This is a genomic window from Parasphingorhabdus pacifica, assembly GCF_054779195.1.
In genome coordinates this window covers 286,825-344,495 of the sequence record NZ_BAAGYS010000014.1, presented here as the reverse complement: position 1 = coordinate 344,495, position 57,671 = coordinate 286,825, and the positions used below count along the sequence as shown (strand labels likewise).

Sequence of the window (57,671 nt, the reverse complement as noted above, 5' to 3'; positions counted from 1 at the left end):
GTCGATGCCGCGATCGGTCTCCCCGTCTTGGGCTGACTCCGCTGGCGGGTCGGCAGCGGCCTGTCAGGATGTCCCCGTGCTGGACTAGCCGCTGCCGGGCCGACTCCCTGTGCGGGACTGGCCGCCTGTAGTGGGGCCAACATCCTGCTGGGTCGGCCACCCGAGCCGGGTCGAATTCCGAGCCGAAGGCCCGAACGGGTGCGCGGCTTCACCCGCGAGCGACCGCACACCCGTCCGCCGAACCGCCCGAGGCGATACCTCGGGCGGTCGGAGAGCTCAGGACGGGTCGGCCTGGTTCACGGCGGGCTGCCCTGGTTCATCGCGGGCCCGGTTCACCGCGGGCAGCGGAGCCTCTCCGTCGAGCCGGTTGCGGTGGGTTTCGGCCAGCAGGTAGGAGCAGCCGAACGAGATCAGGCACAGCACGATCACGTATGCGGCGATCGACATCGACGATCCCGTCGCCGCGTACAGCGAGGTGCAGATCATGGGCGCGATGCCGCCGCCGAGGATGGCCGCGAGCTGATAGCTGATGGACGCCCCGCTGTAGCGCAACCGCGTGCTGAACAGCTCCGAGAAGTAGGCCGACTGCGGTCCGTACACGGCGGTGCGGCACATCTGCACGACGAGCCCGCCCATCATGAACAGCACGAGTGAGCCGGTGTCGACCAGCAGGAAGTACGGAATGGCGAACGCTGCCAGCCCGAGCATCCCGGTCATCGACATCGTGCGCCTGCCGATGCGGTCGGACAGCAGCCCGAACGCGATCATCAGCGGGATGTCCACGAAGCTCAGGAACGCGTTCGCGTTGAGGATCGTCGTGCGCTCGTAGTCGAGCGACTGCGTGGTGTAGGCGACGATCCACGTGGTGCCGACGTAGAAGGTGGCGTTGGTGGCCAGGAACGATCCGGCCGCCAGCAGCACGGTCCTCGGGTGCTTGGTCAGCACTTCGACGATCGGCAGCTGTTTGGACTGCTGCGGTTCCTGCTTGCGCGCCGCTTCTTCGAACACGGGACTTTCGCTGATCTTGAGTCGGATCAGGAATCCGAGGCCGATCAGCAAGGCGCTGCACAGGAACGGGACTCGCCAACCCCAGGTCATGAACTGCTCGTTGGTGACGTTGCTCGAAATGACCGAGAAGGTGAGGTTGCCCAGCAGCAGTCCGGCGGGGACGCCGACCTGCGGCCAGCTGCCGTAGTAGCCGCGCTTGTTGTCCGGTGCGTGTTCGACGGCCATCAGCGCCGCGCCGCCCCATTCGCCGCCGACACCGAGGCCTTGGGCGAAGCGCATGAGCGTGAGCAGGATCGGCGCCCAGACTCCGATGGTCTCGTAGGTGGGCAGGAATCCCATGCCGAGCGTGGCGACTCCCATCAGCATCAGCGAGGCGATGAGCATGGGTTTTCGGCCGAGCCGGTCGCCGAAGTGCGCGAACAGGATGCCGCCGACGGGGCGGGCGATGAAGCCGACGGCGAAGGTGGCGAAGGCGGCCACGGTCCCGACGAGGGGGTCGAATTCGGGGAAGAAGAGCTGGTTGAACACCAGCGCTGCCGCGGTCCCGTAGATGAAGAAGTCGTACCACTCGATCGTCGTGCCGATGAGGCTGGCGAACGCCACTTTTCGTGCGCTCTTGGTGGTTGCCATGTTCGAGGCACCCTTCGGGCAGAGGCTGTGTGCCAGATAACTAACGCTGTCAGTTTTGCGGCACGCTAGCGTCTCCGGCGTCGACTGAAAAGAGCAGTCACCGAGTGTGTTCGCGATGGGGGGTGGCCTGCGCGCTTCGAGAAACGTCGCGCTCGCGGTCCGCGCACGAAAGGCCCACCGCGGATCTCGTCCGGGTGGGTCTAGGTGTGCGTGTTCTCGATCAGAGGCCGTAGAGCCAGTCGATGTGCTGGTAGTCGTGGATGTCCCGGTTGGTCAACAGCTCGTTGCGCATCGACCTGCCGATGCCGTCGACGTGCCAGAGATCGCCCCAGGAACGTGCCGTGCGTTGCACTTCGGTGGTCCAGTCGACCTCGCCGCCGCTGGTGTGCTGGCCCGCCTCGGTGGCGAGGACCTGCGCGTCCTCGATCGCCTGGTTGGCGCCCTGCGCGAGGTACTGCAGCATGGGGTGCGCCGCGTCGCCGAGCACGCCGAACCTGCCGTCGACCCAGTTCGGGATCGGTTCGCGGTCGAACATCTGCCAGTGTCGGTCGCGCCAGAGCGAGGTCAGCGAGGTGCGCACGTGCTCGCAGCACTGCTCGAAGGCGGCGTCGAGCTCTTCGGGGCCGCCCCACCCGCTTTCGCCCCGGTCGAACTTGGGGCTGCGGAACACGGCGACCTGGTCATGAAGGAGTGCCTGCGGCTGGTATCGCCGGTGCCCACCATCGTGCGCAAGACGGTGCGGGACACCGACGTGCTCGGACACCACCTGCCCGCCGACACGATGGTCGCGATCACTCCGCACTTCAGCCACCACATGCACGAGTACTGGCCGGAACCGGAGAAGTTCGACCCGGAGCGCTTCGCCGAACACCGCCGCGAGGACAAGGTCCACCGATTCGCCTGGGAACCGTTCGGCGGTGGAGTGCACAAGTGCCTCAGCATGCACTTCTCCGGTGCCGAGATCAAGACCGTGCTGCACCACCTGCTGCAGCGCTTCGAGTGGTCGGTCGATCCCGACTACCGGGCGCCGATGAGCTTCACCTCACTACCGTTCCCGAAGGACGGCCAACCGGTCGATCTACGCCACCACGGCACGACGGCATCACGGCACGACGGCATCACGGCACGACGACACGACGCCGCGTCGGCTCGCTCGTCGGATCCTCGCATCGGCTCGTCGAAACCGGCACGGCTCAGCGGAGGACGGGGAACACCCAGGGCTGGCCGCGCCCGGTCGCCGCGTCGATCAAGGCGACAGGGTCGGCGACCTCGGCCAGCAGCCGCGCGGTCGCGTGCAGCGGTTCGCCCGCCATCGGACCGGGGACCGGCAAGTCGAGGGCGACGGCCATGTCGAAGTAGTGCACCACCGCCTCCAAGAGGAAGATTCGCAGTGCTTCGGACGCCGTGATCACGGCCAGACCGCCGTAATCGACCCGGCGCTCGAGATCACGTCCCCGGAGGTCCGCGAGAACGTCAGGAGCGACCTCGCGGAACTGCGCGACCAGTTCGGCTGTGGAGCGCTTTCGCGCGAGCGCCACGGCCTCCTGCTGTAGGCCACTCGCGGTGGCGTCCGCGATCCCGCCCGGTTGCTGCATATAAGCCAATAGCGCGGCCGCATCGGCATGCGTGGTGGGCGCGGTCACCTCCGGAGCCTGGACCCCCGAGCGGATTCCGGCGGGAAAACCGCTGTGATGTGCGAAAACGTCCTTGACGGTCCAGCCTTCGAGCCGCGTCGGCGAGTCCCATTCGGACTGCCGCAACCGTTCGCCCAGCTCCGCCCACGCCCGCCACGCCTGCTCCAACGCGTCCACGATCACGGTTCCCCCAATATGCCGACCATTCGCTCGGGAGCCTACCCAGCCGCGGTCGGGCGAGCAGGAGGTTGACGGTCGATTCAGAGGGGTGGCGTGAATTCGCCACCATGCGGGGATGTTGTGCCGAACGGATCAGCGCACCCCCAAATTTCCCGGTGTGCGGCGGCCGTTCGGCGCAACCCGGGCAGCGACGAATCGGCGATTCAGGACCACCTACGACCTCTGATGGATCTTTCCCGGCTCGCCCGCTCGTACGGTGACGGCCGTTCGCCGCCGTATGCCAGGGAAACGAGGAAGAACCATGAGGGCTTCGATGCTCCGGAAACCGTTGGCAGGGCTCGTACTGGCCCTGTTCGTTCTGGTGGGCGCGCCGCTGCCGAGTGCATTGGCCGCTGCCGAGAACGTACGCATCGTCACCTACGACGCGAGCCGGGCCGAGGAGTTCCGGGACGCCGTCGACCGGGGTGCCCAGGTGTGGAACGACCACGTCGACAACGTGCGGTTCGAACCCGCCGAGGGGAGCACTGCCGACCTCGTCGTGCTGGCCGACGACGGGTGGCCCCGCGCGCGCCCGGACGGGCTCGGCGCGGGCACCGTGTGGATGGGCAGGCAGGCGATGGACGAGGGACACCACGTCGTCCGGGTCGCCGCCCACGAACTCGGGCACATCCTCGGTCTGCCCGACCGCCGAACAGGGGTGTGCGCGGACCTGATGTCGGGAGCCAGCGCGGGTACGGACTGCGACAACGCCATCCCGAACGCGGCCGAGATCGCCGAGGTCGAGCAGAACTTCGCCGAACGCGAGGTGGGTCGCCCGGCCACCGAGGCAGTGGACGCGTCAGTCTACTGACGGGTCGACGCTCCGGCCGGTGCTCTCGTGCGCACGGGCGGCGGTCACGAGAGTGGCTGCCGCCCGGGAGCGCGGTGCGGCCAGTAGCCGCCCCGGCGAGGCCGATTCGACGAGGTGCCCGTCGTCGAGCAGGTGGACCTCGTCTGCGAGGGCGGCGACGGCCGCGAGATCGTGGCTGATCAGCACCACGCTGAGGTCCGTGGTGGTCTTCATCGCGGCGAGGGCGTCGAGCAGCTCGGCCTGATGGACGACGTCGAGGGCCGAGGTGATCTCGTCGCAGATCAGCACGGCCGGACGGGCCAGGAGCGCGCGGGCGAGAGCGGCGCGCTGCAATTGGCCCCCGGAAAGCTCGTGCGGAAGGCGGTCGGTCTGCTCGGTCCGCAACCCCAGCGCCGCCAACATCCCCGCCGCATCTCGCCGGGCTTCGGCGCGGGTGGACGCCAGCAGCAATTCCGCGGTTCTCGCTACCTGCTCGGTCACAGGCCTGCGCGGGTCGAACGACGCGCGCGCGTCCTGGTGCACGTACTGGATGCGTCTACGCTGCTCGCGGCTCCGCTCCCGTGCGGTCGCGGCCAGCTCGACGCCGTCGAGCACGATGCGGCCGGTGTGTGGACGGGAGATGCCCGCCAGGCATCGGCCGAGGGTGGTCTTTCCCGCTCCGGACCGTCCGACGATGACCGCGCACCGTCCCGCTCGCGCGGTCAGGTCGATATCGCCGAGCAGCCTGGTGCCGTTCTTGGCCGTCCGGCCGAGCTGGTGGGTATGCAGCACCACGTCCGGCAGGTCCGAGTGGTCGTCCGAATACGTCTCCAGCCGGGGTTCGGCTGCCAGGACCGCACGGGTGTGCTCGTGCGCGGGCGCGTGCAGCGGCCGGGTGCCCGGCCCGTGCTCGACCACCCGGCCGTCGTGGAGCACCAGCACCTCGTGCGCCAGCCGCCGTGCGAGCGGCAGGTCGTGGGTCAACAGCACCAGCGCTGTTCCGGCCGAGACGAGATCGGCCAGCATGTCGGCGGTTTCGGCCTTCGTCGTGGTGTCCAGCCCGGTGGTGGGTTCGTCGAGGACGACGACCTCCGGGCGGGTGATCAGCGCTTGGGCCAGTGCGACCCGCTGTTGCTGGCCTCCGGAGAGCTGGTGCGGAAACCGGCGGAGCAGGTCCCCGTCCGGTACGAGCTGTGCGGACCGGAGCGCTTCGGCGACTGCCGAATCCTGCTCGGTCCGGGAGCCGTACCGCAACTTCGCCAGTTCGCGCAGCACCTTCCCGACCCGGCGCACCGGGTTGAGCACGGCGGCGGGATGCTGCGGCAGCGAGGAGATCTTCCCGGCACGTGTCCGGCGGCGTCGCGCATCGGTACGGCCGAGCAGTTCGGTGCCGTGCAGCTCGACGCTGCCGGTCAGCGCGACACCGGAGCCGCTCTCACCCTGCAGGGCGCTGCCGAGGGTGGTCTTCCCGCTGCCGGATCGGCCGACGACGGCGATGACGTGCCCTGCCGTTAGGTCCACGTCAATGCCGTCCAGCAGCACGTGCTCGCCCGCACGGGCGCCGAGCCCGCGGGCGGTGAGGACCGGTTCGCTCATGTCCGCACCACGCTCCGGTCGGCAGTCGTCCGGTCGACGACGAGGTTGACTCCCGTGCACAGCGCCACCAGCAGCAGCGCGGGCACCAGGACGGCCAGGGGTTGGAGGAACAGCGCTTCCCGATTGCGTTCGACGAGCACCGCCCAGTCGCTGGTCGCCGGTGCCAGGCCGACACCGAGGAAGTTCGCCGACGCCATCAGGTGCAGCACCAGGATCAGGCGACTACCCATGTCGACCCGCACCGGCCCGAGCACAGCTCGTCCGGTGTGGACGAGGTGAATGCGCCACCACGATTCCCCCTGCATGATCATGGCCTCGACGACCGTGCGGCAGTCGGGAGCGAGCGCGGCGCTGCGGGCGATCCGGACCACCGCGGGCAGCTGCAGCGTGGCAACCGCGAGCACGAGCGCGGTCACCCCCTGCCTGCCGGTCGCGGCCAGTACCAGGAGCACGAGCAGCCCTGGCAGCGCGAGCAGCATGTCCATTCCGTGCAGCATCGCCTCGTCGAGCCATCGCCGGCGTTGCCCGACCGAGATCAATGCGAACGGAACACCCACGAGGTAGGTCAGTGCCAGCGACAGCACGGTCAACGACACCACAGAGAACCCTCCGGTGAGCGCCAGCGCCAGCACGTCCCGCCCGAGCACATCGGTGCCCAGCACGTGATCGGCCGCCGGCGGCAGGAGGGGAGCGGATTCGGATCGCGTCGACCCGGCGAACGACCATCCGAGCACCGCCGCGAACAGCGGGACTCCCAGCAGTGCCCACCCGGCGAGTGCGGTTATCGAGCCCCTCTTGCTCATGCCAGCGCCTCCCGTTGCGGGACCAGCCGGCGCGAGGCCACATCGGCGAGCACGTTGACCAGCACCGTCGTGCAGACGAACACGAGCGCGCAACCCTGCACGACCGGCAGGTCACGGGCTTTGACGGCCTCGACGAACGTGGAGCCCACCCCTGGCAGGGCGAACAGTGCTTCCACGACGACGACACCCCCGAGCAGGCCATCCACCGCCCGGGCGAGCTGCTGCACCGACGGGCCGATCGCGTTCGGCAGCACGTGCCGCAACAGCACGGTCCGCTCACGCATCCCCAGCACACGCATGTGGGTCGCGTACTCGGTGCTGTTTGCTTCGACCACGCCAATGCGCATTTGGCGGGCGAGCGCGCACAACTGCTTGCACACCAGCACCGCGATGGGCAGGACCAGAACCGCGGGGTCGTCGGCGAGCGAGAATCCGGACAGGCCCGCGGCCGTGGCCGGCAGCCACCCGGCCTGCAGGGAGAACAGTGCGACCAGCAGCAGGCCGAGCGCGAACTCCGGAACCGAGTTGAGCAGGACGACTGTCGAGTTCAGCACCCGGTCGATACGCGATCCGGCCCGGACGCCGCTGACCAGGCCGATCAGCCCGGCCAGCGGGATGATCAGTGCCAGCGTGCAGGCGCCCAGCAGCGCGGTGTTCCCCAGGCCGAGCCCGATCTGCGCGCCGACGGGCTCGCCGGTGAGCAGGGAGGTGCCGAGATCTCCCCGTGTGATGCCCACCGCCCAGTCGAGGAATCGCTCACCCAACGGACGATCCAGGCCGAGCTGCGCGCGCAGTGCGGCGACCTGCTCCTCGGTCGCGTGCTCCCCGAGGACGACTGCGGCGTTGTCGCCGGGCAGTGCGGACGTCAGGAAGAACACGGCGACCGCCACCACGACGACCTGCAGCCCGCCGGTGGAAACGCGGACGCACGCGAACCGCAACATCAGCGCAGCACAGCGCGGTCGAACCGGGCCCATTCCAGGGAGTTTGGCGGGGCCGCGCGCAGCCCCTCGACATCGGCGGAGACCGCCACGTTCCAGTTGCTGAAGCCCCACACCAGCAGGCCGCTGGCGTCGTGGGCGAGGTGCTGCGCTTCGCCGAGCAGCCGCGCGCGTTCGGACTCGTCGGCGGTACGCAGTGCCGTCTCGTAGAGCGCGTCGAACTCCGGCGAGCGGTAGCCGGTGTAGTTGTTGGAGCCCGCTTGACCGTGCATGCGCTGTCCGAGGAACGTCGTCAACGGCAGCGACGACGTTCTGGTGTGCGCGGCGACGCCCTTCTTCTTGATCTCCGAGAAGTAGGTCTCGGACGGTCGCACCCTGGGCGTGACAGCCGCTCCGATCTCGCCGAGTTGTTCGGCGATCAGGCTCGCCGCAGATTCGAAGTAGGGGTCGGAGTTGCTGGTGAGCAGCTCGAATTCGAGGTCTTCCGCTCCTGCGTCCCGCAGCAGCGACTTCGCTCGGTCGATGTCGCGCCCGCGTTGCGGCAGGTCTTCGGGGTAGAACCGGATTCCTTTGCCGAACAGGTCGTTGCCCACCTCGCCCTGACCGCTCAAGGCGATGTCGACGAGCGCTCGGCGGTCGACGCCGAGCAGCACCGCCTTCATGACCCTGGGGTCGTGGAACGGTGGGCGGTCGACCTTGAGCGCGACCGCCTGCATCGTGCCCGTCGTGGCGGCGAGCAGTTTGGTTCGCTGGTCGTTGCCGAGCTGTCGCGCGGCGTTGGCACTGATGTCGTGCGCGTAGTGCACCTGCCCGGACACGAGCGCCGACACGCGGGCGGATTCGTCTTCGACCGGGACGAACTCCAATCCGGGCGGTTTCGGAGCGCCGGACCAGTGACCGTCGAATCGGGTGAGGACGGCGGTTCCGCCCGGCTGGAACTCGCCGAAGCGGAACGGGCCGGAGCCGACCGGAGCGCTGAAATCGGTCGTCCCGGCCGGAACGATCTCGGTGCACGGTGCGCCCCACGCCGAGGGGAATTCGAAGTTAGGCGTGCGCAGCACGAGTTCGAGCTCGGTTTCCGATCTCGTCCGGCTAGCGGCGAAGTCGACGGTGTTGAAGTTCTTGGCCGCGGCCGACGATGTGGCCGGGTCGGCGATGCGCCGGTAGCTGTAGAGCACGTCCTCGGCGGTGACCCGGCGGCCGTCGTGGAATCGGGCAGGGCGAAGGCGGATCAGCCACCGGGTTCCGGTGGCGTCCGCTTCCCACGACTCGGCCAGGCGTGGCACGACGCTCATGTCGTCGGCATAGCCGACCAGCGTGTCGAACAGGGCTTTCGCTCGCGCCTGGTCGACGAACAGGGTTCCCTTGTGCGGATCGAGGGATTCCCTGGTGCCCGCTGTCGAGAACGCGAGCCGGAGCCGGTCCGCGGAGTTGGTTCCACCGCCCGCGCAGGCAGCGAGCGGAACGGACGCCGCGACTCCCAGTGCGGTGGAGAGCAGGTGTCGCCTGCTCCAGACGCTTGTTCCTGCCGCTTGCTTCACGCCTTCGCTCCTTCTGCTCCGGTCTCGGCGGGCTGCTGATCGGGTGCCGGTTTTCGGGCGAGCAGGCCGCGGCGGTGCATGGCCGTGGTTACCAGGGACCCGGCGATTCCCACGGTGAAAAGAACCAGCCATGGCAGCCAGCGAGTGGCAGGATCGGTGAACTCGTCCAGCAGTGCTCCCACCAGCCAGCTCACGGCTGCGGCGACCAAGCTGGAAACGAGGTAGTAGAACCCGTAGTAGGTGCCGGCGAGTCGCTCGCTGCCGACGATCGGCAACAGCTCCATCGCGAACGGGTTGGTGATGGCCTGGCCCACCGTGAACAGCGCCGTCGTCACGAGTACCGGCAGCATCGACGCGGCCAGCACGGTCCAGTCGGAGCTCAGCTCGGCCGTTTCGCGGGAGGTCAGCAGCGGTCCGCTCGCCATGAGCGGGACGAACGACGAACCCATGCAGGCCAACCCGATGACGATGGACTGCCCCGACGTCCAGCGGGCACGGCACCAGTTCGTGATCCGCACCTGGAAGAACACGACGATCACGGTGGACACGACGAACACCGCGGTGATCGCCCACGACGCACCCGACACCCGCTGAGCTTCCAGCGGCAGGGCCAAGTACAGCTGGTTGTAGAGGGCGAAGTAGGCCGAAAGGGCCAGCGTGAACACCAGGAATCGCCGGTTCGTCCCCACTTCTCGCCAGCTGCCGAGCACGCCCTGTTGCGGCTCGACTGCCCGATGCGGGAGCACGAGCACCTGGGCGACGGTGAGCACAGCGAACGCGATGCAGGCGACCAGCGCCACCAGCCGGAAGTCGACCGACAGCAGAACTGCCCCGATCAGCGGTCCGACGAGGGTGCCCGCGTGCGCGAAGACGTTGAACACCGCGAACGCCTCGGCCCGGTGATCGCCTGCCTCGTGCATGAGGTAGGTGCGCACGGCCGGGTTGAAGAACGCTCCGGCCAGCCCGGTGAGGACCACGGCCACGACGAGTCCGGGCAGCGAGGTCAGGAAGCTGAACAGGGCGAACGCCACCACCCGCAACCCGCAACCGAGGATGATCATAGGTCGGCAGCCGAGCCGGTCCGCGGCCGTCCCGCCGACGAGGAACATGCCCTGCTGGCTGAGATTGCGCACGCCGAGCACGAGGCCGATCAGCGCAGCGCCGTAACCGAGGTCGTGGCTCATGTAGGAGGCGAGGAACGGCAGCAACATGTAGAAGCCGACGTTGATGCCGAACTGGTTGACGACCAGCAGTCGGGCGGGCCATGAGAGCTGCTGGAAAGCTCGCGTACTCGTCATCGGTTCGTTTCCTCCTCGCACACCGGGCACGCGCCCTGCTCGGTGGTACGTCGACCGCACGGATCGCTGACCGCGCGGCAGCGGGTCCACCGCGATCCCTTCGAAGCGGCCATGTTGTCCACTTCGGACGGCTGGGTGGCGGCGGGCACGAGCTCGTGCCTGCGGCAGAAATCGTCGTCGTAGATGGTTTCCCAGTAGCGGTGCGGACCGTCCGGAAACACCGCGGCCACCCGGGCGGATCCGAGTTCGCGCGCGCACCACGCGGCCACCATCGCGGCCGCCCCGGTGCTCCAACCGCCGGTGACGAACGCGTCGGCGGCCATGCGCCGGCAAGCGTCGGCGGTTTCGGCCGGGCCGGTCCAGTGGACCTCGTCGAAGTGCCGGTAGGCGACGTTGGACGGATGGATGCTGCTGCCCAGGCCGCGCATGAGCCTTCGTTCGGCGGAGTGGCCGAACACGCTCGAACCGGCCGAGTCCACCCCCACGATCCGGATGTCCGGCCAGTGCTCGCGGAGCATCGACGCGATCCCGGCGCTGTGCCCACCGGTGCCGACGCTGCACACCAGCGCGTCGAGGCGGTCGAACTGTCCGATCAGTTCCCGGCCGACGTCGTGGTACCCGGCCGGGTTGTCCGGGTTGTTGTACTGGTCCGGCCAGTAGGCGCCGGGCAGCTCCGCGAGCAGCGCGTGCACTCGTTCCAGCCGTGCTCGCTGCCAGCCGCCCACCGGGTGCGGCCGGGAAACGATCTCCACACGTGCGCGGTGGGAGCGCAGCAGGGCGGCGGTCATCGGGTCCAGTTCCCGGTCGGCGACGATGACCACGGGATGCCCCAGGGCCATGCCGACGTAGGCCAGGCCGATCGCCAGGGTCCCACTGCTCGATTCCACGATGGTGCCGCCGGGGCGGAGTTCACCGCGTTCCCGAGCGCCGCGCAGCATCGACAGCGCCGCGCGAGCCTTCATCGTGCCGGGGCCCAGCCCTTCGAGCTTCGCCCAGAAACCCGGGTGGCTCCGCGGCAGCGGTGTGTCCACTCGCAGCACCGGGGTGTCACCGATGAGATCCAGCAGCGTGTCGCACTTCCGCCCGCCGCGCGCGGGCGCCTGTTGGGCGAGCGTCATGGTCGATCACCCCGGTAGCAGTGCAGGTCGGTGGCGTCGCCGGTCAGCCAGAAGAAGGGGTATGGCTCGGCGGACAGGGCGGTGATGTCGGTGCCGAGCAGCTCGCGGAGGACGGCGCTTCCGGTCTGCGCGAACATCACCAGCGGCAGCCGGAGTTCGCGGCACTGCTCGACGATGTCGTCGAAGCTGGTGTTGTTCAGGACCATCCCCGATGCGAGCACGGCATCGGCCTGCTCGATCGCTTGCCGGTGATCTTCGAGGACGGGTTCGTCCCATTCGGTGCGGCCGCCCTTGAGATCGCACGGCACGTAGTCGATCCCGCGCTCGCGCAGTGCGGACAGCAGCGAGTTCACCACTCCGATCACCGCGACGCGGCCGCCGCCGGGGACGAGCTGGGCGACGGCCCGAGCCCGTGCCATCGACTTCTCCAGGGAGGTTCCGGGGGCTATCCGGACGGTCCGGGCGGCCGGATGCTGGGCGTGTGGCCTGAGATGGGCCAGGTAGGCGTCGAGTGCGGCCATCCGCACGGCCCGTTCGGGATGGGAGAGGAGCTCGTCGATGTCGCGGCCGACGGTGTCGGTGACCACGTCGTCGCTGATCTGCCCCGGCTCCACGGCGCAGGATCCGACGGCTGCTCCGATGCGCACGCTGAGCACCGTGTTGAGGTAGCTGGTCCGGCGGCCGGAGTGCTGCGCGGCTTGCACGGTAAGGAACGCCACGGAGGCGGTCGTGTCCGCCGGGTTTCCGTCGGCTCGGGCCGCTTCGATCAGCTGGTCCAGCTGGTTGTCGCCGACGCGCAGGTCGGCAGGTGGGGGAGTAGAAGGCACAGATGTCTCCACACGTGAGGAAGAAGTGGTGATGCCGAGTGCGGGCGCGAAGGATCAGCGCCTGCGGGGATCACACGACGTGTGGAGCTGCCGAGAACCGTTCCGGTCGGATGGTCAGCGGGATGATGACGCACTTGTCCGAGTGCACGGGTACCTCCTCCGGGGCTCCGCGACCCCGTACGAATCGGCACGACGGTGCGAGTCTCCTGACTCGTGGGTCGACGTCACCCCCGGCCTTCCCACCGAGTGCTCGGCAGTGGCTCAGGTGGAGGTGGCTCTCCACTCACAGTGGCGGGACCGTGCCGGATTCGCACCGGCTTCCTGCGCACCATCGCTTGAACTTTCGCATGAACTTTTCAGCCGCTGGGGGTGGAGTCAAGGCTTCCAGGTCCTAGATCACGTTTTGTCGCCAGTAGTATGCAATAGAAAGTGCTTTTCAATAGTTCGTCTACGGAGGTGGAGACGTGTCCCGGGAAGAGGTCCGCGCGGTCGGCGAGTACGAGGTCAGGCGGGCGTGCCGGTCCGACATCGAGAGCGCCCGCACGCTGATGCTCGATACCTTCTACCGCGTGATGGGGCACGGCTACGTGTCCGAGTGGCATGCGGACGTGATCGAGATGGAGGCGAGCTACTTCCGCACTCCGGGCCACGCCTTGTTCGTCGCCGTGCTCGGTGACGAGGTCGTCGGCACGGCCTCGGTGCGGGCCAGTGGCCCCAAGAGTCCGCCGCATCCCAGGTGGATCGCCGACCGCTACGGCGCGGAAGGCGCGGCGCAGATCTTCCGCACGTACGTCCGCCCCGAACACCGCCGTCACGGACTGGCTCGCGAGCTCGTCGACATGGCGTGCGGATTCATCGCCGACGAGCCGGGATACGACACGATCTACCTGCACACGAACCCGGCGATCGAGGGTGCCGAGTCGTTCTGGCGCGGGGTGGCCAAGGAGGTCTACGACGCGCGGCAGAACAGTGACTACAGCCCCGTCGTCCACTTCGAGATCCCGGTCCCGGTCAGCGGGTGATGCCCGGAAGCCGCCCGGTCCGGACCACAGAGGTTGTGGCCCGATTCTTTCGAAGGGTGTCCATCCGGCCACTCGTGTGTTCCCGGTGGGCGGGCGGATGCTCGTAGCCGGAAGCGGCAGACGAGGTTCGAGGGGTCGGCATGAAGGTGTTGTGGGTATTCGCCCATCCGGAACAGCGTTCGCTCAGCGCGTCCTTGCGCGACGCGGGCATCGACGAGCTGCGGGCGCGCGGCGAGGAGGTACGACTGTCCGATCTGTACGCCATGCGCTGGAATCCGGTTGTGGCCAGCGCGGACTTCGCCCACGATCCACGTGAGCGGCTGATCGTCGGTGACGAGTCCCGGTGCGCGTACACCTCGGGAGAGTTGAGCGAGGACATCCGCGTGGAGCAGGAGAAGCTCGCGTGGGCGGATGCCGTGGTCTTCCAGTTTCCCCTCTGGTGGTACGGCATGCCCGCCATCCTCAAAGGGTGGTTCGACCGCGTTTTCGTCAAGGGATTCGCCTACGGGGTGCGGGAGAACGGCCGCACGCTCCGCTACGGCGAGGGACGGTTGGCGGGGAAGCGCGGAATGCTCCTGCTCACGGCGGGCGCTTCCGAACTCACCATGGGGCCGCGCGGGATCAACGGCGAGGTGGACGACGTTCTGTTCGGTGTGCAGCACGGAACTCTCTGGTATGCGGGAATGTCCGTGCTGCCGCCGCTGGTGGTGCACCGTGCGGACCAGGCATCCGGCACGGATTTCGCGGAGGCGGGCCGTCGCGTGCGGGAACGCGTCGCCGCACTGCCGGCCCTGGAGCCCATCGCCTTCCGCCGCCAGAACGGTGGCGACTACGACGAGGACCTGGTGCTGCGCCCGGAGGTCGCCGCCGGGAGGGCCGGACTCGGCGTGCACCGTGCGGACTCGCCGATCGCGGTGCGGTGACCGGCGTTTGGGGGCAGGCGTCCGGCGGAGCCGTTCGTAGGTGCGGGTGACTCCTTTCCCGGAAGAACGATGTCTCAGATCCGGATGCCCGCCCAGCGCGCGAACCCGGCGAGGGTTCCGGTGGCACGCCGGTCGGCTTCGGCCAGTGCGCGCACGGTTTCGTGCACCGCGGGGTGTCGTCGGGTCTGTTGCGGATTGGCTTTCCTGGCGGAGTTGAGTTCGGTGAGCACCTTTTCGCGGTCGCCGTGCAGCAGCCACGCGCGGGCCATGTCGATGTGGTGGTGTCCGACGCGCTCGGGCTGTTCGTGGTCGGCGATGTCGACCTGCTTGGCGCGGGCGATGGCAGTGGTCCCGTCGTTGCCTTCGACCGGAACGGCGCACCAGTGGATGTCTACGTTGAGCTTGCTCGCGTTGACGTTGTGGTAAGGCGAAGCGAGTGAAACACGCTCGTCGGCCAACGCGCGCGCTTCGACGATGTACTGGTCGGCGCCGGCTCCGTCGCCCGCACGAGCCGCGAGTATCGCGGATCGGAGATGCAGCTGCACGGCGACCGCGTGCCGATCGGACGTTTCGCTCTGGTGCACATGTTCGTGGGCACGCTCCAGAACTCGGATGCCACGCGCGAAGTGGCCGGACTGCAGGAAGTAAGTCGAACGATGGTAGGCCGAGATAGCCATCCGCAGTGGATCGCCGGTCTGAGGGGCGAGCGCGACATGTCGTTCGGATGCTGCCACTGCGATATCCGATTGACCGAAGTGGCCACCGAGGGCCGCCACCAAGCGGTAGGCGTCGTGCAGCATCCCGCGCGCCTGCTCCCCATCCGCCGTGCTGGGTGCCGTCGCGTCACAACGCGCGTAGAGCTGCCCCAATAGTTGGGGCATTCGCTGACACAGCCGCTCGTAGCGGAACGAACTCCGCAGCTTCTCCGCTTGCGCGAGTTGTCGCTCCAGTTCTGCGGGGGACCATGGTGATTCGGACGTTTCGAGGTCGTCGTAGGCGTGCAGAGCCGCTCTCAACTCGTCGACACCTGCGCGTTCGGCGTGCCGGTCGGACACGAATTCAAGTTCGTGCATCCCGTACAGCGCGGCGGTTTCGACACCAAGAGCACGGGCACAGGAAGCGACGAAAGAGGGACTCGGCGGCGTTCGGCCCTGCTCAACCTTTTTCACCAGGCTGGTCGAGACGAAGGCGCGCACGGCTAGGTGGTGTTGGCTCCATCCGGCGAGTTTGCGGAGCTGAGCGATCCGGCCCGCGGCTCCGGTTTCCACGTCCATGACGGCATTGTCCCCAGCCTGTCCCTCCGTGGGAATGCGCAAAGTGGTCGTACCGATTGCATATGGTGATCAGGTGGTGGTGCGGTGGGGTGATTGGTCTTCGACTCGTTGGTGTTCGTGATTCGCGGGCGGGGCGGCCTTCAGCGGATCCGTTCGGCGTTTTTGTCCGTGCTTTTCCGGGCGGGCCACGGGCTTGAACGATCAGAGTCTCGTCACCTGATCGCGTGCTCGGTACGCTGCTGACACCTCTTCGCGGAGGAGCTTGGTTCGGTGTTCCGGGCACGTGAAGAGGTCGACTCCGTGAAGAGGTGATCGGCATGAGCGCCGACGTTGGACAACGGATCAAGGCCGCGAGGCAGCGCGCGGGCATGTCGCGGCCGGTACTCGCCGGTCTGGTCGGCCGGACACCGGAATGGTTGAAGGCGGTTGAAGTCGGTCGCTTGCGAACGCCGCGCCTACCGATGTTGGTGCAGCTCGCCCGCGCGCTGGGGATTTCGGACCTAGCGGATCTGACCGGCAACGGCGACGCGCTTCCCGTGCAGATGTTCGTGGGCGGACCGAAACACGAAGGCCTCGGCGATGTGCAGAGCGCGTTGACGGCCTACCGCCTGACACCGAGCGCTCGACCAGCGGTCGTGGAACATCTCGGGGAGAGGCTGTCGGCAGCATGGCGGATCCGGCATGCGTCACCGGACCACCGGACACAGGTCGGCGCGCTACTGCCCGACCTCGTTCGGGATGGTCAGGACGCGGTATTGGCCCGTACCGGACCGGATCGTCGAGCAGCCCGACGCATCTTGGCCGGAATCTATCGGTTGGCGCAGTTCTACGCCGCGTACCAGCCCGCACCGGAACTCGTCTGGCTGGTGGCCGATCGCGCGCTGCACGAAGCGCAGCTCGCCGACGACGCGTATGCGATGGCCAGCGGTTCGTGGGGCTTGGTGCAAGTTTTGCGAGAGTCTGGCCGGTGGGAAGAGGCCCTCGGCGCAGCCGAAGCGGGAACGCGGTACCTCAAGCCGCATCTTTCGGAAACGGTCGGTGACGACTGGCACGGGCTGACTGGTGCGCTGTTGGCCGAGTCGGCGTTGACCTATGCCCGATGCGGGAAGCATGGGCCTGCCTGGCGGTATTGGGAGCTGGCACACGCCATCGCACGCAAACTTGGCCCCGACTACTGCCACGTCCAGTCCTCGTTCAGCCTGCCGGTGATGGGCGCCCATGCGGTCACGTTGGGGGTGGAACTCCAACGCAACGGAGAAGCTCTGCAGGCTGGGCACGCGATCGACCCGAGCGCGATCCCGTCGGTGCCACGGCGCTCGCGGCATTTGATCGAGGTTGCGCGTGCCCACCACAAGCGGGACGAGCCTGCCGCGTCGCTGGCGACTCTGGAACGTGCGGAAAGCACAGCCACGGACACGGTCCGGTACAACGGCTTCGCTCGCGACCTCGCGATCGGACTCGTGCACTCGCCACCGCCCGGGAAGGGGCAATCGGCACGCGCGCTCGCGCACCGCATGGGACTGCTCGCTCGATAGGTCTAGGGGACGGTTTGTACCCCCGACACCGCCCGGCTGGCCCGACGCTGTGTTCATGACCGACATGATGATCTGGTTCTTCGGTTCGTTGGTGGCGCCCGCGGGCGGCTCGAGCCGGGAGGTCGGACCGTGACTGCGCCGGGTGACCACGGCGGGAACGCGGTGCGGTTGATGCGCACCGCGATGTTCATGCTCGAGACGGCGGTCGAGGACGTCGCGGCGGGTCGTTACAGCTCTCCCGAGTTGTGCACGATCGCCGACGGGCTCGACCTCCTGTCGACCGAGCTGCGTCGTCCGCAGCCGGTGGTCGTGGAATCCGAGTCGTGACGCGGGTGCGGTGCCTGCCGATGGCGTGGCATTTCGTCCGGGTGTCGCAGGCCGAGAGCTACACGTTCCGCTGGGGTCGCGGAGCCGGTTTCCTGACCGTGCACACCGGAGATCAGCGGGCCAAGCACACCGACGACGGTCTGGTGGCAACGGTGCGGGGCGTGGGTGATTGGCGAGGCCGGGAGGACCTGGCCGCGCAGGCGGCGAGGTGGTTGCGCTCGGCAAACGCCGGTCGAGCGGCGGGCCGATGAGCGGAACGAATATGGGGCGGAGAGTGGAAATGCACGTGTGGCGTTTGTCCGGTGTGGACGCGAGCTGGCACGCGTTCCCCGCCGAGGGCGGTTATGTTCGGCCGTGCGACCGTGAATCGCAGGTGCCGTTGGGCAGCGGGGAGGAAGACGGCCAGGAGTGGTTCGGCCCATACGAGGTGTTGACTTCGGTGTGCGGGGTGGAGACCCCGGTGGCGATGGTGCTGGCGGCGATCGGAACGCCGTGTCGCGACTGCACCCAGCGAGTGCGGGCGTCGACCCGGCGGGTGCGGCCCTGGCTGGAACGATGCACCGCAGCGGTACCAGGATGACTCTCGCGGCCTAGTGGAGCAGGTGCTCCGCCGGGTTTCGGGGCGTCGACCCGGGCGGTGAACCCGCCGGGGTCGACGACCCGAGATCGTCAACAGCGCACGCCGCTGCTATTCGGCGATCACGACTGCGCCGGAGCCGGTTCGGCCGGCGCCGCAGCCTCGACGGACTTGGTGCTCGTCCGGCTGCGCGGCACCAGCAGAGTCACCAGCGACCCGAGCACGGCGATCCCGCCGAACAGGACGAAGGCGACCTGTCCGCTCAGTCCCATGCCCATCAGGATGCCGCCCAGGATCGGCCCGAAAATGCCGCCGAGCCTGCCGAACCCGGCGCACCAGGCCACACCCGCCGCGCGGGCCGAGCTCTCGTAGTAGTTGGAGACGATCCCGTAGATCAGCACCTGGGTTCCGATCGTGCCGAAGCCCGCGATCGCCACCCCGGCCAGCAGCACGACCAGTGGCAGTTTCAGGGCGAGCAGGCACAGCGAGATCGCCGCGATCCCGAACGTGGAAGCGATGACCTGTTTGGCGCCGATCCGGTCGGCCGTTCGGGACGCGATGACGCTGCCCACGATCGCGCCGAGGTTGAGGATGAGCAAGAACAGCAGCGAATGCGACTCGCCGAAACCGTTCTGCCCCATGATCTCCGGAAGCCACGTGTTCAACCCGTAGGTCAGCAACAGCCCCGAGAAACTCATCAGGCCGAGAAGGAGGGTCGGCCACGCGTAGCGGCGGGTGGCCAATGCCGCGAACCCGACCTTTTCCGTGCGCTCGCCCTCGGCAGGGGCCTGCGGCGGCGGTGGCAGCGGAATACCGGTCTTCCGGGAAACCTCCCGGGCGCGTTCGACCTGTCCACGAGCCTGCAGCCAGCCAGGGGACTCCGGCAGCTTGAACCAGGCCATCGGGAGCAGGAAGAGCAGCGGCGAAGCACCGATCCAGAACAGTCCGCGCCAACCGATCGCGTCGGTCACCACGATGGCCAGCAGCGACGCGAGCACCCCGCCTGCGGGAACGCCGCTGTAGACGATGGCGTTCATCAGATTGCGTTTCTGGGCAGGGGCGAACTCGGCGACCATCGCGCCCGCCGTCGCCACCAGCGCACCGACTCCGATGCCGGTGAGGAACCGGAACAGCCCGAAAATCTCGATGTTCGTGGCCATCGCGGTGGCGCCCATGCCGACGGAGAAGACGGTGATGTTGGCCAGGATCATGCGGCGACGACCGATGTGGTCGCCGACCAGCCCCGCCGTGAGCGCGCCGACCAGGACGCCCACCAGCGCGTAACTGCCGAGCGCACCGGCCTGTGCGGGAGTCAGAGCTCCCAACTGGCTCGGGTCGTGCAGCAGCGTCGGCACGACCGTCCCGTAGATCACCAGATCGTAACCGTCGAAGATGAGCGTGATCGCCGCCAGGAGGACCACCCAGCGGACAGTGCTCCGTTGTCTTTTCGCGCTGAGATGATGCGGTTCGTTTTCGGGCATGGCGTCTCCATTGACGTTGAAATCGGCGGAATGCTGAACGCATGAGAAATTCGATTACCGAATGAAACCTATTCGGAAACGAGACGGACCGTTCCCGGCCATCCGGGCAGGAATCGGCGGTGCGGGAGGAGCCGCGCCGGATCTGTTTCGGCCGCATCGCCATCGGTTCTGTGAAGGCGGTGCTTTTCAGTGGTGAACGGGCTGCTCGGAGTGCGAGATCAGTTGTGGGAACCGCGGTCGATGTCGCGTGGCTCCCGGGTTGCGGGTGTTCCCACGGGTGGTGAGGCGCCTGTTCCGTCCACGGCACCTCCCGTCGGTTGGCCCCTCCGCTTGCCGCTGGGTCGGGATCGCGGCCGTTGAGGTGTGAGGACATTGACACCCGTGTGCGGGCCGCCGCACCAGGCATTTGCCTAAGTCTGACCTAGGGCGGCGTGCCGTGTGGGGCGACCGCCGTTCGCGGAACCGATTCGGCGGCTCGTCGTTCCGATGTGCATATCAATGTGCCGAAATCGGATATTTGTCCGGAACGGGCGTTCGTTCTACGGTGTCGGGAACCACGCGCAGTTCGGGCACGGGTTTCGAACACCGACCCGCTTTGTGGAGAGGAGGTTCCGTGGGGCTGAAAGTCGCGGGTCCATCCTCGCCAGCTTTCCGCGCGGGAGCCTTCCGGTCAGTTGTGGAAGAAGGGTTGCCTGCTCGCCCGATGCGAGCGCATGGGTTCCGGCAACGGCATCGCGGTGAACTCGGCCGGCCAGTCGGATGCGCCATAACCCGCGTCGAGATCGACGTGGTGCAGTTCCCACTCGACAAAGCGCCGAAGCGCTACCTCCTCGCATCGCCGCTCCGAGCGATATGGGTGAGAACGTGACCACGGGTCCAGCCCGGGCAGTGCAGCGCGGGTGCGGTCACGTCCTCGTCGGCGAGCTTTCCGGCGGTGTTCAACAGCCGGTGGGACGCGTCGTCGATCAGTTCTCGGAGATCGGGCTCGCTCGTGAGCACAGGTCCTCCTTCGGTGTGCGGTTCCCTCGCGCGCCGGACGCGGTCGGGAGTCGTCGCTGGCGTGCGCGCCGTTGATCCGGGCGGGAGCTTGGTCGTGGCAGCGTGCTCGCCGAGGAGAAACGGGAGAACATCCCCCTGGATGGTTCAGGCGGATGAACGGTTAGGGTGGGAGTTGATCTTGGAAAGCCCGGAGGCCTTTTTCTCCCTCTTGGTTTATGTGCCCCCGGCAGGACTCGAACCTGCGACCTAAGGATTAGAAGTCCTTTGCTCTGTCCAGCTGAGCTACGGGGGCTTGCCGGCGCTCCTCAGAACACCCCAGCGCTCCTCAGAACTGCACGGTGCAGGGTAACTGCATGCACGCGAGCTGTTGGCACCGACGCGGCAGGCGTTGCAGACCCGGTACCGAACGGCAAGCGAATCGACAGCTCATCGAGATCACTCGAACTGGTCGCTCTCCCGAGAAGAGGCGATGACGTGCGAATTTTGACACGCGCCAAATGACTGTAAACGAGATTGATACTCGACTCAATGCTGTCGTCCGACTACGGACCCCACTCTTCCGCGTGCGAGTGGTCACCCGGCGGGCAGCTTGCCGAGTGCGGCGCGGGTGAGCCCGAAGAGCATGTCGGTCGTGTCGGCCGCCGTGGTGTCCCGTTTGGAGAGCATCGTCAGCAGCGAAGCGTCCCCGTGAATCGCGGTCACCGCGGTGCACGTCTGGTAGGCATCGATGGTTTCGCAGTACAACCAAGCGGAATGGCCGTCGACGTCCACGGCAACGCCGCGTGGTTGCTTGGCCACGGCCTCGCGGTACGGGATGTGGAAACCCGCGCCCGCCGAATCCTCCGGCCCGCCACCGACGAGGTTGGTGCACGAGCCGGGCAGCGGACGGTCCCGGTGCGGCGGTCCGATAGCGCCCCCGACCGCAGCCAGCTCCCGCGGCGCGAGCAGGCCGCACGGATCGATGCCCTCGATGGTGCGCGGTCTGGGTATGCGGGGCGCTTCCGCCAAAACCGAAGAACGCGGAAGCTCCTCGGTTTGCCCCGACGGCGTGTCCACCGCGGACGGGGGAGTGCTTGCGGGTTCCGCTCGGCCGGAGATCGTCCCGCCGCAACCCGCCGCAGCCATGCTCGCGAGTGACATCGACAGGGCGAGCGCGAAACTGCGGGCGATCTTGTGCACGATCTTCACCGTAGCGGTGCGTGGCCGGTGTGAACCACGCCAACCCGTGGCCTCCTCCACGCGGACGCCCGTGCACCTGCGGATACGCTCGGAAGCGTGTCATCCCAGACCACCGCGCCGCAGCCACCGGCCCAGCGCACCGCATCGGGCACCATCGGCATCCTGATCTCCACAGGTGGTGTGCTGGCCGCGCTGATCGCGGCCGCGCTCACAGCGGTGTCGGCCTCGGACGCCTACGCCCTCTACGGTCTGCCCGACCCCGGCGCCGTCACCCGCTACGGACTCCCGGTCGTGCGGGTGCTGGCCGAGTCCGGTGCCGTGGTGTGCATCGGCTCGCTGCTGCTGGCCGCGTTCGGCATCCCCGCTCGACGTTCGGGCGAACTGACCGCCGACGGGTACGCGGCAGTGCGCACCGCCGGTTGGGGAGCGGCCGCGTGGTGCCTCGGTGCCGCGATGATGGTCCCGTTCACCGCAGCCGACGCCACCGGGAACCCGGTCGGCGAGGTGCTCAACACCGAGGTCCTGTTCGGGCTGCTGGGTGCGCTCGAAGAGGCCAAATCCTGGTTGATCACCGCGATGATCGCGTTCGTCCTGGCCGTCGGATGTCGAATCGTGCTGTCCTGGGGATGGTCCACCGCGCTCTTCTTCGGCTCCCTGGCCGGGCTCTTCCCGGTGATCGCGACCGGGCACTCCGCCAGCGGCGGCGCACACGACATCGCCACCAACAGCCTGTTGTTCCACCTGTTCGGCGCGACGCTGTGGGTCGGCGGGCTGCTCGCGCTGCTCGCCCACGTCGCCCGCAACGGTTCCTACGCCGGGCTGGTGGCGCGCCGCTACTCCTCGGTGGCGCTGGTCTGCTGGATCGCGATGGCGGCGTCCGGCCTGATCAACGCGCTGGTCCGGGTCGCGCCCGTCCAGTTGCTGAGCACCACTTACGGCCTGCTGGTCCTGGTGAAGGTCGTGGCTCTCGTGGGGCTCGGGGTCATCGGCTACTTCCAGCGCAGCCGAGCGGTGCAACGCATCGCCGACGGTGGCGGCACCGGCGCGCTGCTGCGCCTCGGCGCGGTCGAATCGCTGCTCATGTTCGCCACGATCGGCGTCGCGGTAGCACTTGGTCGGACACCGCCGCCCGCCGAGCTCGGTGCCATCCCCGGTCGTACCGAGCTGCTCGTCGGCTATCCGATCGAAGCGGCTCCGACCGCGTTGGGCCTGCTGTTCAACATCCGGTTCGACCTGCTGTACGGAACGCTGGCGATCGTCCTCGCCGGCCTTTACGTCTGGGGCGTGCTCAAACTCCGCGCACGCGGAGATCAGTGGCCGGTGGGGCGGACGGCAGCCTGGCTGCTCGGCTGCGCCACCATCTTCCTGGCCACCTCGTCCGGTATCGGCCGCTATGCGCCCGTGATGTTCAGCGTGCACATGGGCCAGCACATGCTCCTGTCGATGCTCGCCCCGGTATTCCTCGTGATGGCCGGGCCGACCTCGCTCGCGCTGCGCGTGTTCAAACCGGCGGGCAAGGGCAACCCGGCAGGACCCCGCGAATGGCTGCTGGCCTTCGTGCACTCGCCGGTGACCCGACTCCTCACCAACCCTCTGGTGGCGCTGGCGCTGTTCGTCGGCTCGTTCTACGCGCTGTACTTCTCCGGCCTGTTCGACATGGCGCTGCCCGAGCACTGGGCGCACCTGCTGATGAACGCCCACTTCCTGCTCGTCGGTTATGTCTTCTACTGGCCGGTGATCGGTATCGACCCGGCGCCGCGTTCGCTGCCCTCGTTGGGCAAGCTCGGGCTGGTGTTCGCCTCGATGCCGTTCCACGCGTTCTTCGGGATCATCGTGATGATGTCCCAGAACGTGATCGGGGAGAACTTCTACCGCAGCCTCGAGTTGCCGTGGGTGCCCGATCTGCTGGCCGACCAGAAGCTCGGCGGGGGGCTCGCGTGGGCATCCGGCGAGGCGCCGTTGGTCGTCGTGATGTTCGCGTTGCTGATCCAGTGGTCGCGTGCCGACTCCCGCTCGGCGCGTCGGATCGACCGCAAGGCGGACGCCGACGGCGAGGCCGATCTCGCCGCCTACAACGCGATGCTCAAGCAGATGGCCGACCGCGACAAGTAGCGGCGCGGCCGGGGGGCGAAATCTCCCGCGCGCCGCCTCCCGGCACCGTCGACCGCGGTCGTTCCGTGGCTGTTCGACGGCCTCCGCAGGGCGGTCGGGCGGATTGGCGACGCAGTGCGCGAGCCGGTACGGGTCACAACTACGATTCAGGTCATGGCCGAGTTCATTTACACCATGAAGAAGGTGCGGAAGGCGCACGGCGACAAGGTCATCCTCGATGACGCAACCCTCCAGTTCATCCCGGGTGCCAAGATCGGCGTCGTCGGGCCCAACGGCGCCGGCAAGTCGACCGTCCTCAAGATCATGGCGGGACTCGAGCACCCGAACAACGGTGAAGCGTTCATCTCCCCCGGCTACACCGTCGGGATCCTGCAGCAGGAACCGCCGTTGAACGAGGAAAAGACCGTCCTCGGCAACGTCGAAGAAGGCGTCGGCGAGATCATGGAGAAGCTGCACCGCTTCAACGCGATCGCCGAACAGCTCGCCAACGACTACACCGACGAGCTGATGGAGGAGATGGGCAAGCTGCAGGAGGACCTCGACCACGCGGACGCGTGGGAGGTCGACTCGCAGCTGGAGCAGGCGATGGACGCCCTGCGCTGTCCGCCGCCGGAGGCGGAGGTCAAGCACCTCTCCGGTGGTGAGCGCCGCCGTGTGGCGCTGTGCAAGCTGCTGTTGAGCAAGCCCGATCTGCTGCTGCTCGACGAGCCCACCAACCACCTCGACGCCGAGAGCGTGCTGTGGCTGGAGCAGTTCCTCGCCAACTACCACGGCGCCGTTCTGGCCGTCACCCACGACAGGTACTTCCTGGACAACGTCGCGGGTTGGATCCTGGAGCTGGACCGCGGGCGCACCTACCCCTACGAGGGCAACTACTCCACCTACCTGGAGAAGAAGCAGGAACGCCTCGCCGTTCAGGGCAAGCGCGACCAGAAGTTGCAGAAGCGCCTGAAGGACGAGCTGGAGTGGGTCCGCTCGAACGCCAAGGCGCGCCAGACCAAGTCGCGTTCCCGGCTGGAGCGCTACGAGGAGATGGCCAACGAGGCCGAGAAGACCCGCAAGCTCGACTTCGAGGAGATCCAGATCCCGCCGGGGCCGCGCCTGGGCAACCAGGTCGTGGAGGTCGAGAACCTGAAGAAGGGCTACGGCGAGAACCTGCTCATCGACGGGCTCTCGTTCGACCTGCCGCGCAACGGCATCGTCGGCGTCATCGGCCCGAACGGTGTCGGTAAGACGACGCTGTTCAAAACGATCGTCGGTCTCGAAGGCCCGGACGAGGGCACGGTCAAGGTCGGGGACACGGTCAAGTTGTCGTACGTCGACCAGAACCGCGCCAGCATCGACCCGAACAAGAACGTGTGGGAGGTCGTCTCCGACGGCCTGGACCACATCCAGGTCGGGCAGGTCGAGATGCCCTCGCGGGCCTACGTCAGCGCGTTCGGTTTCAAGGGGGCGGACCAGCAGAAGCCTGCGGGCGTGCTCTCCGGCGGCGAACGCAACCGGCTGAACCTGGCGCTGACGCTGAAGGTCGGCGGGAACCTGATCCTGCTGGACGAGCCGACCAACGACCTCGATGTCGAGACGCTGGGCTCGCTGGAGAACGCGCTGGAACAGTTCCCCGGTTGCGCTGTGGTGATCTCGCACGACAGGTGGTTCCTGGACCGCGTGGCCACCCATATCCTCGCTTGGGAAGGTGACGACGACAACCCGGCGAAATGGTTCTGGTTCGAGGGCAACTTCGAGGGCTACGAGAAGAACAAGATCGAGCGAATGGGTCCGGAGGCAGCGCGCCCGCACCGCGTGACGCACCGCAAGCTGACCCGGGGCTGACGGGAGCCGCCTTGGAGAGTGTGCACGGTTCACACCTCAACGGTGCGACGAAGGACCTGCTGGAACCCGCCTGGCAACTGCGCTGGCGGGTTCCGGAGCTCGCCCTGATGCTCAGTGATCGGGTCGTCGCACAGGCCCGAGCGGCCGGAGACCGATCGTTGCGGTTGCGTGCCGAGGCACTGGCCCTGTTCGCGTCCAACCGGCTCGGCCAGGGGGCCACGGCCACGCACCGGGCGATCGTGGCCGTGCGCGATGCCGAGTCGGCCGCCGACGACGAGATGGTCGCGCGGCTGCGGGTCCTGCTGGCGGCTTGTGCGCGCAGCGCGAGCAGCCACGACGCGGCCATGCGGGTACTGGACCCCGTTCTGGAGCGCGAACGGATAGATCCGGCCGTGCGCGCGAACGCACTGCTCGAAATGGCTTCGGTGCTGCCGTCCCGGCGACGGGACGGCGAAGGCTTCGAGGCGCTCGAAGAGGCGGACCGGCTGTTCCTGTCCAGCGATCTGGACCGGCAGGACGGAAAGCTGTGGCGGGCGCGAGTAGCGGTGGCGCGGGCCTGCTACTTCCGCCGGAACGGTGATTTCACGTCCGCGGTCCGCGCCGCCGACAGCGGGCTCGCGCTGCTCGCCGGACTGGACCCGGAAGCGGACGGGGGTGGCCTCACCGCCCAACTGGTGTTGGAGCGGGTGCACGCGCTGCTCGATCTGGGCAGGCGCGCGGAGGCGGTCAAGGCCGCTGGTGCGATCGTCGGGCAACCGGTGCGGGCGGCGGCGGCCGCACCGTCCGGTTGGCTGCGGTTGGCGCTGGCCACCCGTGTTCACCTGCCGGAAGGCGAACCAGGTGTGGCGGTGTGGTTGCTCAACGATGCCGCTGCGGCTGCGGAGCGGCACAACCTCGACGGTCTGCTCGCCGAACTGCTCAGGTCCATTTCGCAGACGCACGAGAACGCGCAGGACTTTCCGGCCGCCTTGACCTGCTTGCAGGGTGCGTGTGCGGCCGATCGGCGCTGGCAGTCGGTGGTGCACAACGCCCGCCTGCGGCTGGTCGGGGAGTTTCCCGGTTCGTCGACGGGTTCGGTTCCGCGGGGCGGTCCTGCTGCCGACTGGCCGAAGGCGGCCGCCGCAGGCACCGAACCTACCGATGCCGCACCGGTCGAAGCCGCGGCTGCCGGTACCACCGGCTCGACGACCACCGAGCCGAGCACGGCCGGAGCACCTTCTACCGGCGTGACCGCCACGGGCGGGACGGTCACCGGACCGACCGCCACCGGCGTCACCGCGGGTGGAGTAACGGTCTCGCCGGCTGAATCGTATGCGGACGACCTGCCGTCCGAACCCGACGAACCGCGTCCCAGGCGGCGCCGGGCCGACAACATCGACGCCGATACCGCCCGACGGCTGATGGAGACGTTGACAAGCCGGAGTTCCCAGCGCTCCGAGCCGGAGAATGAGCCCTTCTCGGCCGGTCAGGAACCGTCCTCGGGGCGCCGGGCGATGCCCGAGCCGCGTCCTCCGGAAGTCCGCGAGCACGAAGTGCAGGCGCGAGTGGAGGACTCCTCCGCTCCGGCGCCGACCCCGCCGCCCGCCGCGGACGCGCCGGACCAGATCGGCGCGGACTCCGTCGGCTCGAGCGTGGGGGCGGAGCCCGCCGCCGACCCCGCTGCCGAGGTGGCGAAGTTGCTGGAAGCCATCCGCGCAGAAACGGCGGGCGCGGCGCACGAGTCGGACGGGTCCCGGCCGAGTGATCGACCGAGCGCGGGGATGTCTCCGACCGCGAGCCCGGCGGAAGATCCGGTAGGACAGGGCAACTCGTCGCGCGCGTTCGAAGGCTGGCCCACGTGGGACCGTTCGCCCGTCGCGGGACCAGACGCGGTCGCGGATCAAGCCACAGTCCCGGAGCCAGCGGCACGGGAGTCAGCGGCACGGGAGTCAGCGGCACGGGAGTCAGCGGTACCGGACCCGGGCGCCCCGGATCCGCCGTTCGATGCCCCGGACGTCACCACGATCATGCCGGTGATCCCGACCGTGGATTCCGAAGACCCGGCGCCGACCGGTGGTGCGCATTCGGCCGGGAACCCGGATCGGACCGCCGCGGCGGATCCGCTCGGCGGAGACTGGTCCGGTTCGGAGTCGCCGGCTGCTTCGCGTTTCCACCGCTCCGATTCGGCGCACGGGATCCGCGACCACGACTTTCCGGTCTTCGAACCCATGCGGGGCGGGAACGGGGACCCCGAGCCCGATCGCGACCCCCGGCACGGGCAGCACGCGGGACCGCGCCACGACCGCCCGCGCCACGACGCGTCCGGAACGCACGCCGTACCCGGGATCGGAGACGACGGGCACGACCCCCGACCGGGCGAGCAGCCGAAGCACTCAGCACCCGATGCGGAGTTCCCGGCGCAAGATCCGCTCGACTACCGGCCGCCCACCTACGAACGCGGTACGTCCGGTCACCGCGAGTCCGCTTACCCCACTTCGGCTTATCCCGCTTCCGGTGATTCCGTGCTCGGCTCCCGACCCGGCTACCCGGACCCCGGTCACCTGGTCTCCGATTACGAGCCTTCGGAGCACCCGGCCTCTGATCACGAGCCCGCCGGCTACCCGGCCGCTGACTACCCGGCCGCTGACTACCCTGCCGCTGACTACCTGACCTCCGCTTACGAGCCGCTCGGCCACGAGGTTGCCGGCGAGAATCCCGGTCCGGCCGATGCGGAAGGGCGCCGCTCGAAGGGCAAGTCCCTGGCCGAGATCCGGGCAGGTCTCCGACTCGTGGAGGGCCGGGGGAGCCAGGAGCCCGCCGAGCAGCAGGCATCCGAGGAGGGCGGACGGCGCCGCGCTCGACACGCGGACCCCGACGACGAGCCGGAACCGATCTCCGCCGGGAGCGAGCCCGCCGGTGATCTGCTGGCCCGGTACGGCCAGTGGGCCCGCGAGGAGTCCACCGCGCCCGCACCCGAGCCGGAACCGGAACCCGAGGTGCCCGCCGATGTCGGGTTGGCCGACTTGCTGGCCGAAGCGTTGATGGCCTATCAGAACGGGCGCGGCGACGACGCGGATTCCGCTAATCGGGAGGCCACCACCGGAACCGGCGGGCGCAGGCGCGCGGTGCCGGACGGTCCGGAACCGGCTGCGCATTCCAGGCACGCGCAGCCGTCCACATCGGACGCCGAGGCGGCCTCGGCTCGACATCGCCGGGCCGCCGTGGACTCGGGCGGCTTCAAACGGTGGTCACAGCCCGGCCATTGATCGTTTCAGCTGGATTCGCCCGTCTCGGGAGCAAGGCTCCCTCCCTGCTCCACGGAAGCCGGCAGGCTTAGGGTGGAGCCCGGTGTTGGCACAACGAGGTGCCGTCAAGCGTGGAGCTGCCTGAAGATGAATTCGAATCCCGGACAGTCGACAACCGGACCTCACGAGCGAACGAGCTGGGAGACCAGGACGGTGCAAGAGCAGACGGATGCCCCCGAACCGACGAAGGCCGGCTTGTTGGAGCAGACGGCCGAGTCGGCCCCGGGGCTGGCCGAATTGCTGCAGACGTACTACCGCCACGTTCCCGCCGAGGAATTCGTCGATGACAACGCGGTCGATCTGAGTGGTGCCCTGCGTTCGCATCACGAACTCGCGGAGAACCGGGTGGCCGGCAAACCGGTCGTGAGCATCTTCAACCCCACGCGGGACGAGCACGGGTGGGAAAACCCCGCGACAGTGGTGCAGACCGTCACCGACGACATGCCGTACCTGGTCGACTCGGTGATCGCCGAACTCACCAGGGACGGCGCCGAGGTCCAGCGGGTCATCCACCCGATCATCGTGGTGCGCAGGGATGTGGCGGGACAGCTGCTGGAGGTGCTCCCGAGCGCCGACCCGGGGTCGCCGCCGTCCGGAACGATCGCCGAATCCTGGATGTACGTCGAGGTCGATCGGATCACCGATCCGGAGCGGGTGCGCAGGCTCGAACACGGTCTCGTCACCGTGCTCAACGACGTCCGCGAGGTCGTGGAGGACACCGAGCGCATGCGGGGCACCGCCCGCGCGCTCGCCGACTCGCTGGAGAGCGAACCGCCGCCGGTGGAGTCCGCGAACGTCGAAGGCACCGCCGGATTGTTGCGCTGGCTGACCGACGGGCACTTCACCTTCCTCGGATACCGGCACGAACTGGCCGACGTGGACGAGCCGGGGTTGAGTCCGGTGCTCGCCACCGGGCTGGGGGTGTTGCGCAGTGACGGCGCCGAGGCGCGCAACCTGACCGAAGGGCTGAACGTGCCGGGCGACGGTTCGCCCGACCTGCTCGTGTTGACCCAGGCCAGCGCACCTTCCACGGTGCACCGCGCCGTGCACCCCTACTACGTGGGCGTCCGGACGTTCGACGCGGACGGGCGAGTAACCGGTGAACACCGCTTCCTGGGACTGTTCACCACCACCGCGCTGCACGAGAACGTGCTCGATATCCCGTTCATCGACCGCCGAGTGCGGGACGTCATCCACAACGCCGGATTCCCGATGGAGTCGTACTCCGGCCAACGGATGTTGGAGGAGATCCAGAACTACCCGCGCACGGAACTGTTCTCCACCAACCCGGAGACGCTGCAAGAGACCATCACCGGCGTGCTGGCGCTGGCCGAGCGCCGCAAACTGAAGCCCTTCGTACGTCGCGACTCGTACGGGCGGTTCTTCTCCTGCCTCGTCTACCTCCCCCGCGATCGCTACACCACCCGCTCGCGGCTGGCGATGCAGGAGGTGCTGCTGGAGGAACTCGGGGGTAGCGGGTTGGAGTACAGCACCCGGGTGGGGGAGTCGATGCTGGCGCGCGTGCACTTCGTCGTGCACACCACCCCGGGTGAGCAGGTCGAACCCAACCTCGGACGGATTCAGGAACTGCTCACCGATGCCATCCACACCTGGGACGACCAGATGGTCGACGAACTGGGTGCGGAGGAATCCCAGGCCGAGTACGAGTCCGGACGCGTCCGGCGCAGCTCGGAAGCGGCCAGTGCGGTCGGCCAGCAGTTCGCCGCGGCGTTCCCCGAGGCGTACAAGGAGGACTTCACCGCGAGCGAGGGCCTCATCGACCTCCGCAGGCTGGAGTCGCTGACCGACAGCGATGACCTGCGGATGTCGTTCTACACGCCGCAGGTAGCCGCACCGGGGGAGCGCCGATTCAAGATATACGTCGTCGGTGAGCGGGTCACCTTGTCGCGGGTCCTGCCGGTGCTGCAGAGCATGGGCGTGGAAGTCGTGGACGAGCGCCCGTACGAGATCCTGCCCGAAGGCGGCAGCCAGCGTTGGATCTACGATTTCGGCCTGCGGTTGGAACCGGACCTGCTGGACACCGGTGGTCCGGAGCGGCTGGACACACTGCGGGAACGGTTCGAAGAGGCTTTCCGGGCGTCCTGGCAGGGTGATGCCGAGGTCGACCGGTTCAACTCGTTGGTCCTGCGCGCCGGGCTGGGATGGCGGCAGGCGGCGATGCTGCGCGCGTACGCCAAGTACATGCGGCAGGCCGGGGTCTCCTACAGCCAGGACTACATCGAGGACGCGATCCTCACGCACAGTGCGACGACGCTGGCGTTGACCAGGCTCTTCGAAGTGCGCTTCGACCCGGCGGTGCCGGGCGAGGAACGGGCAACCAGGCAAGCCGACCTCGTCACCGAGGTGACGAAGCTGATCGACGAGGTCACCAGTCTCGATGCCGACCGCATCCTGCGTACCTACCTCAACCTGATCCAGGCGACGCTGCGTACGAATTACTTCATCACCGGCGTCGACGCGCCGCGCCCCTACCTCGCCCTGAAGCTGGAACCGCAGGAGATCCCGGGGCTGCCCGAACCGAGGCCGCAGTTCGAGATTTTCGTCTACTCGACGAGGACCGAAGGTGTCCATCTGCGGTTCGGCTCGGTGGCCCGCGGTGGGCTGCGCTGGTCGGACCGGCGCGAAGACTTCCGCACCGAAGTTCTCGGGCTGGTCAAGGCCCAGGCGGTCAAGAATGCGGTGATCGTTCCGGTTGGCGCCAAGGGCGGGTTCGTGGTCAAGCGCCCGCCGGCGGGGACCGGAGACCCCGCGGCCGACCGGGAGGCGACCCGGAACGAGGGCATCGCCTGCTACCGCATGTTCATCTCCGGTCTGCTCGACCTCACGGACAACCTGGAGAGCGGCAAGGTCGTGCCGCCCGAAGACGTGGTGCGCCACGACGGTGACGACACCTACCTGGTGGTGGCGGCGGACAAGGGAACGGCCTCGTTCTCGGACATCGCCAACGACGTCGCGTTGTCGTACGGGTACTGGCTCGGTGACGCGTTCGCTTCCGGTGGTTCGGTCGGTTACGACCACAAGGAGATGGGCATCACCGCGCGCGGGGCTTGGGAGAGCGTCCGGCGCCACTTCCGCGAACTGGGAGTCGATACCCAGCGCGAGCAGTTCAGCGTGGTCGGAGTCGGTGACATGGCCGGCGACGTGTTCGGGAACGGCATGCTGCTGTCCGAGCACATCGGGCTGGTCGCGGCGTTCAACCACCTGCACGTGTTCATCGATCCCGAACCGGACCCCGCGGTCGGGTTCGCGGAGCGCACGCGGCTGTTCCACCTGCCGCGCTCGACCTGGGACGACTACGACCGCAGCAAGATCAGCGAGGGTGGCGGGGTGTGGTCCCGTTCGCTGAAGTCGATCCCGCTGAACCCGAAGATCCGGTCGGCCCTGGGCATCGACGAGTCGGTGGAGCAGCTGCCCCCCGCCGAGCTCGTCAAGGCGATCCTGCTCGCCCCTGCGGACCTGTTGTGGAACGGCGGGATCGGAACCTACGTCAAGTCGAGCGCCGAAACGCACGCCGACGTGGGGGACAAGAGCAACGACCCGGTGCGCGTCGACGGCGAGCAACTCCGGGTGCGGGTCGTCGGGGAGGGCGGCAACCTCGGGATGACCCAACGCGGCCGCATCGAGTTCGCCCGTGCGGGAGGCAAGGTCAACACCGACGCCATCGACAACTCCGCCGGAGTGGACTGCTCCGACCACGAGGTGAACATCAAGATCCTGCTCGACTCCCTCGTGTCGGCGGGCAGCCTGGAGCCGGAGCGGCGCAACGAGTTGCTCGCCGAGATGACCGACGAGGTCGCGGAGCTGGTGCTGGCGGACAATTACCGCCAGAACACGGTGCTGGGCGTCGCCCGGGCGCACGCGGCTCCGATGATGCCCGTGCACGCGCGCCAGGTCAGCTCGCTGGAGAAGCACTACGGCCTGGACCGCGACCTGGAAGCACTGCCGAGCTCGAAGGAGTTCCGCGACCGGGAAAAGGCCGGGGACGGGTTGAGCTCGCCGGAACTGGCGACGCTGCTCGCGCACGTCAAGCTCTCGCTGAAGGCCGATGTGCTGGCGAGCGACCTGCCGGAGGCCGACGCGTTCAGCAAACGGCTGCCCGAGTACTTCCCGAAGCAGCTGCGCGACTTCCACAGCCACAGCATCCAGTCGCACCCGTTGCGCCGGGAAATCACCACGACGCTGCTGGCCAACGAGGTCGTCGACGGTGGGGGGCTGTCGTACGCCTACCGGCTGGCCGAGGAGATGAGCGCCACCACCACCGACGCGGTGCGCGCGTTCAGCGTCGTGACCAGGGTCTACGATCTGCACTCGTTGTGGCAGCGCATCGACGAGCTCGACAACGTCGTGCGCAGCGAGGTTGGCGACGAAATGGTGCTGCAGACTCGCAGGCTGCTGGACCGGGCGTCGCGCTGGTTGTTGTCCAACCGGCCGCAGCCGCTGGCCATCGGAGCGGAGATCGCCCGCTTCCGGCCGGTGGTCGAGGAGCTGTCCGGATCGGTTCGCGACCTCCTCCGGGGACGCGCTGCCGAAGGGGCCGCCGAGAAGATCGAGGAACTGGTCGACGCGGGTGTGCCAGCCGATCTGGCCGAACACGTCGGGGTGCTGCTGGACACCTACGCGCTGTTGGACATCACCGAAGTGGCGGAGCTGGCCGAGCGGGATGCGGGTGTGCGAGCCGAGCGGAGCCCGGCGGAGAGCGCGGAGGTCTACTACACGCTGTCCGAACACCTCGACATCGAGCGCATGTTGCTGGCGGTCAACGAACTCGAACGCGGCAACCGGTGGCACGCGCTCGCGAGGCTGGCGTTGCGGGACGACCTCTACGCCTCGCTGCGGGAGATCACCACCGATGTGCTGCGCGCGGGCGAGCCGGACGAGACTCCGGAGGAGAAGATCGCGCATTGGGAGAGCGCCAACGCCTCCCGCCTGGCCAGGGCCAGGAGCTCCCTCGCCGAGATCAAGCGCTCCGGGCGTCTGGACCTGGCCACCCTGTCAGTCGCGACACGTCAACTGCGCAGCATGGTGCGGTGAGAGGATCGTGGGTGTCCGGATCGACGGGTTCGGTCCGGACACCACGACCGCGGTCGAGAAGGAAGGAAGCCCGAGTGGGTGCGTTCGTAGCCGAAGTGGATCTGCGCTGGTCCGACCTCGATGCCTTCGGGCACGTCAACCACGCGCGGACCGTGACCCTGCTCGAGGAGGCCCGTGCCGGCCTGCTGTTCGGCGAGGCCGAGCGGCGCGGACTGCTGGGCATGGCCGAGGGCATGGTCGTCGCCCGGGTGGTGATCGACTACCACGCCCCGCTCGCGTACTCGGCCGGAAGCGTGCAGGTGCGCATGGCGGTGCGCGACCTGAAGGCGGCCTCGTTCGTGATGGACTACACCGCGTGCTCCGGGAGCGAGGCGGCGGTGGTCACAGCCGAGACCCTGCTGGTGCCGTACGACCTGAAGGCGGGACGCCCGCGGCGGTTCACCACCGACGAGCGGGCCTTCCTCACCGAGTGGCAGCCCGCGCTGACCACAGAACCGGAGTTTTCCCGTGCCTGAGCTTCGCATTCCCGACGCGGTCGAACGCGACGATCTGGGCGCGTTCGTGGCTCGCGCCGTCCGGCTGGAATCGCAGTCGGTGCTGCGGCTGCGGAACCGGTCGAGCGGTGGACGGGTGGACGTCTGGTCCGCGACTCCGTTCGACGCGTTGTGCACCCGCTCCGTCGAGGGTGAGGTGGAGCCCGCGGACCTCTCGGTGTCGGGCAGCGAGCTGCTGGCGACCTTGACCGTCGCCGGTGGCCCGGTGATGGACCCTGGCCCGCCGAAGGACCTGCTGTGGCGCTCCGAGCTTCCACCGGCGGAAGGGTGGCACCGGGTCGACGACCTCCCCGCCCAGCTGGTCGGCGAGGTCGCGGAACGGGGCGTCGGGGTGGCCAAGGAGAACGTCGGGCCGAAGGGAACGCCGCCTGCGTCGTTGCTCGATCAGGAGGTGTTCACCGTCAGCGGCTCGGGGCTGGAAGTGACGGTTCCGCTGCGCTGCCTGTTCGTGCTCTCCGGGATGGGCTTCCTGCGGTCGTCACCACCCGAGGACGAGATCGTTCGGGTCAGCGCAACGGATTCGTGGCTGCGCCTGGACTCCCGCTTCGGTGCGGTTCTGCGCCGACGCCACGCCCTGCTCCCGCTGCTGATGTGAGGGTGGTGGGCGGTTTTCTCGGAGACTCGCTCTCACACCTTGGTCGGGGACGCCAGCAGCGCCCGGAGGCGCGGTAGCTGCTCGGTGACCCACTGCACGGACTCGCTCACCGCTGATTCCAGCGGTCCGCGAGCCGCGAATCGGCTCCACACCGAGGCGAAGACCAGGGTGAAGACCAAGAAGATCTCCGGCATGAAGGTGTTGATCAACGCCACTGCTCCCTCCGGGCGATGCCCGTCGGGTGGGAAGGCGGGCAGATCCGGAATCTCGTCGGCAACGGGGCCCATGCTGGCGAGTTTCGCGAGGTCGTCCGGTACACCGCTCAACGGCCAGCCGCCGGTCACGATCTGCCAGGAGAGCACCAACGCGTGGATCGCGTAGAGGGTCAGCGCCATCGACCCGGCCTTGGCCAGCGGGTGTAGCCAGCGGCCCGAACGGTCGGCGATTTCGAGGCAGCCTGCCACGATCGCCACCGCGATCCCGAGCGAAGCCATCAGCTCGAAGGTGGTCCCGCTGTGCGCGGCGTGGGTCAGCAACAACCCAGGTGATTCGACCGGCACCACCCCCTCGTACCGCGAGATCGGTCGCGCGGCGACCAATAGGGTCAGCAGGGTCGATACACCGCTGGCGACAACCGCCAGCGCCACACCGGACAGCGCCATCCGAATCCGGACCGTCGTCGACCGCAGGTCCAAGCGGCCGACGGCCAATCCGGCCAGCACCAAGGCGAGGTAGGACGCTGCCGGGTAGAAGTCGAGCAGCAGCAGGTCGAACAGGCCCATGTTGGCGATCAGGTGACCGGGATCGAACGAGTTGACGGTGTGCACGAATCGCGAGAACGGCGTGTCTTCCGCGATCCAGGTGCGCAGTACGAACGACAGCTGGGGACCGAGCACGGCCACGAGCAGCGCCGCGACGGCCAGCTTGCGGGCCGTCAGTCCGAGGAACGGTACCGCGAGCAGGAAGTACAGCCCGTAAAAGCTGATGATCACGGTCAGTAGAAAGCCGGTCGTCTCGGTGGCCTTCGCCAGGGCCAGCCCGACGAGGAGCAGGATCCCGGCGCGGACCGCGACTCTGATGCGGGCGTCCCGCAAGGCCGGGCCGGTGAGCGGTTCACCACGGCCGGAGAGCATCGCCAGCGAGACGCCCGCGAGGAAGGTGAACAGCGCGGTGGAGCGGCCGCTGGAGAACTGGGCGATCGTGATCGCCACCGCACCGGATGCGAACGGAACACCGAAGTGGATGCTGAACATGCCGAACACCGCCACGAATCGTGCGATGTCGATGCCGGCCAGCCGACGGCGTCTGTTGTCAGACGCCTGTCCGGACGGCGAGGAGTAGCGGGTTACGGACATGATTTCCCGGGGAAGGCGACGTCGAGCAGCTCGACGGCAATGTACAGATCGCCCGTTTTCCTCATGCAACGAAGGCCGGTGCCCTGCGACGCGGGTCACACGGAACGGTCAGGTCAGCCAGACCGCGCAGTTGGGTAGAAGCTGACCCTCCGGCATCGGGCCGCTGGCGAGCACCACGTCGCCCGGCGGTGGCGTGACGGGGTCGACCGAGGTGTTCAACGCGCAGGTCAAGCCGCTCTCGGCCAGGCGGAACGCGAAGCAACCCGGAGGTGCGCCGAACCACTCGATCCGGTCGTCGGCGAGTCCCGGTTGCTGCCTGCGGATCTCGAGGGCGCGCCGGTAGAGCGTCAACGTCGAGTCCGGGTCCTCGAGTTGGGCCTCCACGGTCAGGCCCGCCCACTGCTCGCCGATCGGCCACCAGCTGCCCGGTCCCGCGGAGAAGCCGAACGGAGGCTCGTCGCCCTCCCACACCATCGGGCTGCGGACCGGCTCGGCTCCCCTCGCGTCCGGGCCCGGCAGCGCCAGTTCCTCGCCGTTGTCGATACCGACCACCCCCGGCAGAGCCAGGATGATCAAGGCCAGTGCGCGGGCGCGGGCGACACCGGCGGGCCCGCCACCGAAGCGCACCACCGGGTGTCGCTGCTCGCGGTCCGAAACGGTCCAGACCGCTTGTACCCCGATGGCCTCGGTGGAGTGGAGGATCTGGTCGATCGTGCCCTGCAGCCGGTCGGCGTCGAAGGCGGTGTCCCCGAGCCGCAGGTCGACACCGATGTCCCAGTCCGGCGGCCTCTCCGTGAAGCGGGAGAACCACTCGTCGTCCACGAGGACGCCGAGCGCACGGCTGGGGTACTGGTCGACGATCGGGCGGATCAGCCGCAGTACCTCGCGCACGGTCCCGTCCGCGGGGGACCCGCGCCCGGGGGTGGTGCTGACCCGCACACCGTCCACGCCGCAATCGAGCCAAAACCGCAGATTGCTCTCCAGCACGTGCTGCAGTTCCGATCGGTCGAGTACCGCGGGATCGGCGGACACGTCGACGGTGACGCGGATACCGGACTCATGCGCCTCGGTGACCAGGTGTTCGAACGACTCGCGCTCGCCGAGCACCGGATCGAGTTCGATGCCCCGGTGGCTGTCGGTCAACGGTCCCGCGAACGGCGAGTACAGCCACAACGCGTCGATTCCGAGCAGTTCCAGGTACCCCAGCCGCTGTCGTAGACCGTCGAGGTCCCCGATCCCGTCGAGGTTGGAGTCGGCGAACAGTCGCAGGTCGACGCGGTAGACGCTGGCACCGACCCACCATGGCGTTTCCGTGTGGAGCGACCATTCGGTCCGTCCAGGAGGCAGAGTCATCGCGCGCCGTTCACTGAGAACACATCGGAATGCTTTTGGCGGTGGTCGAGGTCCCGGTCGGAACGCCGTGCGGCCGCTCCCCGGGTGAAGGGATTTCTGTCAGGACTTCTCGTTCAGAACCACGAGTTCACCATGCTGTCGGCGGCCGATTCGAGGTACTGCCAGAGCTGGTCCCGATGGCCCGCTTGGAGGTTTGCCTCGTCCACGGCGATGCGCATGCACCGCAGCCACGCGTCGCGTTCGGCGGGGCCGATCTTGAACGGTGCGTGCCGCATCCGCAAACGCGGGTGCCCGCGCTGGTCGGAATAGGTGTGCGGCCCGCCCCAGTACTGCATGAGGAAGAGCCGAAACCGCTCCTCCGCCGGCCCCAGGTCCTCCTCGGGGTAGAGCGGCCGGAGCAGCTCGTCCTTGGCGACTTCCTGGTAGAAGCGGGAAACGATGAAGTCGAAGGTTCGTTCACCGCCGACCTGGTCGTAGAAGGTCTCCAAGCTGCTCACGGATCCCATCTTCCTCGGCTGCCGGTCGTACCGGGCTCGTCAACGGCGGGTCGGCCGCGTAATGCCTGCGCGTTCCCGCGTTCGGACACGTCCCACAGTACTTGTCGCTTTTCGGCGAGTGGTCGGGATGCGGGTCACAGTACGTGCAGGGCGCCGGTCACTGTTTCATGTCGATGGGGGGCAGCGGGCGACCCGACGGGTAGGGCGGCTGGATGCCCTCGTCGTCGTAGGCACGCTTGATGTCGGCACGGAGCTTGCGCTGCACCATCCACTGCTGCCCCGGGCGGACCTTGGCGGTCAGCCGGAGTGTGATCGTGTCCGAGGTGATCTGGTCGACGCCCAACATCTCCGGTGGTTCCAGGATGTCCTTGCGCAGTGGTTCCTGGGTGGCGGCATCGGAAGCGACCTCGGTGGCCACCGAGATGGCCAGCTGCACGTCGCTGGAGTGCGCGATCGGCAGGTCCACGACCGCGACGGCGAACCCCTGGCTGAAGTTGCCGACGCGCAGGATCTCGCCGTTGCGCACGTACCAGACCGTTCCGTTCAGGTCCCGCAGCGTCGTCACCCGTAGTCCGACCCCTTCGACGGTGCCGATCGCTTCACCGAGGTCGATGACGTCGCCGACGCCGTACTGGTCCTCGACCATCATGAACATGCCGGAGAGGAAGTCCCTGACCAGGTTCTGGGCGCCGAAGGCGACCGCGACACCGAGGACACCCGCCGAGGCGAGGATCGGGGCGAGCTCGATACCCAGCGCCTTGAGGGCGTACATGACGGCCAGGCCGAAGACGACGAACGAGGAGAGCGACTTCAGCACCGACCCGAGCGTCCGAGCGCGCTGCTTGCGTCGTTCGGTGAGCAGGTCTTCGGCGACGTCGCCGCGCCGCTCCTTCAACGGCTGCAACACCTTGGGGGGTTTGCCGTTGGTCTGCGTCAAGCGGGTGATCGTCCGGTGCACGAAGTAGCGCACCACCAGGGCGACCAGCATGATGGCCAGGATGTGGAGCGGTTTCGCGATCAGCAGGTCCGAGTACGTCGCGAACCACTCGTTCTTGGTCCAGTCGTAGACCGTGCCACACCAACTGCCTTCTTCTTCGACGCAGCTCGGTTGGGACAGCAGCGGGGGAGTCATGGGTCGGGGGTTCTCCATGGGTGTTGCGGTCGTGTCGGGGGTGCACGGCGGGTGACGACGGCATTACCTGCCGGAACTTCGTGAACGCCCCGCCGTTCACGAAGTCGTCTGTCACCCGCCTGGGCGTTACCCGATCGAGATGAGTATAGCGTCACTCCAGCGCAAGACCGGTGGCCTCGGCGAGGAAAGCGAGCTGATCGGTCGCGAGTCCGACGGTTCGGGACACTGAACGAGCCGAATGCCCCACTTCGGTCTCCCGACGCAGCAGCACCGGACGCTCCCGAAGGGCGGCCCCGGTCGCGTGCTGCACGGCAGCGCACATCTTCCGCGCGTGGTTGGGATCGACGCGGGTGTCCGAATCGAACACCGTGAACAGCACCGTCGGATAGACGGTCCCCGGCACGACGTTGTGGTACGGCGAGTACGACAGCAGCCAGTCGAGTTCCTCGGGCGACTCCGCGGTCCCGTACTCCTCGTTCCAGGTGCGGCCGAGGAGGAATTGCTCATAACGCACCATGTCCAGCAGCGGAGCCGAGCAGACCACGGCCCGGTAGAGGTCGGGGCGCTGGGTCAGCGCGGCCCCCACGAGAAGACCTCCGTTCGAACCGCCGGTGATCGCCAACTGCTCGGTGCTGGTCCAGCCTTCGGCCACCAGGTGTTCGGCTGCCGCGTGGAAGTCGTCGAAGACGTTCTGCTTGTTCTCCCGCATCCCCTCGGTGTGCCACTGCTCGCCTTCCTCACCGCCGCCGCGCAACGCGGGCAGCGCCCAGACTCCGCCCGCGGCCACCCAGGCCAGCGCCGACGGTGAGTAGCCGGGCTCCATCGACAGCGAGAAACCGCCGTACCCGGTCATCAACGCCGGTCGCGCGCGGTCCGGCTCGGCGTCCGGGCTCAGCACGAACATGCGGACGTCGGTGCCGTCCTTCGAGGTGTAGGTGATCTGCCGGGTGTGCACGTCGGGCACGTCGACCGAACCCGGGGCCCGCTCGGCGAGCACCGTCCGCCCACTCCCGGCTGCGAACACGTGCACGCACGGCGGGGTGGCGAAATCGGTCCAGCCGATCCACAGCCGATCCCGGTGATGTTCGGTGGCCTCGTCGACCGTGGTCAACGAGGTGACCTGCCCGGTACCGGGAAGTGGCACCTCGCCCACCCGCGCACCGGTGGCCGGGTCGTGCAGGGTCAGTTCGGAGACCGCGTGCCGGGTGCGCAGCGCCACCAGGCGCGCGGCGGAACCATCGTCGAACCAGCGCACCGCTTCGAGGACGGAGTCCGGCTCTTCGGCGATCAGCTCGCACCAGTCGGCCGGATCGGGCGTCGCCGGATCGGTCACGCACAGCCGCCAGCGCGAAGCGTTCAACGTCGTCTGGACGTACATCCGGCCGTCGCGCTCCACCCACGCCGAGGCGCGCACGCCGTCCGAAGTGTCGAGGATCTGGCGGAGTTCAGGGACCGCGTCGCTCCCGGAGAGGTCGGCGATCCACACCGAGTCGCGCCGAGCCGTGCCAGGACAGCCGTGGATCAGCAGCCAGCGTCCGTCCCTGGATACGCTGGTGCCGTAGTAGAAGGTGTGGTGCAGCCCTTCACCGTGGACCAGTAGATCCTGCTCGGGGTCTTTTCCGACGCGATGCCGCCACACGCGCCGGTGGAACTGTTCCTCACCCTCCGGTACGGACTCGGCGGGCAACCGACGGACGTAGAAGAACTCCTCGCCACCCGGAAGCCAGGAGATCGACGAGTACCGGCACCGGTCGATCGGGCCCTCGATCAGCGACCCGGTGGCCAGGTCGAGCACGTACAGCAACGACTCCTCGTTGCCGCCGACGGAGACCTGATACGCCAATCGGTCACCTTCGAGGCTCGGTGTCCAGCGGTCCAGGGTGGTCAACCCGGACGGGTCGAGTTCGCTCACGTCGAGCAGTACCCGTTCGGTGCCGTCCTCTTCCCGCACGTGCAGGACCGGGAACTCCTGCCCCGGCTCGCGCCGGGTGAAGAACTGTCGCCCGTTTCGCCACACGGGAGCCGACACCGAACCGGCCGCCAATAGCGACCGCATCCGCTCGGCGACCTCCGCTCGTCCGGGGAGTGCGTCGAGCCAACCTCGCGCCAACTCGTCTTGTGATTTCGACCACGATTCGGTGGCCGGGTCGGCGGGGTCTTCCAGCCATCGGTACGGGTCGGCGACCGGCCGGCCGTGGAGGTCGTCGACGATCTCGGACCGGTCGGCGTCGGGGTAGGTGGAAGGCAATTGAACATCGGTCACGGTGCTCGACGATACGTGCGTGGCAATGCTCCGATCCGGCCTGCCGATGCTTCGGTCCGGCCGTTCGCGATGGTGATCTCGGAACATTCGGCGCTTGATCAGAATTTCCAGTGAATGTTCCGTTCGTCGATGGTTCACCGGAATTTTGCGCGCAAGACGTCAACGCGGCGCGAATCACACGTGCGTTCGGGACGTGTTCTGTGTTCGACTGTTCTTCGAAACCGGCGGAGGTGGTCGCGTGACCGAGCGAAAACCTACTCCGAAAGGCGCGTCCGGGTTCGCGTCGAGAGCCGCACTGTGTCAGACACAGGCGCGCGGTGCAGGACTGCACCCGGCAACGGCCGACAAGGGGCCGGCGACTCTCGGGACGCTCTGGCGAAAGCGACGGGTCCTGCTGCTCAACGCCACGTTCGAGCCGTTGACCGCGCTCCCGCTTCGCAGGGCGGTCGTTCTCGTGGTGTGCGGAAAGGCCGAGGTGGTGCACGGCGACTCCGCCGGGCTCACCGTGAACTCGGCCACGAACGCCCTGGAAGTGCCTTCGGTCATCAGGCTGAGCAACTTCGTTCGAGTTCCGTACCGAGGACGGGTTCCGCTGTCCCGCGGAGCGCTGATGCAGCGGGACAACCACAGATGCGTCTACTGCGGTGCCCGGGCCGAAACCATCGACCACGTGGTTCCGAAGAGCCGAGGTGGACCGCACGCCTGGGAGAACTGCGTGGCGTGCTGTAGGCGGTGCAACCACCGCAAAGCGGACAGGACGCTGAGCGAACTCGGGTGGCGATTGCCGGTGGCTCCGCACGCGCCCCGTGGGCGTCACTGGCGATTGCTCGCGGGTCTCACCGACACCGACCCGCTGTGGTTGCCTTACCTCGGTGATCCGGAGGCCTGATACCGCTCCGGGGCGGCCTCTCGGTTGGGCGCTCATGCTGTAGCCGCAGCACTGATGCGGACGCCTTGCTGTCCGCTGATGCGGACGCCCTGTTGTCCGCTGATGCGGACGCCTTGCTGTCCGCTGATGCGGACGCCCTGTTGTCCGCTGATGCGGACGCCTTGCTGTCCGCTGATGCGGACGCCTTGCTGTCCGCTGATGCGGACGCCCTGTTGTCCGCTGATGCGGACGCCTTGCTGTCCGCTGATGCGGACGCCTTGGTTCCCACTGATTGATGCATCGTCAGTTGTAAACGCAACGTGATCAATCAGCGGCTGAGAAATGGCCGGGAGCGTCCTGAAAGTCCCCTGGATAGCGGTTTTCTTGTCCAGCATGGTGCGCCTCCGTGTTTAAAATGGTGTTTTCAGTGCCTGCGATCAAGCACGCAAGACCCATACAGGTGAAAAACTAGAAGCGCGAAAGCAGCGGAACAAGCCGCCAACCTGTCGTTGACTTCAACCGTCTGGTTGGGCTCCATTTGGGCGTGCTGGTTAGCCCAGTAGAGTTAAGAAAAGTGATGTGAGACACACCGAGAAATCGGTTGCTCGTGGTGACCGAACCAGTACGGGTGGTGATTTCGACCCGCCTGCGGGGCGGGGCCTCCGCGATGCGCGAGTGAGGTCGCCGGGATTGCGCGAGTGATGCGGCCGTGCGGCACGCGCGGGCTCACAGGTCAAGGCTCACAAACGTGAACTCATCGGATACCGTACGGGCGTGACTGTCGTGGAGACCTTTCTCGTCCTGGCGGGGATACCTGCGGCCATCTACGGATTGGTCGCCCTGATAACGCTGTGGCCGAAGCTCGCTCGTTCCCGGAAACGCTCGGGACAGGAATGGGACTTCGCCCCGGTGTTCTGGGTCGCCGACCCCGCGGTGGTGAGCAGCACCCCGCCTAAGGGTGTGGACATCGAATCCGGCTCGGCACTCGAAGCGGAACGCAGCACGGCCAGGGGAGGCGCACGTGGCAACTGGTGAAGTCGAGCAGCGGTCGGCAGCTGACCTCAACGCCGGTGAAGCCCTGACCGCGACCGGAAGGTTGTCGATCGCCAGGAAGGTCGAACCGGAGCAGCCGAACCTCCCGTTCTCTCCCACGGAGCTCTCGCGGCTGGACGAGGCGCTCACGCTGTCGAGCCGGACCACCGGCCTGGAGTTCGCGATCTACCTCGGGGACCTGGGTGAGCAGACCCGGGAAAACGCGGAAGCGCTGCACGCGAACCTCGGGGCCCGTGCGGGCGAGGGAGTCCTCATTGCCGTCTCTCCCGCGCAGCACCAGGTCGAGATCATCACCGGGGACGAGGCGTACCGGCGGGTCACGGACCGGAGCTGCCAGCTCGCCGTGATGAGCATGGTTGCTTCTTTCCGGGAGGGCGAGTTCGTCGAAGGGCTGATCAGTTCACTGCGGATGCTGTCCGACGCGGCTGGAAGCAGCACCGGAGCGCACTGAACGAAGCATCGAGTCCGGGACCTCGATGCTTCAGGCAGCACACCTGCCGAAGCTCCCGGACCGTCCCACTCGAACGGTCCGGGAGAAGCGGTCAGTCAGGACCGGTCGAACTCGCGTGCCGCCAGCGCCCGCACGATGCCGGCGCGTCCCTCCGAAACCAGTCGCCGCAGTGATGCCGCGTGCTCACCATCGAGCCACGCGTCCGCAGCTGCCACGGTCGCCGGCTCCACTGCCCACGACGGGAACAGTCCGATGACCGTGGGCTGGGCGCGCTCACTGGAACGGCGCCGCCAGACCTCGTCGATCTCGTCGAAGTACCGCTGGACGTACGGAGCCAGCAGCCCTCGCTGAGCAGGGTGCTGGAAACCGGAAATGATCGCGTCGCTGACCGCGTTCGGCAACTGATCGTCGTGCACAGCGCGCTGCCACGCCTTTTCCTTCGCCTCGGGTGTCGGGATCAGCGAGCGAGCCCGCTCCGAACGCCGCCGACCGGTCGCCGTCTGGTCCCGGTCGAACTCGGCGTCGATCTCGGACTCGGCCGCCTTACCGTGCGCGACGAGTGCCTGCAGCAGCTGCCAGCGCAGATCGGTGTCGACGACGAGGCCTTCCAGCGGGGCCGAACCGTCCAACCAGCCGCGCAGCACCTCGATCTGCTGTTCATCGAGAACGGACGAGGCCAACGCGTTGACGAACGCGAGCTGGTGGTCCGATCCGGGCTCGGCGTTGTGCGCGAGTTCGAGCAGGCGACCGGAGTACCGGGACCAGCCTTCGGTCTGCCACGCGGAATCAGCGTACGAGCCCAGCGCGGTCTGGGTCTGCATCAGCACCCGCTGGACCACCCCGATCTCGCTTTCGGCACCGATCCCGGCGTCGGCGGAACCGCCCAGCACGAGACTCACGAAGTCGCGTGCCTTGAGCTCCGCCTCCCGGGTCATCTCCCACGCCGTCGACCAGCACAGCGCGCGCGGCAGCGACTCGGAGATCTCCCCGATGCGGTCGACCAGCGTGGTCAGCGACCCCGGATCCAGCCGCATCGTGCAGTAGGTCAAATCGTCGTCGTTGACCAGCACCAGCTTGCCCCGGTGCACGCCGACCAGGTCGGCGACGTCGGTGCGCTCGCCGTTGATGTCGGTTTCCACCCGCTGGGTGCGAACCAGCTTGCCGGTCTCGGGGTCGTCGTCATAGACGCCGACCGCCACGCGGTGGGTGCGGAACTCACCCGCGCCGGGATGAGCCGGACTCTGCACCACGGTGAACTCGGTGAACCGGCCGTCGCCATCAGTCTCGAACTTGGGCCGGAGCATGTTCAGCCCCGTGGTCTGCAACCACTGCGCGCTCCACCAGGACAGGTCTCGCCCGGATGCACCCTCCAACGCCTGCAGCAGGTCGTCGAGGGTCGCGTTGCCCCAGGCGTGCCGCTCGAAGTACACCTGGAGGCCGGCCAGGAAGTTCTCCAGTCCGACGTAGGCGACGAGCTGCTTGAGCACCGAAGCGCCCTTGGCGTAGGTGATTCCGTCGAAGTTGACCTCCACCGCCTGCAGGTCGGCGATGTCGGCGGCCACCGGATGGGTGGAGGGCAATTGATCCTGCCGGTAGGCCCAGGACTTCTCGACGCTGGCGAACGTGGTCCACGCGTGCGTGTACTCGGTGGCGTTGACCTGCGCCAGCACGCTCGCCCAGGTGGCGAACGACTCGTTGAGCCACAGGTCGTCCCACCAGCGCATGGTCACCAGGTCGCCGAACCACATGTGCGCCATCTCGTGGAGCACGGTTTCCGCGCGCCGCTCGTAGAGGTAACTGGTGACCTTCGACCGGAAGACGTACTCCTCCAGGAAGGTCACGCAGCCGGCGTTCTCCATTGCTCCGGCGTTGAACTCCGGCACGAAGCACTGGTCGTACTTGCCGAACGGGTACGGCACGCCGAACGCCTTGTGGTAGAAGCCGAAACCTTGCTTGGTCTCGGTGAACAGCCGTTCCGCGTCGAGGTGTTCGGCCAGCGAGGCCCGGCAGTAGAGGCCGAGCGGGATCTCTTCGTCGTCGCCGGCGTAGACGTCGCGCCACTCCGCGTACGGCCCTGCCACCAGGGCGACCAGGTAGGTCGACATCGGCCGGGTGGTGTCGAAGACGTGTCGCCGGGTGCCGTCCGCCGCGTCGGAAACCTCCGCCGCGGCGTTGGAGACCACCTTCCATTCTGCCGGGGCGGTCACCGTGATCTGGTAGGTCGCCTTCAGGTCGGGCTGGTCGAAGCAGGTGAACATCCGCTTCGCATCGGCCGTCTCGAACTGGCTGTAGAGGTAGACACCTCCGTCGACGGGATCGATGAAGCGGTGCAGACCTTCACCGGTGTTCATGTACCGGCAGTCGGCGCGCACCACGAGTTCGTTGTCCTCGGCCAGTTCGGGCAGCCACAGCCCGGTGAACTCGTCGTACTCGGAGACGTCGAGCTCCACACCGTTGAGGACCGCGCTGTGCACGCGGGCGGCCATCAGGTCGATCCAGGTGCTGGCGCCGGCCTGGCTGCTGCGGAACCGTACCGCGGTGGTGGAGCCGAAGATCTCCACTTCCGGCCCACCCGCTCCCTCGGTGAGGTCCAGCTCGATCACGTACGACTGGACCTCCAACAGCGCTGCCCGCTGCTCGGCCTGATCGCGGGTGAGGTTCGGCGGGGCCACGGATCACCTCGTTGTTCGTCGGATTGGTGCCGGTGCGGGTTGGCATCGGCAGGGGCGCAAAGCATCCAATCACGTCGGGCGGATGGAACGCCGCCCGACGGTCCGCCGACACGCGTCGGCGTGTCGTTCGGCGTCTCCGGGAAGACATCGGCACCTCGCGGGGTTGGTCCCCGTAGCGGGACCGTTCGAGCGCGTGCCCGCGAACCGAACTCTTGCCCGCAATCCGATACTTGGAGCGTCTGATGACCGATTCGCGCCGCCCGCACGTCGACTTCTACTTCGACCCGGCCTGCCCGTTCGCTTGGGTTTCCTCCCGGTGGATGCTGGAGGTCGAGCAGGTGCGGGAAATCGATCTGCGGTTCCGCGTGATGAGCCTGGCGGTCCTCAACGAGGGCCAGGACATGCCGGAGGAGTACCAGGATCTGATGGCCAAGGCGTGGGGACCGGTACGCGTGATCATCGCGGCGGCCAAGCACCACGGTGAGGAGGTCGTCGCTCCGCTCTACACGGCCATGGGGACCCGGCTGCACAATGAGGGAAACAAGGACTTCGCCGAGGTGATCGGCCAATCGTTGGCCGAAGTGGGTCTTCCCGATTCGCTGGCCGAGGCCGCGAGCAGCACCGAGTACGACGAGGAACTCCGCGCCAGTCACCACGCCGGGATGGACCCGGTCGGCGACGAGGTGGGTACGCCCACGATCCACGTCGACGGCATGGCGTTCTTCGGCCCCATCACCACGCGTATCCCGCGGGGGGAGCAGGCCGGGGAGTTGTTCGACGCTGCCCGCACGCTGGCCGGCTACCCGTACTTCTTCGAGCTGAAGCGTTCCCGGACGGAGTCGCCGCAGTTCGACTGACCGGACCCGAAAACCGTTCGTTAAACGGTGATCATGCCGATGCGTCGCGTGATTCGTTGTGACAAGGTCGGTGTGACGCCGAGCGCGTCAACTTCCCGGGACTGTGGAACCGGGTGCAGAAGCGGCTTCTTGGAGGATTCATGGCATTGCCGACGACTCTGCCCACCGACAGCCGGGCGGATCACGTCATCGGTGGCGACTACGTCCCGGGTGCCGGAGAACGGATCGAGGTGGTCAACCCGGCCACCGAAGAGGTGATCGGCTCCGTTCCGGCGGGGACCGCGTCCGACGTGGATGCCGCGGTGACGGCGGCCCGACATGCCTTCGAGGCCTGGGCGGCGACGCCGGTAGCGGAGCGGTCGGCGATCGTTCGCCGCATCTCCGAGGGCATCGCGGCACGGCGGGACGAGATCGCGGCGACGGTGACCGCGGAGATGGGGTCCCCGATCGGGTTCTCCACTCAGGTGCACGCGAGCGTCCCCACGTTGACCTCGGCGGGCATCGCCGACGTGCTCGACGCGGGCTACGAGTGGACCGAGGAGAACGCCAACTCGCTGATCGTGCGGGAACCGATCGGCGTGGTCGGTGCGATCACGCCGTGGAACTACCCGCTGCACCAGATCGTGGCCAAGGTGGCGCCGGCTCTCGCGGCCGGTTGCACCGTGGTGCTCAAGCCCAGCGAGGTGGCGCCGCTGACGGCCGCCATCTTCGCCGAGGTCGTCGCGGAAGCCGGGTTGCCCGCCGGGGTGTTCAACCTGGTGCACGGCACCGGTCCGGTCGTCGGTGAGGCGATCGCCGCGCACCCGGACATCGACATGGTGTCTTTCACCGGCTCGACCCGTGCGGGACGCCGGGTGTCCGAGGTGGCCGCTCAGACGATCAAGAGGGTGGCGCTGGAGCTCGGTGGCAAGTCGGCGAACGTCGTGCTCGACGACGCGGACCTGCCCAAGGCGGTGAAGCTCGGTGTCGCCGGGTGCTTCCCGAACGGCGGCCAGAGCTGCAACGCGTTGAGCCGCATGCTCGTGCCGAGGTCGCGGCTCGACGAGGCGGTCGAGCTGGCCTCCGCTGCGGCGGCGAAGTACACCGTCGGCGATCCGACCGACGAGAGCACCCGGATCGGCCCGGTGGTCTCGGACGTGCAGCGGGACCGCGTCGTCGACTACATCCAGAAGGGCATCTCGGAGGGTGCGACCGTCGTGACGGGAGGTGCGGACAAGCCGACGGGGACGGACAAGGGCTACTACGTGCAGCCGACGGTTTTCTCCGGCGTCACCCCGGAGATGACGATCGCGCGCGAGGAGATCTTCGGCCCGGTGCTGGCGATCATGCCGTACGACGACGAGGAAGAGGCGATTCGGATCGCCAACGACTCCGAGTACGGCCTCTCCGGTGCGGTGTTCGGCTCGGACGAGCGGGCGATGGCGGTGGCGCGCCGCATCCGCACGGGTCAGGTCGCGGTCAACGGTGGCGGGTTCAATCCGAACGCCCCGTTCGGTGGTTACAAGCAGTCCGGCAACGGGCGCGAGTTCGGCAAGTTCGGCCTGGAGGAGTACCTGGAGGTCAAGGCCATTCAGCGCTGAGGTCGTGACGGTGAACGGGCCGTCGGATCGCCTCCGGGCGTTCCGGCGGCCCGTTCTCGTGTTCGGGCGCGTTCGCACCTTCGGGGTCTTCTAATATCGGGTGATGGAGATCCGCGACCTGCACGCCTGGCCGTCCACCGAGGACGAAGCGGTGGCGATCCAGCAGCGGCTGCGGCCGGTGGTGCGCTTCGACGGTGCCCCGGACGAGGTCCGCACAGCGGCCGGTCTCGACGTCGCGTACCGCGAGGACTCGGATCGGCTCGTCGCGGCGGTCACGGTTGTCGACGTCGCATCGTTGTCCGTTGTGGACTCGGCGGTCGTGCACGGTGTCGCGGATTTTCCGTACGTTCCCGGCCTTTTCGCGTTCCGTGAGGCGCCGTCACTATTGCGGGCCCTCACGCGGCTGTCCGTGGAACCCGATGTTCTGGTGTGCGACGGGCACGGCGCGGCGCACCCTCGCCGATTCGGCCTGGCGTGCCACCTGGGCGTGCTGACGAATCTGCCGAGCATCGGCGTCGGCAAGACGGCGATGGGCAGCTACGACTCGCCGGGCGTCGAACGCGGTGCGTGGACTCCGCTGTCGCTGGGCGGCGAGGTCGTCGGCAGCGCGCTGCGCACGCAGCGGAGCGTGAAGCCGGTGTTCGTGTCGGTGGGCCACCGGTTCACGCTCGACGCCGCGTGCGGGTTGGTGCTGGGTCTCGCGCCCAAGTACCGCCTGCCGGAAACGACCCGGTCAGCGGACCGGTTGGGGCGCGCCGCTGCCCGGTGGACCGGGTGACGGTCCTCGACGAATCGAGCTTCCACCGATGAACTTCGTGCGCGCTTGCCAATCGGCTCGTACGGCTCAGACCGCCGAGGGGCGAGTGACGTCGAGGATGTTCACCTGGCTCTCACGGAACCTCGAAAAGGGCCTCCGGGCCCTCCTGCTGGGAGAGAGCGGCTTCGCCGGATGTCACCGGGAGGAGCGAAACGATCTGCAGCGTCGCTTCCTCGCTGGTCGGGAACACGTTGAAACCGCTGTCGAAGTAGGGGCTCGGGTGCGCGAGAACGCCGCAGATGGCGGTTCCCTGCAGGATCGGCTCGTCGTTTTCGACGACCATGCCGAAGTCGAGACCACGCCCCATCTCGAGGAGCATGGAAGCGGTGGTGTCCGTCAGAAAGTGGGCGATGTGCTCCTGCCCGTCCCAGAGCGTGCAGGCCAGCTCTTCCGGGATCACTGCGGTGATCGACTGGAAGCGTAGCCCGTTGGTGACGACCGTGCTGATCGGAGGCTGATCTTGATGGAAGAACGTCAGGTCGTAGCCGCGGTTACCGTGTTCGGACTTCCCGGATTCGACCTTTTGCACGGAACCCAGGTGTTGTTCGAGGTGTCCCAGGATGCCGCTGGACTCTGCGGGCGTGTCCATTGATTCTCCGGTCGTTTCGGGCTGCTTGCCTGGTTCGGCTCCATGCAGTCTCGATTCGAGTCTACGGATGAGCGGGAAGGGTGATCAGTCAGGGCTGGCGTCACGCCAGCGGATTCCCCGGCTTTTTCGGGCCCTTGAAGATATCCCTCATATCGGTGGGTGCGCTGGGGATCGGAGTGAAGTTCGCCGACTGGAACATGTTCCGGGCCAAAGTGGGGAGTGGTCGTATCCAGGTGCTTCTGATTCGTGACTGTGTCCTTGGTTGGGCTGTCGCTTTGCATTAGGACGGGAGGTGTGCGCTGAGCCAATCGGGCATGTTTTCACTGTCACGAGGAAACAATTCTTGCTCTCGTGGGTAGCTGTCTTCCGGTGCGTTCCACGGAGGTTCGTTGTCGCGATTGTAAAAGATCTCGTACGTGTCCGGTGGGCTTATCCGAAAGAACGCTGAGAACCAGGTACCGGCGCCTTCTTGATACATGCCCACTCGGAGGCGCCAGAAGATGTTGTCCGCTTCCTTGGGTGGTTCCCAATTGATGGGGTTCCCATCGGAGTCTTGCACCCCGACGCCTACTTCCACGTGTCGGCCGATGCACAGGTACTCGATAGCGATGAGCCCCCAGCCGACAGGCGCTGAATCAACCACGATGGTGGCCAGCTCGTCCAGTAGCTCCTTCTGCTTCTCCGGTCCGAGGCCGCCTGGTTCGTTCATCGATACTCCTGTGTGTCCTTCTTTGGAGATTTGCTTGGTGGGTGGGCCGCGGATCAGCCGGTTGCCGTTGCTGGCATCTACTGCTCGCTGTCCGATTCGTCATGCTCTCGATACTCCTGTTCGAAGAGGCTAGCCTCGTCCAGGCGATCGCGGAGCCAGCTCGGAATGTGCTCTGGAACACGCGGAAACCGCTCTAGGTCCAGTGTGAACAACGTGGGGGCTACTGGCGGCGACCACTTTGGATCTTCGGTGTAGTTGAACCGGAAATCCGGAGTCATATTGCGCCGCAAGATGACGTGCAGGGAGAACCAGGTTCCGTTCTCGGGTTCGTACATCACAACGCGAAGGTGTCGCATAATCTCGGTCATGCCGGCAGGTAGTGGCATGAGCAATGAATCCCCGTTTAACATGGACCCGCTCATGTCCGCTTGGCAGATGGTACTGCTTGCCCGGAAGTCCATTCGGATTTCCGCCCAGTCTCTTGGGGCGTTAATCGTCAGCAGCTGCGTGGCTCGCTGGATGAGGAGGGCGTCCGAATCGACTTCTTCGTCCGGCAGCTGTGGCACATCGGTCCGCTCCGACGGCGTCGGATCCTCTGCTGGTCCGCTCATTACTTGTAGTCCTGCCATGGGCCGTGGTTGTAGTCGGGCCGGTTGGGGAATATGGCTTCCTTGTACTTGGGCATCCCGTTCTCGGTCTCGATCCAACGGTACGTCACCTCGGTCGGTATCCCGTCCCTGTCTCTCGAGGCGATCACTTCGATCCGGTCGACCCTGCATCCAGGCTTGGCCGCGTGCGCGGCGAGATCATCTTCAAGGCTCTTCCAGGAGGCTTCGTTGGTCATACCCTCCTTGTTGTGTCCGCTGTTCGAGGCGGCCATCTGCGGGAACATGTTGATGTACTCGCCGGGGCCGCCGGCGTTCTGCGCGGCCATATGCCCGCCGGCCCAACGCCGGTTCGGATACACCTCGCGCCCTTCGTCGCCAGCTTTGTCCTGAGAGGTCTTGTCACGACCGTAGAACGCCTCGGGGAGCTCAGACGGCGTGCCCTTGTAGTGGGGAACACCGGACATCCGTTCAGTCTGGCCGTGCTCGTTGGTGTTGAAGGTCCAGTTGTCGTCCACCCGGTACTGGGCGTTTCCTGCGGGATTACGTAGTTCCGGGTTTCGATGCCGCACGTATTCAGGCGCCGTGGTGTCGATCTCCGCCCATTTGAGTTTGCCGTCTCCGTCGGTGAAGAAGGTTCCTCTTCCCCGCACCTCGTACCGAGTGTTCGAGGCCAGTTGACCTCGTTCGGAGAGCGAGCTCAGCGTGGTCTGTGGGCCAAGCTCGCGGAGCGGCCCAGGATTCGAGTCATCGGGTATGGAGATCGGACTCTTTCCGGCTGGATCGTCCGCAGGCCGGGAGAACACCGAGTCGTTCGGCCGGTCCCAGGTGGTGACCGGGTCGGGCACTCGGTCGCTCGGTGGGGTCGTGCCGCCGTAGTGATCGGGAGCATCTGTCGGGGTCAGGGTGCGCAGAAGTCGTCGTTCGGGTGGGGCGTCGTAACCCCGCGCCTCGGCGTCCTCCGGAACTTCGCCGGGATCTTCGCCGTCGCGGGACGGGTGGAAGCCGTCGTTGCTGTCCGGGCGGCTCGTGCCGTCGGGGCTGTGGGTGTCCCAACCGCCGTCCGGTGGCCAGCCGGGGCGTCCGTCGGGGCCTATGCTGCTGGAGAAGACGCGGCCGTCGCTGTCGGTCCAGGCCAGGCCGCGTGGGGAGGTGACGTCGACGCCGAGTTCCCGGGACAGGTCTCGGGCCAGGCCGCTGTTGCCCGCGTCGCAGGAGAGCAGGCGTATGGGTTTGCCGTCCCAGTTCGGGTCGCGGCGGAGCATGTCGGCGAACTCTTCGGCGCTGAAGGTCTTGTCGCCGATGCGGACGCGGCCGTCGGGCAGTGCGTGGACGTCGACCGTGTGGTGGATGCCGTCGTCGGGCACGCGACGTGCGAGGTCCTGCATGTTCGGATCCTCGTGGTACGACGACCCGGAATCGGTGGACTGCCGGTGCCCTTCCGCCTCTTCGATCCGGTGTTGACGTTCGGGTGTGCCGGGTTCGGCGTCGCCGTCGCCCTTAGAACTCCGCGGATCGTCCGTGGGTTTCGGGTCGGCGTCGTTCGGGCGGCCCGGACCGTCGGTCGGCCGTCCGGGGCCTGCGGTGTCGGGAGACCGCACCGGGCCGGCGCTCGTGCCGTCCGGGCGGTTGTGCGCGGAGCCGGGCGTCGCCGGGGTCGGCTGACCGCCGTGCGGCGCGGGGGATCGAGTTGATTGCGAGCCGGTGTCCCGAGGCGTCTCCGGACCGGATGGCCGTGGACCGGTGGGCCGCTGCTGTCCCGGACCGTCCGGCCGGGACGGGTCAACCGGGCGCTGACCGGTAGGGGCGTCCGTGCGCGCGCTCGGACTCGTCGGCTGTGGTGTCCCGGAGCGGGAACCCGGCGCGTCCGGTCGTTGGCCGGATGGGCTGCCGGGATCGGCTCCGGGGCCGTCCTGACGGGGTGCGTTCGGTTTCGGCGGGGGCCCGTTGGCGGGTTGAGGCCCCGGCCGAGAAGGCTCGGGACGTTGCGCACCAACGCGACTGTCCGGGGCGTTTCCGGGGCCCTGCTGACCGGTGCTCGGGCGCTGCTGATCGGGCCCGTTCGACTGCGGACGGCCGGGCGCTCCGGGCTCCGGTCGCGATGCCCCCGGCCGAGTCGCCCCGTGTTGAGTCGCCCCGTGTTGAGTCGCCCCGTGTTGAGTCGATCCGTGTTGAGTCGAGGGAGTGCCGCTGGGGCGTTGCGGAGGCGGCGGTTGCGATCCGCGCGAGGGCGGGCCGCCCTCGGGACCGCGCGGTCGCGCCGAACCGTCGGGACCGCTGGGAGGACGCCCGGCAGCCGCGGGAGTACCGGGTGTCCCGGTCCAGCCCCCACCCGAGCCGGGGCGGTTGGTGCCACCTCCACCACTCGGTGCCGCGCCACCGGCTTGCCCAGCGCCCGCGGGGCTGCCGCCGCCCATTGGAGCTCCCGACGCGGGCTGGTCCTGGCGAGGCGCGCTCGGTGGCGGAGTGGACGAAGCCGCCGGAGCATCCGCACCGGGCGCAGTCGTTTGGGACGCGGTCGTTTGGGACGCGGTCGTGTCGGCCGCAGGGGCCGAGGAGCCGTCCAGCGTGCCGGAGTGCGAGCCACCGTTCGCGGGGAAGGATGCCCCGCTCGGCCCGCCGCCCACACCGGTTGAGGGAGACCCACCGACCGGAGCGGATCCACTGCCATCCGGGACGCCCGGATCCGAACCATAGCCGTCCGAGCGGGGAGTGGCGGGAGACGTGCCGCCGTCGGGTGCCGATTGGCCGGTAGCGCTCGGCGACTCGCTGCCGCCCGACGGGGCCGGGCCGCCGCTGTCCGAACCCGACCCGATGTCGGACGATCCGCTGTTGCCGGACCCGTTTCCGGGGCCATTGCTCGGTGACGGGGACGAGCTGTCGCCGGAGCTGGAGCCATTCCCGCCGTGATCCGGCTGGGCGGTGGAACCGTTACCGCCCGAGCCGGTGCTGCTGGCCCCGGAGCCGCTGGATTCGTAGCTGCCGGCCCCGCTGCTGTCGGCGCGAGTGGTGGGGCCGCCCGCGTCAGTGGGGGAGTGGGAGCCCGAACCGGAACCGGAGGCAGCCGGGCCACTGCTGGTTTCCGGCGAGGAACCGTCCGCATCGGCTCCGGAATTGGCAGCACCGGGGTCGTTGGCAGCACCGGGGTCGTTGGCAGAACCGGGGTCGCTGGAGGTGCCGGGATTGCTGGAGGAGTCACCCGAATCCGAGCTCCCGGTGTCGGAGTCTCCGGGGCCCGAGCTCTCCGACGAGCCCGAGCTCTCCGACGAGCCCGAGCTCTCCGAGTCGGAGTCGCCGTCATCGCCGGAGCCGAGGTCCGGCCCGCCGCCGGACCTGCTGTTGTGCCTGCCGACGACATCGGTGCCGAAGGTGTCGTCGAACTTCTTCCAGGCGCCTTCCGCGAAGTTGTCCGCGGTGTTGCCGCCGCCGTCGGCCACGAACTTCACGGCTTTGGCCGCCTTGGCGCCGAGGCTGTTGCCCTCGTCGATCCACTTGTTGACGTCGCCGAACTTGTCGCCGACCTTCCTGCCCGCCTTGCCGAGCGCCTCCATGATCTTGCCGAAGACCTCGACCATCTTGTCGAGCTTCGGCGCGACGTTGCTGATCGTCCTGGTCAGCTTTTGCACCATCTCGGTGATCTTCGTGACCGTCTTGGAGATGAACGCGGTGGCCTGGGCGACGATCACGGGGGTGCCGAGCCCGAACGTGCCGATCGCCTCCAGCGCGTAGGTGATCAGCCGACTCACGCAGTCCGCCACCAGGTCGCGGACGAATTCGCGGACGAACGAGACGACCTCGCCCATGATGGTCACGACCGAGCTGATCGTGTTCGCGAGTTCCGCGGCGCCGGCCAGCGCTTCGCCCTTCTCACCAGCGTGCTTGCGGTAGGCGTCCCCGGCGCTACCGGTCCATTCCGTGGTGTCGGCCGCGACCGCCTCCCGGTATTGGGTGGCCGCCTGCGCGACGGCTTCCGACACGTTCGTCCACGTCTGCCCGTAGGCCTTGACGCCGTCCGGATCACCCGCGAACCAGTCCAGGGCCTCTTGGAGCGGTTCGACGTGCTCGATCAGCCACGACACGCCGTACGACATCAGCGTGCCGATCGGGTCCACGGCCATGCTGACCGCTTCCATCGCCAGACCGCCGTAGGCCAGCCCGGATTCCACCCAGCTCGACCCGTCGTTCAAGGCCGTCACGTCGTGGACGGCCTCACCGAGGCCGAATCCCTTCAGACTCTCCGGCGTCGCGTTCGGATCCGCTGCCTCCTGCTCGGCGATGTCCTCTTCGGTGGAAACCAGCGGGTTCGACATCACCGCACCCCGCCGATGAGGTCACTGTTGCCGTCGTCGACCGCCTGGTAGTCCTCGGCCGAGCCACGGATGTTCTCGGCCGTTTCCTCCAACGCCTCCACGGCCTTCTTCAGCACGTTCACGCCGTGCGACTCGACCGGGTCGAGCAGCAGCGCGAACGGTTGGCACAGAATCCCGTAGGCATCGTTGGCCAACGTCACCTCCTGGGAAGCATCCACCGCAACGCCCAGCTGATCCACCACGCCATCCACTTTGGACGCATGGGTGCGCAGGCTTTCGATGACCACGTTCATCTTCTCGGCCATGACCAAGATCCCCTCAGTGGAAAGACGTGTCAGCGCAGGAACGACGCCCCGTCGTCGAAGTCGTCGTCGTCGAATTCGTCGGTCGGCTTCCCGCCGCGCGTCGGGGGCTGCTGGGGCGGGGGAGTGTGCGGCGGCGGCGAGGCGGAGTCGTCCTCGTTTCCGATGTCCATCTCCTGGATGCCGGAGGTCTGGGCCGCGCCCTGGTCTGCGTCGTCCTCCTCCGGGGCTTCCGGGAAGTTCCGGCGTGCCTCGCTCACGACGTGCTGGGCAGCGGTGTCCTCGGTGCCGACGGTGTCGGCGACGGCTTCCTGCATCAGATCGGGAAGTTTCGACTGGGCCAGCTGAACGGTGCGCATGATCTCGGTGGAAAGTTTGGCCATCGGCCGGTTCGCCGCCGCCTCGGACAGCTGCAACCCCTGGAGCAGCCCGTTAAAACCCACGGTCACCCGCACCGCGCCGTCGCGCGTTGATTCGGTCACGGAGATCTGCTCGACCCGCGATCGCATCGCGTCGAACTTCTGCGCCTTTTCCGCTGCGCGTTCCTGCCATTGCCGAACCATCTGTTCGGCGGCGTTCGCATCCTCAGGCACGAGTCCTCCCTCGTCCGCGATGTTTCCCCAGTCCTAGAGAATGACGATCGACGAACCGGAACGGTGCCCTCGAGCCGAGAATGACTCTGAAAGAATGGTGACGATGGGCCGAATGCAGCAACGAAAGAACTGTTGACGGCTGGAATTCCGCGCGATTCGCCCGCGCGGGTCACGGATTCGTGCGGCGGTCCAGTGCCATTCGAGTGGTCTCCGCCGGGAACGGGGACAGCCGCACCGCCTCTTCCGTCGTGGCCGTGGATTCGGCGACGCGACGGCACAGGTCGGCGAGAGTGCTGATTTCCGCACGCTGGGCTCGGACGAATTCGGGAGTCACCGGATGGCCGTGCCCGGGGACGACCGTCATGGGCCCCAACGCGAGCATCGCGTCCAAAGTGGAGGGCCAGGCCGCGGGGTGCGCGTCCTCGTAGTCGGGCGGTCCACCCTGCTCGACGAGGTCTCCGGCGAAGACCACGCCGGCATCCGCCACGGCGATGACGAGGTCGTGATCGGTATGCC

48 protein-coding genes, 1 tRNA gene, 1 pseudogene and 1 riboswitch (2 of these 51 only partly in view) are annotated in these 57,671 nt (G+C 67.8%); of the genes and pseudogenes, 22 read left to right on the top strand and 28 right to left on the bottom strand.

Annotated features, from left to right (window positions below):
- On the top strand, window positions 1-36 hold the end of the coding sequence (locus tag ACYVAN_RS21775) for a heme o synthase (protein ID WP_460962516.1). Its footprint begins 921 nt before the window's first position; only the last 36 of its 957 coding nucleotides appear in the window; the start codon falls outside the window, past its left edge; it ends in the stop codon at window positions 34-36.
- 240 nt (window positions 37-276) lie between these two features.
- Here the strand turns inward: ACYVAN_RS21775 and ACYVAN_RS21770 are convergent, their stop codons facing one another.
- Both ACYVAN_RS21770 and ACYVAN_RS21765 read right to left on the bottom strand, forming a co-directional pair.
- Window positions 277-1,638, bottom strand: coding sequence for an MFS transporter (locus ACYVAN_RS21770; RefSeq protein WP_460962514.1), 1,362 nt, complete (start codon window positions 1,636-1,638; stop codon window positions 277-279).
- A gap of 220 nt (window positions 1,639-1,858) precedes the next feature.
- A complete protein-coding gene (locus ACYVAN_RS21765) occupies window positions 1,859-2,218 on the bottom strand; it encodes an FAD-dependent monooxygenase (protein ID WP_460962512.1) in 360 nt (119 codons plus the stop codon).
- 102 nt (window positions 2,219-2,320) lie between these two features.
- On the opposite strand from ACYVAN_RS21765, the pseudogene ACYVAN_RS21760 reads away from it, so the two are divergent.
- A pseudogene (locus tag ACYVAN_RS21760) lies at window positions 2,321-2,620 on the top strand (cytochrome P450); the annotation flags it as partial.
- Window positions 2,621-2,831: 211 nt separating this feature from the next.
- Here ACYVAN_RS21760 and ACYVAN_RS21755 read toward each other — a convergent pair.
- Window positions 2,832-3,449: a maleylpyruvate isomerase N-terminal domain-containing protein gene (locus ACYVAN_RS21755; protein ID WP_460962510.1), complete on the bottom strand. Its 618-nt coding sequence runs from the start codon at window positions 3,447-3,449 to the stop codon at window positions 2,832-2,834.
- 304 nt (window positions 3,450-3,753) lie between these two features.
- On the opposite strand from ACYVAN_RS21755, the gene ACYVAN_RS21750 reads away from it, so the two are divergent.
- Window positions 3,754-4,302 (top strand): snapalysin family zinc-dependent metalloprotease, encoded by a 549-nt coding sequence (locus tag ACYVAN_RS21750; protein ID WP_460962508.1) that lies wholly within the window; start codon window positions 3,754-3,756, stop codon window positions 4,300-4,302.
- On the opposite strand, the gene ACYVAN_RS21745 is transcribed toward ACYVAN_RS21750, so the two are convergent.
- From ACYVAN_RS21745 to ACYVAN_RS21715, 7 genes are read right to left on the bottom strand one after another with little or no spacing between them, the layout of a single operon-like run.
- The gene (locus ACYVAN_RS21745; RefSeq protein ID WP_460962506.1) at window positions 4,291-5,877 is read right to left on the bottom strand and encodes an ABC transporter ATP-binding protein; all 1,587 of its coding nucleotides are present in this window, start codon (window positions 5,875-5,877) and stop codon (window positions 4,291-4,293) included. The two genes, ACYVAN_RS21750 and ACYVAN_RS21745, sit on opposite strands and share 12 nt — an antisense overlap.
- Window positions 5,874-6,680: an ABC transporter permease subunit gene (locus ACYVAN_RS21740; protein ID WP_460962504.1), complete on the bottom strand. Its 807-nt coding sequence runs from the start codon at window positions 6,678-6,680 to the stop codon at window positions 5,874-5,876. Before ACYVAN_RS21740 ends, ACYVAN_RS21745 begins: the two co-directional genes overlap by 4 nt.
- Window positions 6,677-7,624: an ABC transporter permease gene (locus tag ACYVAN_RS21735; protein WP_460962502.1), complete on the bottom strand. Its 948-nt coding sequence runs from the start codon at window positions 7,622-7,624 to the stop codon at window positions 6,677-6,679. Before ACYVAN_RS21735 ends, ACYVAN_RS21740 begins: the two co-directional genes overlap by 4 nt.
- A complete protein-coding gene (locus tag ACYVAN_RS21730; protein WP_460962500.1) occupies window positions 7,624-9,162 on the bottom strand; it encodes an ABC transporter substrate-binding protein in 1,539 nt (512 codons plus the stop codon). The genes ACYVAN_RS21735 and ACYVAN_RS21730 overlap by 1 nt, the downstream gene beginning before the upstream one ends.
- Window positions 9,159-10,460, bottom strand: coding sequence for an MFS transporter (locus tag ACYVAN_RS21725; protein ID WP_460962498.1), 1,302 nt, complete (start codon window positions 10,458-10,460; stop codon window positions 9,159-9,161). Before ACYVAN_RS21725 ends, ACYVAN_RS21730 begins: the two co-directional genes overlap by 4 nt.
- Window positions 10,457-11,578 (bottom strand): PLP-dependent cysteine synthase family protein, encoded by a 1,122-nt coding sequence (locus ACYVAN_RS21720; protein ID WP_460962496.1) that lies wholly within the window; start codon window positions 11,576-11,578, stop codon window positions 10,457-10,459. The genes ACYVAN_RS21725 and ACYVAN_RS21720 overlap by 4 nt, the downstream gene beginning before the upstream one ends.
- Window positions 11,575-12,405, bottom strand: a complete 831-nt coding sequence (locus ACYVAN_RS21715; RefSeq protein WP_460962494.1) for a Rossmann-like domain-containing protein — start codon at window positions 12,403-12,405, stop codon at window positions 11,575-11,577. The genes ACYVAN_RS21720 and ACYVAN_RS21715 overlap by 4 nt, the downstream gene beginning before the upstream one ends.
- A 179-nt stretch (window positions 12,406-12,584) precedes the next feature.
- A riboswitch (cobalamin riboswitch) is annotated at window positions 12,585-12,751 on the bottom strand.
- Window positions 12,752-12,869: 118 nt separating this feature from the next.
- On the opposite strand from ACYVAN_RS21715, the gene ACYVAN_RS21710 reads away from it, so the two are divergent.
- Together ACYVAN_RS21710 and ACYVAN_RS21705 are read left to right on the top strand one after the other, a co-directional pair.
- Window positions 12,870-13,427 (top strand): GNAT family N-acetyltransferase, encoded by a 558-nt coding sequence (locus ACYVAN_RS21710; protein WP_460962492.1) that lies wholly within the window; start codon window positions 12,870-12,872, stop codon window positions 13,425-13,427.
- 140 nt (window positions 13,428-13,567) lie between these two features.
- Entirely contained in the window at window positions 13,568-14,350 is a 783-nt protein-coding gene (locus ACYVAN_RS21705) for an NAD(P)H-dependent oxidoreductase (protein WP_460962491.1), read from the top strand.
- A 74-nt stretch (window positions 14,351-14,424) separates the two neighbouring features.
- Here ACYVAN_RS21705 and ACYVAN_RS21700 read toward each other — a convergent pair whose 3' ends face one another.
- Window positions 14,425-15,624: a helix-turn-helix domain-containing protein gene (locus ACYVAN_RS21700; RefSeq protein ID WP_460962489.1), complete on the bottom strand. Its 1,200-nt coding sequence runs from the start codon at window positions 15,622-15,624 to the stop codon at window positions 14,425-14,427.
- Window positions 15,625-15,941: 317 nt separating this feature from the next.
- Here ACYVAN_RS21700 and ACYVAN_RS21695 point away from each other — a divergent pair, with 317 nt between their 5' ends.
- From ACYVAN_RS21695 to ACYVAN_RS21680, 4 genes are all read left to right on the top strand, one after another.
- The gene (locus tag ACYVAN_RS21695; RefSeq protein WP_460962487.1) at window positions 15,942-17,159 is read left to right on the top strand and encodes a helix-turn-helix domain-containing protein; all 1,218 of its coding nucleotides are present in this window, start codon (window positions 15,942-15,944) and stop codon (window positions 17,157-17,159) included.
- A gap of 129 nt (window positions 17,160-17,288) precedes the next feature.
- Complete coding sequence (locus ACYVAN_RS21690) at window positions 17,289-17,486, top strand: hypothetical protein (protein ID WP_460962485.1); 198 nt, start codon at window positions 17,289-17,291, stop codon at window positions 17,484-17,486.
- Window positions 17,483-17,737 (top strand): hypothetical protein, encoded by a 255-nt coding sequence (locus tag ACYVAN_RS21685; RefSeq protein WP_460962483.1) that lies wholly within the window; start codon window positions 17,483-17,485, stop codon window positions 17,735-17,737. The genes ACYVAN_RS21690 and ACYVAN_RS21685 overlap by 4 nt, the downstream gene beginning before the upstream one ends.
- A 29-nt stretch (window positions 17,738-17,766) precedes the next feature.
- Window positions 17,767-18,066 (top strand): hypothetical protein, encoded by a 300-nt coding sequence (locus ACYVAN_RS21680; protein WP_460962481.1) that lies wholly within the window; start codon window positions 17,767-17,769, stop codon window positions 18,064-18,066.
- Window positions 18,067-18,185: 119 nt separating this feature from the next.
- Here ACYVAN_RS21680 and ACYVAN_RS21675 read toward each other — a convergent pair whose 3' ends face one another.
- The 4 genes from ACYVAN_RS21675 to ACYVAN_RS21660 all read right to left on the bottom strand — a co-directional run bounded on the left by ACYVAN_RS21675 (window position 18,186) and on the right by ACYVAN_RS21660 (window position 21,722).
- Window positions 18,186-19,544 (bottom strand): MFS transporter, encoded by a 1,359-nt coding sequence (locus tag ACYVAN_RS21675; RefSeq protein WP_460962479.1) that lies wholly within the window; start codon window positions 19,542-19,544, stop codon window positions 18,186-18,188.
- Between the two features lie 822 nt (window positions 19,545-20,366).
- Entirely contained in the window at window positions 20,367-20,543 is a 177-nt protein-coding gene (locus ACYVAN_RS21670; RefSeq protein WP_460962477.1) for a maleylpyruvate isomerase N-terminal domain-containing protein, read from the bottom strand.
- 218 nt (window positions 20,544-20,761) lie between these two features.
- Window positions 20,762-20,835, bottom strand: a tRNA-Arg gene (locus ACYVAN_RS21665).
- 281 nt (window positions 20,836-21,116) lie between these two features.
- On the bottom strand, window positions 21,117-21,722 hold the full coding sequence (locus ACYVAN_RS21660; protein ID WP_460962475.1) for a DUF3558 family protein: 606 nt from the start codon (window positions 21,720-21,722) through the stop codon (window positions 21,117-21,119).
- Window positions 21,723-21,818: 96 nt separating this feature from the next.
- On the opposite strand from ACYVAN_RS21660, the gene ACYVAN_RS21655 reads away from it, so the two are divergent.
- The 6 genes from ACYVAN_RS21655 (at window position 21,819) to ACYVAN_RS21630 (ending at window position 35,149) form a co-directional block, all read left to right on the top strand.
- Entirely contained in the window at window positions 21,819-23,834 is a 2,016-nt protein-coding gene (locus ACYVAN_RS21655; protein ID WP_460962473.1) for a cytochrome c oxidase assembly protein, read from the top strand.
- Window positions 23,835-23,987: 153 nt separating this feature from the next.
- Window positions 23,988-25,664 carry an energy-dependent translational throttle protein EttA gene (gene ettA / locus ACYVAN_RS21650; RefSeq protein ID WP_460962471.1) on the top strand — a complete coding sequence of 559 codons (1,677 nt, stop codon included), beginning with the start codon at window positions 23,988-23,990 and terminating at the stop codon, window positions 25,662-25,664.
- Window positions 25,665-25,675: 11 nt separating this feature from the next.
- Window positions 25,676-28,909: a hypothetical protein gene (locus tag ACYVAN_RS21645; protein WP_460962469.1), complete on the top strand. Its 3,234-nt coding sequence runs from the start codon at window positions 25,676-25,678 to the stop codon at window positions 28,907-28,909.
- A gap of 192 nt (window positions 28,910-29,101) precedes the next feature.
- A complete protein-coding gene (locus ACYVAN_RS21640; protein ID WP_460962468.1) occupies window positions 29,102-34,000 on the top strand; it encodes an NAD-glutamate dehydrogenase in 4,899 nt (1,632 codons plus the stop codon).
- Between the two features lie 74 nt (window positions 34,001-34,074).
- A complete protein-coding gene (locus ACYVAN_RS21635) occupies window positions 34,075-34,515 on the top strand; it encodes an acyl-CoA thioesterase (RefSeq protein ID WP_460962466.1) in 441 nt (146 codons plus the stop codon).
- Window positions 34,508-35,149: a hypothetical protein gene (locus tag ACYVAN_RS21630; RefSeq protein WP_460962464.1), complete on the top strand. Its 642-nt coding sequence runs from the start codon at window positions 34,508-34,510 to the stop codon at window positions 35,147-35,149. The genes ACYVAN_RS21635 and ACYVAN_RS21630 overlap by 8 nt, the downstream gene beginning before the upstream one ends.
- Before the next feature lie 32 nt (window positions 35,150-35,181).
- Here ACYVAN_RS21630 and ACYVAN_RS21625 read toward each other — a convergent pair whose 3' ends face one another.
- The 5 genes from ACYVAN_RS21625 to ACYVAN_RS21605 form a co-directional block, all read right to left on the bottom strand.
- On the bottom strand, window positions 35,182-36,504 hold the full coding sequence (locus ACYVAN_RS21625; RefSeq protein WP_460962462.1) for a heparan-alpha-glucosaminide N-acetyltransferase domain-containing protein: 1,323 nt from the start codon (window positions 36,502-36,504) through the stop codon (window positions 35,182-35,184).
- A gap of 108 nt (window positions 36,505-36,612) precedes the next feature.
- Window positions 36,613-37,857: an alpha-amylase family glycosyl hydrolase gene (locus tag ACYVAN_RS21620; RefSeq protein ID WP_460962460.1), complete on the bottom strand. Its 1,245-nt coding sequence runs from the start codon at window positions 37,855-37,857 to the stop codon at window positions 36,613-36,615.
- 113 nt (window positions 37,858-37,970) lie between these two features.
- Complete coding sequence (locus ACYVAN_RS21615) at window positions 37,971-38,354, bottom strand: globin (RefSeq protein WP_460962458.1); 384 nt, start codon at window positions 38,352-38,354, stop codon at window positions 37,971-37,973.
- Window positions 38,355-38,511: 157 nt separating this feature from the next.
- Window positions 38,512-39,486 carry a mechanosensitive ion channel family protein gene (locus ACYVAN_RS21610; RefSeq protein ID WP_460962456.1) on the bottom strand — a complete coding sequence of 325 codons (975 nt, stop codon included), beginning with the start codon at window positions 39,484-39,486 and terminating at the stop codon, window positions 38,512-38,514.
- Between the two features lie 151 nt (window positions 39,487-39,637).
- A complete protein-coding gene (locus ACYVAN_RS21605; protein ID WP_460962454.1) occupies window positions 39,638-41,749 on the bottom strand; it encodes a prolyl oligopeptidase family serine peptidase in 2,112 nt (703 codons plus the stop codon).
- A 238-nt stretch (window positions 41,750-41,987) separates the two neighbouring features.
- Between ACYVAN_RS21605 and ACYVAN_RS21600 the strand changes: the two genes are divergently transcribed.
- From ACYVAN_RS21600 to ACYVAN_RS21585, 4 genes are all read left to right on the top strand, one after another.
- Window positions 41,988-42,638, top strand: a complete 651-nt coding sequence (locus tag ACYVAN_RS21600; protein ID WP_460962452.1) for an HNH endonuclease — start codon at window positions 41,988-41,990, stop codon at window positions 42,636-42,638.
- A gap of 65 nt (window positions 42,639-42,703) precedes the next feature.
- A complete protein-coding gene (locus ACYVAN_RS21595; protein ID WP_460962450.1) occupies window positions 42,704-42,913 on the top strand; it encodes a hypothetical protein in 210 nt (69 codons plus the stop codon).
- Window positions 42,914-43,391: 478 nt separating this feature from the next.
- The gene (gene ctaJ / locus ACYVAN_RS21590; protein WP_460962448.1) at window positions 43,392-43,652 is read left to right on the top strand and encodes an aa3-type cytochrome oxidase subunit CtaJ; all 261 of its coding nucleotides are present in this window, start codon (window positions 43,392-43,394) and stop codon (window positions 43,650-43,652) included.
- The gene (locus ACYVAN_RS21585) at window positions 43,639-44,121 is read left to right on the top strand and encodes a DUF5130 family protein (protein WP_460962446.1); all 483 of its coding nucleotides are present in this window, start codon (window positions 43,639-43,641) and stop codon (window positions 44,119-44,121) included. Before ctaJ ends, ACYVAN_RS21585 begins: the two co-directional genes overlap by 14 nt.
- Before the next feature lie 95 nt (window positions 44,122-44,216).
- Here the strand turns inward: ACYVAN_RS21585 and pepN are convergent, their stop codons facing one another.
- Complete coding sequence (pepN, locus tag ACYVAN_RS21580; protein ID WP_460962444.1) at window positions 44,217-46,793, bottom strand: aminopeptidase N; 2,577 nt, start codon at window positions 46,791-46,793, stop codon at window positions 44,217-44,219.
- 242 nt (window positions 46,794-47,035) lie between these two features.
- Between pepN and ACYVAN_RS21575 the strand changes: the two genes are divergently transcribed.
- The 3 genes from ACYVAN_RS21575 to ACYVAN_RS21565 all read left to right on the top strand — a co-directional run bounded on the left by ACYVAN_RS21575 (window position 47,036) and on the right by ACYVAN_RS21565 (window position 50,008).
- On the top strand, window positions 47,036-47,650 hold the full coding sequence (locus ACYVAN_RS21575) for a mycothiol-dependent nitroreductase Rv2466c family protein (protein ID WP_460962443.1): 615 nt from the start codon (window positions 47,036-47,038) through the stop codon (window positions 47,648-47,650).
- Between the two features lie 140 nt (window positions 47,651-47,790).
- Window positions 47,791-49,230 carry an aldehyde dehydrogenase family protein gene (locus ACYVAN_RS21570; RefSeq protein ID WP_460962442.1) on the top strand — a complete coding sequence of 480 codons (1,440 nt, stop codon included), beginning with the start codon at window positions 47,791-47,793 and terminating at the stop codon, window positions 49,228-49,230.
- 103 nt (window positions 49,231-49,333) lie between these two features.
- Window positions 49,334-50,008: an endonuclease V gene (locus tag ACYVAN_RS21565; RefSeq protein WP_460962441.1), complete on the top strand. Its 675-nt coding sequence runs from the start codon at window positions 49,334-49,336 to the stop codon at window positions 50,006-50,008.
- A 112-nt stretch (window positions 50,009-50,120) separates the two neighbouring features.
- On the opposite strand, the gene ACYVAN_RS21560 is transcribed toward ACYVAN_RS21565, so the two are convergent.
- The 7 genes from ACYVAN_RS21560 to ACYVAN_RS21530 form a co-directional block, all read right to left on the bottom strand.
- Window positions 50,121-50,636 carry a suppressor of fused domain protein gene (locus ACYVAN_RS21560; RefSeq protein WP_460962439.1) on the bottom strand — a complete coding sequence of 172 codons (516 nt, stop codon included), beginning with the start codon at window positions 50,634-50,636 and terminating at the stop codon, window positions 50,121-50,123.
- Between the two features lie 280 nt (window positions 50,637-50,916).
- Window positions 50,917-51,345: a hypothetical protein gene (locus tag ACYVAN_RS21555; protein ID WP_460962437.1), complete on the bottom strand. Its 429-nt coding sequence runs from the start codon at window positions 51,343-51,345 to the stop codon at window positions 50,917-50,919.
- A 77-nt stretch (window positions 51,346-51,422) separates the two neighbouring features.
- Window positions 51,423-51,956 carry a hypothetical protein gene (locus ACYVAN_RS21550; RefSeq protein WP_460962435.1) on the bottom strand — a complete coding sequence of 178 codons (534 nt, stop codon included), beginning with the start codon at window positions 51,954-51,956 and terminating at the stop codon, window positions 51,423-51,425.
- The gene (locus ACYVAN_RS21545; protein ID WP_460962433.1) at window positions 51,956-56,260 is read right to left on the bottom strand and encodes a WXG100-like domain-containing protein; all 4,305 of its coding nucleotides are present in this window, start codon (window positions 56,258-56,260) and stop codon (window positions 51,956-51,958) included. The genes ACYVAN_RS21550 and ACYVAN_RS21545 overlap by 1 nt, the downstream gene beginning before the upstream one ends.
- Window positions 56,260-56,565 (bottom strand): ESX-1 secretion-associated protein, encoded by a 306-nt coding sequence (locus tag ACYVAN_RS21540; protein ID WP_460962431.1) that lies wholly within the window; start codon window positions 56,563-56,565, stop codon window positions 56,260-56,262. The genes ACYVAN_RS21545 and ACYVAN_RS21540 overlap by 1 nt, the downstream gene beginning before the upstream one ends.
- Window positions 56,566-56,594: 29 nt before the next feature.
- A complete protein-coding gene (locus tag ACYVAN_RS21535) occupies window positions 56,595-57,155 on the bottom strand; it encodes a YbaB/EbfC family nucleoid-associated protein (protein WP_460962430.1) in 561 nt (186 codons plus the stop codon).
- A 169-nt stretch (window positions 57,156-57,324) separates the two neighbouring features.
- On the bottom strand, window positions 57,325-57,671 hold the final stretch of the coding sequence (locus ACYVAN_RS21530; RefSeq protein WP_460962428.1) for an MBL fold metallo-hydrolase. 460 nt of this gene lie beyond the right edge of the window; 347 of the gene's 807 nt are visible here — the last part of the coding sequence; its start codon lies beyond the right edge, outside the window; its stop codon occupies window positions 57,325-57,327.

Coding starts and splice junctions, on each gene's coding strand:
- ettA (WP_460962471.1), top strand. CDS start 23,988: ATGGCCGAGTTCATTTACACCATGAAGAAGGTGCGGAAGGCGCACGGC.
- ACYVAN_RS21675 (WP_460962479.1), bottom strand. CDS start 19,544: ATGCCCGAAAACGAACCGCATCATCTCAGCGCGAAAAGACAACGGAGC.
- ACYVAN_RS21550 (WP_460962435.1), bottom strand. CDS start 51,956: ATGAGCGGACCAGCAGAGGATCCGACGCCGTCGGAGCGGACCGATGTG.
- ACYVAN_RS21745 (WP_460962506.1), bottom strand. CDS start 5,877: ATGAGCGAACCGGTCCTCACCGCCCGCGGGCTCGGCGCCCGTGCGGGC.
- ACYVAN_RS21610 (WP_460962456.1), bottom strand. CDS start 39,486: ATGACTCCCCCGCTGCTGTCCCAACCGAGCTGCGTCGAAGAAGAAGGC.
- ACYVAN_RS21565 (WP_460962441.1), top strand. CDS start 49,334: ATGGAGATCCGCGACCTGCACGCCTGGCCGTCCACCGAGGACGAAGCG.
- ACYVAN_RS21575 (WP_460962443.1), top strand. CDS start 47,036: ATGACCGATTCGCGCCGCCCGCACGTCGACTTCTACTTCGACCCGGCC.
- ACYVAN_RS21680 (WP_460962481.1), top strand. CDS start 17,767: ATGCACGTGTGGCGTTTGTCCGGTGTGGACGCGAGCTGGCACGCGTTC.
- ACYVAN_RS21570 (WP_460962442.1), top strand. CDS start 47,791: ATGGCATTGCCGACGACTCTGCCCACCGACAGCCGGGCGGATCACGTC.
- ACYVAN_RS21770 (WP_460962514.1), bottom strand. CDS start 1,638: ATGGCAACCACCAAGAGCGCACGAAAAGTGGCGTTCGCCAGCCTCATC.
- ACYVAN_RS21555 (WP_460962437.1), bottom strand. CDS start 51,345: ATGAACGAACCAGGCGGCCTCGGACCGGAGAAGCAGAAGGAGCTACTG.
- ACYVAN_RS21700 (WP_460962489.1), bottom strand. CDS start 15,624: ATGGACGTGGAAACCGGAGCCGCGGGCCGGATCGCTCAGCTCCGCAAA.
- ACYVAN_RS21620 (WP_460962460.1), bottom strand. CDS start 37,857: ATGACTCTGCCTCCTGGACGGACCGAATGGTCGCTCCACACGGAAACG.
- ACYVAN_RS21705 (WP_460962491.1), top strand. CDS start 13,568: ATGAAGGTGTTGTGGGTATTCGCCCATCCGGAACAGCGTTCGCTCAGC.
- ACYVAN_RS21545 (WP_460962433.1), bottom strand. CDS start 56,260: ATGTCGAACCCGCTGGTTTCCACCGAAGAGGACATCGCCGAGCAGGAG.
- ACYVAN_RS21740 (WP_460962504.1), bottom strand. CDS start 6,680: ATGAGCAAGAGGGGCTCGATAACCGCACTCGCCGGGTGGGCACTGCTG.
- ACYVAN_RS21750 (WP_460962508.1), top strand. CDS start 3,754: ATGAGGGCTTCGATGCTCCGGAAACCGTTGGCAGGGCTCGTACTGGCC.
- ACYVAN_RS21695 (WP_460962487.1), top strand. CDS start 15,942: ATGAGCGCCGACGTTGGACAACGGATCAAGGCCGCGAGGCAGCGCGCG.
- ACYVAN_RS21720 (WP_460962496.1), bottom strand. CDS start 11,578: ATGACGCTCGCCCAACAGGCGCCCGCGCGCGGCGGGCGGAAGTGCGAC.
- ACYVAN_RS21725 (WP_460962498.1), bottom strand. CDS start 10,460: ATGACGAGTACGCGAGCTTTCCAGCAGCTCTCATGGCCCGCCCGACTG.
- ACYVAN_RS21540 (WP_460962431.1), bottom strand. CDS start 56,565: ATGGCCGAGAAGATGAACGTGGTCATCGAAAGCCTGCGCACCCATGCG.
- ACYVAN_RS21560 (WP_460962439.1), bottom strand. CDS start 50,636: ATGGACACGCCCGCAGAGTCCAGCGGCATCCTGGGACACCTCGAACAA.
- ACYVAN_RS21625 (WP_460962462.1), bottom strand. CDS start 36,504: ATGTCCGTAACCCGCTACTCCTCGCCGTCCGGACAGGCGTCTGACAAC.
- ACYVAN_RS21735 (WP_460962502.1), bottom strand. CDS start 7,624: ATGTTGCGGTTCGCGTGCGTCCGCGTTTCCACCGGCGGGCTGCAGGTC.